General features: G+C 58.4%; 43 protein-coding genes and 1 tRNA gene (1 of these 44 running past the window's edge). 31 read left to right on the forward strand and 13 right to left on the reverse strand.

The window, feature by feature from the left end:
- Positions 1-432: the end of an NAD(P)(+) transhydrogenase (Re/Si-specific) subunit beta gene (locus PM04_RS07160; RefSeq protein ID WP_038004969.1), read on the forward strand. The gene continues 1,053 nt to the left of window position 1, outside the view; only the last 432 of its 1,485 coding nucleotides appear in the window; the start codon falls outside the window, past its left edge; the stop codon is at positions 430-432.
- A gap of 89 nt (positions 433-521) precedes the next feature.
- Positions 522-1,076: a flavodoxin family protein gene (locus PM04_RS07165; protein WP_038004970.1), complete on the forward strand. Its 555-nt coding sequence runs from the start codon at positions 522-524 to the stop codon at positions 1,074-1,076.
- On the opposite strand, the gene PM04_RS07170 is transcribed toward PM04_RS07165, so the two are convergent.
- Both PM04_RS07170 and argE read right to left on the reverse strand, forming a co-directional pair.
- A complete protein-coding gene (locus PM04_RS07170; protein WP_038004971.1) occupies positions 1,073-2,236 on the reverse strand; it encodes a M20 aminoacylase family protein in 1,164 nt (387 codons plus the stop codon). The two genes, PM04_RS07165 and PM04_RS07170, sit on opposite strands and share 4 nt — an antisense overlap.
- Positions 2,237-2,293: 57 nt before the next feature.
- Complete coding sequence (gene argE / locus PM04_RS07175; protein ID WP_038004972.1) at positions 2,294-3,463, reverse strand: acetylornithine deacetylase; 1,170 nt, start codon at positions 3,461-3,463, stop codon at positions 2,294-2,296.
- Between the two features lie 200 nt (positions 3,464-3,663).
- Here argE and PM04_RS07180 point away from each other — a divergent pair, with 200 nt between their 5' ends.
- The 5 genes from PM04_RS07180 (at position 3,664) to PM04_RS07200 (ending at position 9,388) form a co-directional block, all read left to right on the forward strand.
- Positions 3,664-4,659 carry an ABC transporter ATP-binding protein gene (locus PM04_RS07180; protein WP_038004974.1) on the forward strand — a complete coding sequence of 332 codons (996 nt, stop codon included), beginning with the start codon at positions 3,664-3,666 and terminating at the stop codon, positions 4,657-4,659.
- Positions 4,656-5,642: an ABC transporter ATP-binding protein gene (locus PM04_RS07185; protein WP_152593964.1), complete on the forward strand. Its 987-nt coding sequence runs from the start codon at positions 4,656-4,658 to the stop codon at positions 5,640-5,642. Before PM04_RS07180 ends, PM04_RS07185 begins: the two co-directional genes overlap by 4 nt.
- Before the next feature lie 42 nt (positions 5,643-5,684).
- Positions 5,685-7,403: a peptide ABC transporter substrate-binding protein gene (locus PM04_RS07190; protein WP_038005261.1), complete on the forward strand. Its 1,719-nt coding sequence runs from the start codon at positions 5,685-5,687 to the stop codon at positions 7,401-7,403.
- Between the two features lie 70 nt (positions 7,404-7,473).
- Positions 7,474-8,481: an ABC transporter permease gene (locus tag PM04_RS07195; protein WP_038004979.1), complete on the forward strand. Its 1,008-nt coding sequence runs from the start codon at positions 7,474-7,476 to the stop codon at positions 8,479-8,481.
- Positions 8,474-9,388 (forward strand): ABC transporter permease, encoded by a 915-nt coding sequence (locus tag PM04_RS07200; protein ID WP_038004982.1) that lies wholly within the window; start codon positions 8,474-8,476, stop codon positions 9,386-9,388. Before PM04_RS07195 ends, PM04_RS07200 begins: the two co-directional genes overlap by 8 nt.
- 12 nt (positions 9,389-9,400) lie before the next feature.
- Here PM04_RS07200 and PM04_RS07205 read toward each other — a convergent pair whose 3' ends face one another.
- Both PM04_RS07205 and PM04_RS07210 read right to left on the reverse strand, forming a co-directional pair.
- Positions 9,401-10,525: an acetoin utilization protein AcuC gene (locus tag PM04_RS07205; protein ID WP_038004984.1), complete on the reverse strand. Its 1,125-nt coding sequence runs from the start codon at positions 10,523-10,525 to the stop codon at positions 9,401-9,403.
- A complete protein-coding gene (locus PM04_RS07210; RefSeq protein ID WP_038004986.1) occupies positions 10,522-11,040 on the reverse strand; it encodes a glutathione peroxidase in 519 nt (172 codons plus the stop codon). Before PM04_RS07210 ends, PM04_RS07205 begins: the two co-directional genes overlap by 4 nt.
- 118 nt (positions 11,041-11,158) lie before the next feature.
- Between PM04_RS07210 and PM04_RS07215 the strand changes: the two genes are divergently transcribed.
- From PM04_RS07215 to modC, 6 genes are all read left to right on the forward strand, one after another.
- Positions 11,159-11,626, forward strand: a complete 468-nt coding sequence (locus PM04_RS07215) for an NUDIX hydrolase (protein ID WP_038004988.1) — start codon at positions 11,159-11,161, stop codon at positions 11,624-11,626.
- A 77-nt stretch (positions 11,627-11,703) separates the two neighbouring features.
- A complete protein-coding gene (locus tag PM04_RS07220) occupies positions 11,704-12,120 on the forward strand; it encodes a DUF1178 family protein (RefSeq protein ID WP_038004990.1) in 417 nt (138 codons plus the stop codon).
- Positions 12,120-12,773: an SDR family NAD(P)-dependent oxidoreductase gene (locus PM04_RS07225; RefSeq protein ID WP_038004992.1), complete on the forward strand. Its 654-nt coding sequence runs from the start codon at positions 12,120-12,122 to the stop codon at positions 12,771-12,773. The genes PM04_RS07220 and PM04_RS07225 overlap by 1 nt, the downstream gene beginning before the upstream one ends.
- A gap of 55 nt (positions 12,774-12,828) precedes the next feature.
- Positions 12,829-13,563 carry a molybdate ABC transporter substrate-binding protein gene (gene modA / locus PM04_RS07230; RefSeq protein WP_038005263.1) on the forward strand — a complete coding sequence of 245 codons (735 nt, stop codon included), beginning with the start codon at positions 12,829-12,831 and terminating at the stop codon, positions 13,561-13,563.
- Positions 13,560-14,258, forward strand: coding sequence for a molybdate ABC transporter permease subunit (gene modB, locus PM04_RS07235; RefSeq protein ID WP_038004994.1), 699 nt, complete (start codon positions 13,560-13,562; stop codon positions 14,256-14,258). The genes modA and modB overlap by 4 nt, the downstream gene beginning before the upstream one ends.
- Positions 14,258-15,328: a molybdenum ABC transporter ATP-binding protein gene (modC, locus tag PM04_RS07240; protein WP_324618315.1), complete on the forward strand. Its 1,071-nt coding sequence runs from the start codon at positions 14,258-14,260 to the stop codon at positions 15,326-15,328. Before modB ends, modC begins: the two co-directional genes overlap by 1 nt.
- Here the strand turns inward: modC and PM04_RS07245 are convergent.
- A complete protein-coding gene (locus PM04_RS07245; protein ID WP_038004998.1) occupies positions 15,325-15,975 on the reverse strand; it encodes an NUDIX hydrolase in 651 nt (216 codons plus the stop codon). The genes modC and PM04_RS07245 overlap by 4 nt on opposite strands.
- Positions 15,976-15,983: 8 nt before the next feature.
- Entirely contained in the window at positions 15,984-16,400 is a 417-nt protein-coding gene (locus tag PM04_RS07250; RefSeq protein WP_038005000.1) for a DUF983 domain-containing protein, read from the reverse strand.
- 171 nt (positions 16,401-16,571) lie between these two features.
- Here PM04_RS07250 and PM04_RS07255 point away from each other — a divergent pair, with 171 nt between their 5' ends.
- From PM04_RS07255 to PM04_RS07270, 4 genes are all read left to right on the forward strand, one after another.
- On the forward strand, positions 16,572-17,075 hold the full coding sequence (locus PM04_RS07255) for an EF-hand domain-containing protein (RefSeq protein ID WP_038005002.1): 504 nt from the start codon (positions 16,572-16,574) through the stop codon (positions 17,073-17,075).
- 87 nt (positions 17,076-17,162) lie between these two features.
- Positions 17,163-17,735 (forward strand): sigma-70 family RNA polymerase sigma factor, encoded by a 573-nt coding sequence (locus tag PM04_RS07260; protein ID WP_038005004.1) that lies wholly within the window; start codon positions 17,163-17,165, stop codon positions 17,733-17,735.
- Positions 17,728-18,108: a hypothetical protein gene (locus PM04_RS07265; RefSeq protein WP_152593966.1), complete on the forward strand. Its 381-nt coding sequence runs from the start codon at positions 17,728-17,730 to the stop codon at positions 18,106-18,108. The genes PM04_RS07260 and PM04_RS07265 overlap by 8 nt, the downstream gene beginning before the upstream one ends.
- A gap of 3 nt (positions 18,109-18,111) precedes the next feature.
- Positions 18,112-18,597 (forward strand): periplasmic heavy metal sensor, encoded by a 486-nt coding sequence (locus tag PM04_RS07270; RefSeq protein WP_052068241.1) that lies wholly within the window; start codon positions 18,112-18,114, stop codon positions 18,595-18,597.
- A 3-nt stretch (positions 18,598-18,600) separates the two neighbouring features.
- Here PM04_RS07270 and PM04_RS07275 read toward each other — a convergent pair whose 3' ends face one another.
- Positions 18,601-19,965, reverse strand: coding sequence for a diguanylate cyclase (locus PM04_RS07275; RefSeq protein WP_038005006.1), 1,365 nt, complete (start codon positions 19,963-19,965; stop codon positions 18,601-18,603).
- 82 nt (positions 19,966-20,047) lie between these two features.
- Between PM04_RS07275 and PM04_RS07280 the strand changes: the two genes are divergently transcribed.
- The 7 genes from PM04_RS07280 (at position 20,048) to PM04_RS07310 (ending at position 26,585) form a co-directional block, all read left to right on the forward strand.
- The gene (locus PM04_RS07280; protein WP_038005008.1) at positions 20,048-20,326 is read left to right on the forward strand and encodes a DUF3572 domain-containing protein; all 279 of its coding nucleotides are present in this window, start codon (positions 20,048-20,050) and stop codon (positions 20,324-20,326) included.
- Positions 20,317-21,066 (forward strand): HAD family hydrolase, encoded by a 750-nt coding sequence (locus PM04_RS07285; protein WP_052068242.1) that lies wholly within the window; start codon positions 20,317-20,319, stop codon positions 21,064-21,066. Before PM04_RS07280 ends, PM04_RS07285 begins: the two co-directional genes overlap by 10 nt.
- 58 nt (positions 21,067-21,124) lie before the next feature.
- Positions 21,125-22,693 carry a trimethylamine methyltransferase family protein gene (locus tag PM04_RS07290; RefSeq protein ID WP_038005010.1) on the forward strand — a complete coding sequence of 523 codons (1,569 nt, stop codon included), beginning with the start codon at positions 21,125-21,127 and terminating at the stop codon, positions 22,691-22,693.
- Between the two features lie 130 nt (positions 22,694-22,823).
- Positions 22,824-23,450, forward strand: a complete 627-nt coding sequence (locus PM04_RS07295) for a heme NO-binding domain-containing protein (protein WP_052077291.1) — start codon at positions 22,824-22,826, stop codon at positions 23,448-23,450.
- Positions 23,447-24,457, forward strand: a complete 1,011-nt coding sequence (locus PM04_RS07300; RefSeq protein WP_038005012.1) for a GGDEF domain-containing protein — start codon at positions 23,447-23,449, stop codon at positions 24,455-24,457. Before PM04_RS07295 ends, PM04_RS07300 begins: the two co-directional genes overlap by 4 nt.
- Before the next feature lie 198 nt (positions 24,458-24,655).
- Positions 24,656-25,903: a lipoprotein-releasing ABC transporter permease subunit gene (locus tag PM04_RS07305; protein WP_052068253.1), complete on the forward strand. Its 1,248-nt coding sequence runs from the start codon at positions 24,656-24,658 to the stop codon at positions 25,901-25,903.
- Positions 25,896-26,585 carry an ABC transporter ATP-binding protein gene (locus tag PM04_RS07310; protein WP_038005014.1) on the forward strand — a complete coding sequence of 230 codons (690 nt, stop codon included), beginning with the start codon at positions 25,896-25,898 and terminating at the stop codon, positions 26,583-26,585. Before PM04_RS07305 ends, PM04_RS07310 begins: the two co-directional genes overlap by 8 nt.
- Here PM04_RS07310 and PM04_RS07315 read toward each other — a convergent pair.
- Together PM04_RS07315 and PM04_RS07320 are read right to left on the reverse strand one after the other, a co-directional pair.
- The gene (locus PM04_RS07315) at positions 26,574-27,407 is read right to left on the reverse strand and encodes an alpha/beta hydrolase (RefSeq protein WP_324618316.1); all 834 of its coding nucleotides are present in this window, start codon (positions 27,405-27,407) and stop codon (positions 26,574-26,576) included. The genes PM04_RS07310 and PM04_RS07315 overlap by 12 nt on opposite strands.
- 112 nt (positions 27,408-27,519) lie before the next feature.
- Positions 27,520-27,804 (reverse strand): SCP2 sterol-binding domain-containing protein, encoded by a 285-nt coding sequence (locus PM04_RS07320; RefSeq protein WP_038005018.1) that lies wholly within the window; start codon positions 27,802-27,804, stop codon positions 27,520-27,522.
- An 89-nt stretch (positions 27,805-27,893) separates the two neighbouring features.
- Here PM04_RS07320 and PM04_RS07325 point away from each other — a divergent pair, with 89 nt between their 5' ends.
- The 5 genes from PM04_RS07325 to PM04_RS07345 all read left to right on the forward strand — a co-directional run bounded on the left by PM04_RS07325 (position 27,894) and on the right by PM04_RS07345 (position 32,799).
- Positions 27,894-28,463, forward strand: coding sequence for a tetratricopeptide repeat protein (locus PM04_RS07325; protein ID WP_038005020.1), 570 nt, complete (start codon positions 27,894-27,896; stop codon positions 28,461-28,463).
- A 12-nt stretch (positions 28,464-28,475) separates the two neighbouring features.
- A complete protein-coding gene (locus PM04_RS07330; protein ID WP_038005022.1) occupies positions 28,476-31,238 on the forward strand; it encodes a helicase-related protein in 2,763 nt (920 codons plus the stop codon).
- Between the two features lie 3 nt (positions 31,239-31,241).
- A complete protein-coding gene (locus tag PM04_RS07335; protein WP_038005024.1) occupies positions 31,242-31,616 on the forward strand; it encodes an RNA-binding S4 domain-containing protein in 375 nt (124 codons plus the stop codon).
- Between the two features lie 63 nt (positions 31,617-31,679).
- The gene (gene fdxA, locus PM04_RS07340; protein WP_038005026.1) at positions 31,680-32,018 is read left to right on the forward strand and encodes a ferredoxin FdxA; all 339 of its coding nucleotides are present in this window, start codon (positions 31,680-31,682) and stop codon (positions 32,016-32,018) included.
- A gap of 271 nt (positions 32,019-32,289) precedes the next feature.
- Complete coding sequence (locus PM04_RS07345; RefSeq protein WP_038005028.1) at positions 32,290-32,799, forward strand: CarD family transcriptional regulator; 510 nt, start codon at positions 32,290-32,292, stop codon at positions 32,797-32,799.
- A 48-nt stretch (positions 32,800-32,847) separates the two neighbouring features.
- On the opposite strand, the gene PM04_RS07350 is transcribed toward PM04_RS07345, so the two are convergent.
- Entirely contained in the window at positions 32,848-33,597 is a 750-nt protein-coding gene (locus PM04_RS07350; RefSeq protein ID WP_038005030.1) for an adenosylcobinamide-GDP ribazoletransferase, read from the reverse strand.
- A gap of 89 nt (positions 33,598-33,686) precedes the next feature.
- Between PM04_RS07350 and cobT the strand changes: the two genes are divergently transcribed.
- Together cobT and PM04_RS07360 are read left to right on the forward strand one after the other, a co-directional pair.
- A complete protein-coding gene (gene cobT / locus PM04_RS07355; protein ID WP_038005032.1) occupies positions 33,687-34,688 on the forward strand; it encodes a nicotinate-nucleotide--dimethylbenzimidazole phosphoribosyltransferase in 1,002 nt (333 codons plus the stop codon).
- Positions 34,689-34,742: 54 nt separating this feature from the next.
- Positions 34,743-34,818, forward strand: a tRNA-Thr gene (locus PM04_RS07360).
- Between the two features lie 253 nt (positions 34,819-35,071).
- On the opposite strand, the gene PM04_RS07365 is transcribed toward PM04_RS07360, so the two are convergent.
- From PM04_RS07365 to PM04_RS18170, 3 genes are all read right to left on the reverse strand, one after another.
- Positions 35,072-38,380 (reverse strand): error-prone DNA polymerase, encoded by a 3,309-nt coding sequence (locus PM04_RS07365; RefSeq protein WP_038005035.1) that lies wholly within the window; start codon positions 38,378-38,380, stop codon positions 35,072-35,074.
- Positions 38,380-39,924, reverse strand: coding sequence for a DNA polymerase Y family protein (locus PM04_RS07370; RefSeq protein WP_234702817.1), 1,545 nt, complete (start codon positions 39,922-39,924; stop codon positions 38,380-38,382). Before PM04_RS07370 ends, PM04_RS07365 begins: the two co-directional genes overlap by 1 nt.
- 1,881 nt (positions 39,925-41,805) lie before the next feature.
- The coding region (locus PM04_RS18170; RefSeq protein ID WP_235281427.1) for a hypothetical protein at positions 41,806-42,000 on the reverse strand (195 nt) is incomplete at its 5' end.

The following is a 42,000-nucleotide window of genomic DNA, read 5'->3' on the forward strand; positions in this document are numbered from 1 at the left end:
CAGGCCCAGCAAGGCGTGGCCGAGTTGACCCGCAAGCTGCGCGCCAAGGGCAAGAACGTCCGTTTCGCGATCCATCCCGTTGCGGGTCGCTTGCCAGGCCACATGAACGTGCTGCTCGCAGAGGCCAAAGTGCCCTACGACATCGTGCTCGAAATGGATGAGATCAATGACGACTTCCCCGAGACGGACGTTGCCATCGTGATCGGTTCCAACGACATCGTGAACCCTGCCGCGCAGGATGATCCTAACAGCCCCATCGCCGGTATGCCGGTTCTGGAATGCTGGAAGGCCAAGCAGGTGTTCGTGTCCAAACGTGGTCAGGGTACCGGGTATTCGGGCATCGAAAACCCGCTGTTCTTTAAGGACAACACGCGGATGTTCTACGGTGATGCGAAGGCGTCCATCGACAAGCTGATCCCGATGATCGACTAGATCATCTGATCAATGCACGGAATGAAAGGCGGCTTGCGGGCCGCCTTTTTTCATGCGCTGTTGAGGCTGCATCCGCTAAGGGGGAACTAATGACACGGCTGGCCATCGTCTATTATTCACAGACCGGGAACACCGCCCTGATCGCGGCAGCGGTGGCGGAGGGCGCTGAAACGGTGGCCGGGGTTGATGTCCAGCGCATCCCAATCGCCGCTGACGGGACGCTGCCGGCCAGCGACTGGACGGCGCTTGATGCCGCCGACGCGATCATCTTTGGTACGGCCACGCATATGGGCGGGCCTGCGTGGCAGTTCAAACGGATGGCCGATGACAGTGGCCTGCGCTGGCTGGATCGCGCGTGGTTGGACAAGATCGCAGGGGGCTTTACCTGCGCGGGCAGTCCCAACGGCGACAAGGGCACCGTGATGCTGTATCTTGCGACATTGGCCGCGCAACACGGGATGATGTGGGTCAGCCTTGGGCAACTACCGGCGCAGTCGGAAAACAGCACTCCGGCTGAGCAAAACTGGGTCGGCGGCTCATTCGGACCCACTGCCACGGCCCCCGCAAAAGGGGCAGTGGCGCAGGGCGATTTGCTAAGCGCGCGGGCCTACGGCGCGCGGCTCGCAACGGTGGCCAAAGCCTAGGCGGCTGGCATCCGTCGTTCCACGATCTCAGCCCAGTAGGAGCAGCCCGCCGGGATCGTCTCATCGCTGAAATTGTACTTGGGGTGGTGGACGTCTGCGGTGTCGCCGTTGCCTACCAGGATATAAGCACCGGGCCGTTTTTCGAGCATGTAGGAGAAATCCTCACCACCCATCGTGATCTCGGCGTCTTGGCAGTCGCCGGATACGGCCCGCGCGACTTCGGCTGCGAATTCCGTCTGCTCGGGGCTGTTGACGGTCGCGGGATAGCCGGGGTGAAAGATCACCTCGACCGTGCCGCCATAGGTCGCCGCGACGCCTGCGGAAATCTCGCGCATGCGGGTTTCGCCCAAAGCGCGTATCTCGGTGCCCATGCTGCGGATCGTGCCTTTGATGTGTACGGTTTGCGGCAGGACGTTGAACGCCTTGGATGAGGTTTCAAAAGAGGTCACGGAGACCACAAGGTTGCCGTCAGGGTGGATGTTGCGCGAGACAATGGATTGCAGCGCCACAACGATATGCGACGCGATAAGGGTCGTATCAATCGCCTCATTTGGTTTGGCGGCGTGACCCCCTCGTCCCTCAACGATCAGCTCAAACTGATCGGTGGCAGCGAAGAACGGGCCGGGGCGAATGGCGAACTGGCCGATGGGCAGTTTGGGCCAATTGTGCATGCCGTAGACTTCTTTGATGTTGAAGCGCTCCATCATGCCGTCCTCGACCATTTCGCGGCCCCCGCCGCCGCCTTCTTCAGCGGGCTGAAAAATGACCACGACGGTGCCGTCGAAATTGCGCGTCTCCGACAGGTATTTCGCGGCCCCCAGCAGCATGGCGGTATGCCCGTCGTGACCACAGGCGTGCATTTTGCCCGGCGTGGTGGAGGCGTAGTCGACCCCGGTTTCCTCAAGGATCGGGAGCGCGTCCATATCCGCGCGTAGGCCGACGACATTGCCGGTTGTATCGGTCTTGCCCTTGATGACCCCAACCACGCCGGTCCGCCCGATGCCGGTGACGACCTCATCACAGCCAAATGCCGCCAGCTTGTCAGCCACGATCCCGGCGGTGCGGTGCGTGTCAAACAGCAGTTCAGGGTTGCGGTGGAAATCCTGACGCCATTCGGTGATTTCAGGCAGGAGTTCGGCAAAGCGGTTTTTGATGGGCATCCGGGGGTCTCTTGTTCGAGGGTCAGGGCCGCGTGTGTCGCGCGCTAGGCTTTATAATTAGGGACTGACGGTCAACATGTCGACTACTGCGCGCAGAACCTGCTCACCTCGGTTGAATTGCGCGAGCTCGATATACTCATTGGGTTGGTGGGCCTGTGCGATGTCGCCTGGCCCACAGATCACGGCGGAATACCCTGCGTTTTGAAACTGCCCGGCCTCTGTGCCGTAGCTGACGGCATGGGTGCCATTGTCGCCGGTGGCTTGGCGCATGATCTGCTCGGCCCGTCCGTTGTTTTCGGGCGCAAGGGGCGGGACGTCGAACTGCGGGGTCAGGGTGATGCCGGCATCGGGGTGGATGGCTTTCATCCGCGCCTCGACCTGCGCGACCCGCGCGCGAAGCGAGGCCTCATAGCTTGCGGCGTCTTCGCCCGGCACCAATCGCACGTCGATACCAAAGCGGCAGTCTTTGGCTGTGATGTTATGGGCAGTGCCGCCGGTGATGGTGCCGGTGTGGGCCGTGGAAAAGGGCGGGTCGAAGGGGGCTGCAAGGATCGATGGCGTCTGCGCGCGGATGCGGTCATTGGTGTCATTCACCCACGACAAAAGGTGCGCGCCCTCAAGGATTGCACTGACACCTTCGTGCATCATCGACGAATGCACCTCGTGCCCGCGGACATGGACCTGCCAGCCGACGCTGCCCTTTTGGCCGGTCACAACCTGCATGTTTGTCGGCTCTCCGATCAGGGCGATGGCGGCTTTGGGGAGGCGGTCCACCATATCCGCAATCATGGGCGGTGCGCCGACGCAGCCGATTTCCTCATCATAGCTGAGCGCGATTTGGAGGGGTCGCTTTAGGTCAAGCGATAGCGCGTAGGGCACCATCGCGAGGGCCAGTGCGTTGAACCCTTTCATGTCGCAGGTGCCACGACCGTACAAACGACCACCGCGTTCAGTCATAGTAAACGGATCGGTGTCCCACTCTTGGCCATCGACGGGCACTACATCGGTGTGGCCTGACAAAATGATCCCGCCCTCCACCTGAGGTCCGATATGGGCATAGATCGCGGCCTTGCGCCCTGTTGGGTCGTAGACCCGATGCGCTGTAACGCCAAAATCGGCCAGATACCCCTCAACCCAATCCACAAGGGCGAGGTTGCTGTCACGGCTGACGGTTGGAAACGCCACAAGGGTTTCGAGAATCTCGCGCGGGGTCAAAGAGTTTGGCATCGTGGCTCCGAGTGTTGCGGCTGCGGAAAAATGTGGCGGGGTCCCGCAAAGGTCAAGCGCAACTGAGTGATTTGGCACCTCAGGCGAGGGGTTAGCGGTAAGGTGGATTGCGAGCCGCGCAAAGTGTGTTAATCTTTTGATATGTTAATCATCAAAAGTTTCTTGATGATCAATGTCTCCATTCAGGGGGAGGGTGGCACATGCCCGAGGGTGGGCGACGCGTTCTTGAGGTTTTGGGCCTTGAGGTCGTATTTCACACGCGCGACGGCGAAATACATGCCGTCAACGATGTCAGCTTTAGTCTCGCCCCCGGAGAGGTTCTGGGCGTGGTGGGCGAGAGCGGCTCGGGAAAATCCGTCACCATGATGTCCCTGATTGGGCTGTTGCCATCACCTCCCGCTCAGGTGTGCCGGGGGCAAGTCCTGCTGGACGGCGAAAACTTGCTGACGGTATCCCCTGCGCGCATGCGCCAAGTGCGCGGGGGCGAGGTGGGCTTTGTGTTCCAAGATCCGATGACCTCGCTCAACCCGGTGTTTACGGTGGGCTACCAATTGGCAGAGCCACTGCGCCGCCACATGGGGATGACCAAACGCGCGGCCCGTGCGCGGTCGATTGAACTGCTGGAGCTGGTGGGCATTCCCGATGCGGCGGCGCGGTTGCGCGACTATCCGCACCAGTTTTCGGGCGGCATGCGCCAGCGCGTGATGATTGCGATTGCATTGGCGTGTGAGCCTAAAGTGTTGATCGCGGATGAGCCGACCACCGCGCTGGATGTCACCATTCAGGCTCAGATCCTAGAACTGCTCCAAGATTTGCGCGCGCAACTGGGCATGGCGATCATTTGGATCACCCATGACTTGGGCGTGATCGCTGGTATCGCGGACCGGGTGATGGTGATGTACGGCGGCCAAGTGGTTGAACAGGCCCCTGTGCGGGAGGTGTTTGGCAACCCGCAGCATCCCTACACCCGCGCGTTGTTGAAAACGGTGCCCAGTGTGACCGGCGCGCGTGCGGCTCAGTTGGAGGTGATCGAGGGCCAGCCTCCGATTTTGACCAGCGCGCCATTTGCATGCGGCTTTCGGGATCGATGTGCGGACCGGGCCGCGCGGTGCGACCGTGAGAATCCTGTGCTGCGGGCCATCGGCGGCGGACACGATGTTGCATGTCATCAAAGCTATGGGGGATGCCCCGCATGAGTGCTGCCTTGGTTCAGGTCCGCGACCTAAAAATGCACTTTCCGATCTATGCGGGGCTGTTTCGGCGGCAAGTTGGCAGCGTAAAGGCCGTGGATGGGGTCAGCTTTGACATTATGGCCGGTGAGACACTGGGCCTTGTGGGTGAAAGCGGGTGTGGCAAGTCCACCTGCGGGCGCGCGGTGCTGCGTCTGTATGATATCACGGGCGGCTCAATCACGATTGACGGACGTGAGATTGGGCATGTTCCGCAATCCGCGCTGATGGGTATGCGGCCAACCATGCAGATGGTGTTTCAGGACCCACAGGCCAGCCTCAATCCGCGCATGACTGTCGCCGCCATTATCGGTGAGCCCTTGGATGAGCACACCGATTGGTCCAAGGCGCAAAAGCTGGACCGTATCTATGAGTTGATGGATCAGGTCGGGTTGAACCGGCAGTTCGCGCACCGCTATCCACATGCGTTTTCCGGGGGGCAACGCCAGCGGATCGGGATCGCGCGGGCGCTGGCGCTGAAGCCCAAATTTATCGTCTGCGATGAGCCGATTGCCGCCCTTGATGTGTCCATTCAGGCGCAGGTAGTGAACCTGTTGGAAACGTTGCAGGACGAACTGGGCCTGACCTATCTGTTCATCAGCCACGATCTGAGCATGGTGCGCCATATCGCCGACCGCGTGGCGGTGATGTACCTAGGGCAGGTGGTGGAACTGGCCCCGCGTGAGGCGCTGTATCACAATCCACTGCATCCCTACACGCAGGCCCTGTTGTCAGCGGTGCCCGAGCCTGACCCCGCGCGCGCCCAAACCCCGCGGTCACGGATTATTTTGCGCGGTGACGTGCCATCGCCCGCCAACTCGCCTAAGGGCTGCAATTTTTGCACCCGGTGCCCGCAGGGAATGGCGCGGTGCAAGACCGAAGCCCCCATTTTTAGAGAGGTGACGCCTGGCCGTTTTGTGGCCTGTCACATTTATGAGACCGTCAATTAAGGGCGGAAAGACCAAAGCATTGTGAACCAGTACGGGAGACCGATTATGATGAGAACAGCTTTGCAAAGCGCTGCCGCGACTTTGCTATGTGTGCCGATGGCACTGGCGGATGGCCACAGTGGGGAGCGTGGCCGCGATGGGAACCTGTCGCTCATTTATTGGCAGGCCCCCTCAATCCTGAACCCCTTTTTGTCTGCGGGCACCAAGGACGTAGAGGCCGCCTCGCTGATGCTAGAGCCGCTGGCCCGCTATAATGAGACCGGCACAATGGTGCCTTGGCTGGCCGCTGATATCCCGACGGTTGAAAACGGCGGTGTGTCCGAAGATTTGACGACGATCACATGGAAAATCCAACCGGGCATTGTGTGGTCTGATGGCACTGCGTTTACGGCGCGGGACGTGAAGTTCACGGCTGAATACTGCATGAACCCCGACGGCGGCTGCGCGCATGGAACCAAGTTTGAGGGCGTGCAATCGGTTGAGGCGCCGGATGACCTGACGGTTGTGGTCACCTTTGATGGGCCCAAGCCCTTTCCCTATGGTCCGTTTGTTGGGGTCGAAAGCCCAATCCTACAGGCTGCTCAATTCGCTGATTGCATGGGGGCGGCGGCCTCTACCTGTACGGAGCAGAATTTTAATCCCATCGGGACCGGCCCTTTTACCGTGACGGAATTCCGGACCAACGACGTGATCACACTGGCTGCGAACGAAAACTACCGCGAGGCGGGCAAACCCGCCTTTGCCACAGTGACCTTTAAGGGGGGCGGTGACGCAGCCGCCGCTGGCCGCGCGGTGATGGAAACCGGTGAGTTCGACTACGGCTGGAACCTGCAACTTGCGCCTGAGGTAATTGCAGGCATGCAGGCTGGTGGCTTCGGCACCCCGGTCGCGGGTTTTGGCCCCTTGGTCGAGCGTCTGATGCTGAACCAAACTGATCCTGATCCCGCGTTGGGTGAGCGTCGATCCACCGCTGACACGCCACATCCGTTCTTACGGGACCCTGCGGTTTATACTGCGCTGTCGATGGCGATTGACCGGCCGCTGTTGGTGGAAATTGGCTACGGACAAGCCGGGCGCGTGACGTGCAACTGGATCGCGGCACCGGCGGCCGTGAATTCCACCACCTTCACGTGTGATACACAGGACCTTGAGGGTGCCAAAGCCATGCTGGAGGCGGCGGGCTACGTCGACACCGATGGCGACGGTGTGCGTGAAACGCCCGCAGGCCGACCGATGGAGATTTTGTACCAGACCTCAACCAACGCGGTGCGACAGGATTTTCAGGCTCTGATCAAGGAGTGGTGGGAAGAAATCGGCCTGAGCGTTGAGTTGCGGAACATATCTAGCTCGGTGTTCTTTGGGGGGGATGCGGGATCACCTGATACCCTGCAAAAGTTCTATGCGGACGTTCATATGTACGCCAACACGTTCAACGGGACCGATCCGCAGACGTATTTGGGCAATGGTTTGTGCGACAAGGCTCCGCGGCCCGAAACCCAATGGCAGGGTGAGAACATGTCACGCTTTTGCATGGCGGACTATGACGCCGTGCACGCCCAGCTACAAACCACCGCAGGGGCCGAGGCGCGCGCCGCCATCGCCCGCGCGCTGAATGATATGTACGTGGGCAACGGTGGGATGATCCCGCTGGTGCACCGGGGGCGTTTGTCCGCTCACGCCAACACGCTGGGCGGTGTGAAGCTGAACGTATGGGACAGTGAAATTTGGAACATCGCCGATTGGTATCGCATCGGCGAATAAGTCCTGAGAGGGGTTGCGCGGATACGTTCTGCGCCGCCCCAAACGACCCTGAATAAAGACGCCTGTATAGATGCTGACATTCACCATCCGACGATTGATCTTTGCTGTGCCCACGCTTTTGTTCACGGCGCTTATCATCTTTTTGTTGCTAGAACTGGCACCGGGCGATCCGATGTCGAACGTGCCGCTCACGGTGCCTGATGACGTAAAGCAACAGATGCGGCTTGCGCTGGGCCTTGGGGAGCCGATGCACATCCGGTTCTTTAAATGGATTGTACAGTTTTTCTGGATTGAGCCGCTGAACCTGTTTGATCAGATGTTTGGCACCACCTTTGCCGAGGGCAAGTTGCGCGTGATCTCGTGGCAAAGTCGCAGCCCCGTTATCGACATTGTAGCAGAGCGTATTCCCCAAACGCTGTGGGTGGTGGGGACGGCCTATGTGGTGGCAATTGCGATCGCGATCCCGGTCGGGATCTATTCTGCATATCGCCAGTATTCGTTCTTTGACCAAGCGGGGACGTTCATCACGATGGTCGGCTATTCTGTGCCGCCGTTCTTTTCGGGGGTGTTGGTGATTGTGGTCTTCGCGGTGAACCTTGGGTGGTTTCCGTCGATTTATGACACCACGCACAAGGTTGTCGATTGGGATAGCTTCGTGGTGCAATTGAAGCAGATGATCATGCCGGTGATGGTGCTCGCGCTACAGATTACCTCCCAGATTTCGAGGTTCATGCGGGCGTCTATGCTGGACAATCTGGAGCAGGACTATGTGCGCACCGCACGCGCCAAGGGGATGGGAGAGCGGACGGTGGTAATGGTCCACGTGCTGCGCAATTCGATGATCCCTGTCGTGACGGTAATTGCGCTGGGCATTCCTGCTATTTTTGGCGGTGCGATCATCACAGAGCAGGTGTTTAAGGTGAACGGCATTGGGCAGTTGTTGATCACTGCCATTCAGGCCAACGACCTGCCGATGGTGCAAACGCTGACCTTCATTTTTGCAGTCCTGATTGTGCTGTTTAACCTGCTTGCAGACGTTTTGTACGGGATCCTTGATCCGAGGATCCGCTATGAATGAGCCCTCGATCCCGGGTGTGCCTGCGCGCCCGCCTCGCAATCATTGGTGGGATGTGTGGGACCAGTTTAAGGTCCATAAGGGCGCGTTAGTGGGGGCGTTTTTCTTTTTGTTGATCGTGTTTTTGGTGCTGTTTGGGCCGCTCCTGTGGGACATTGATCCGACCAAGACCAACATCCGTTCCCGCAATCAGGGAATGAGTTGGGCGCATCCGTTTGGGACCGACCAGTTGGGGCGCGATATTTTTGCGCGGATGATTGCGGGGGGGCGCGTGTCAATGGGCGTGGGGCTAACGGCGATGGCCCTATCGGTAATTATTGGGACGTTCGTCGGTGTGATTGCGGGCTACTTCAAGCGGCTCGATGGGGTGTTGATGCGGCTGACGGACCTGTTCCTCGCGCTGCCGCTGATGCCGCTGTTGTTGGTGACGGTCTTGTTGTTCCGAGAGCCGCTAAGCGCAGCCTTTGGCCCAGAAGGCGGGATATTTGTGTTGATGGTCAGTGCGATTGGTATCACGTCATGGATGCAAACGGCCCGCATTGTGCGCGGTGATGTGTTGGCATTGAAGGAGCGAGAGTTCGTACTGGCGGCGCGCTCCATCGGGACGCCGCCGCGTCGGATGATCACACGCCATATTTTGCCTAACGTGATGTCACCGATCATGGTTTCGGCTACGCTGGGCATTGCAAATGCCATTATCACCGAAAGTGCATTGTCGTTTTTGGGGCTAGGGTTTCCGCCGGATTTTCCGACGTGGGGGCGGTTGTTGTTCGACGGCGTGGATTACCTAACGCAATACCCCGAGCGGGTGTTTTGGCCCGGCCTTGCGATATCTTTGACGGTGTTGTCGGTAAACTACGTTGGCGACGGTTTGCGCGATGCTTTGGATCCGCGCATTCGGGGGCGTTAGGGCTTTGGATATTTAAGAACCAAAGAAGCGGGGGCGCGCCGCGAGGTGGGCTACGCGGTCTTGGGCTTCTGGGCGGATTGGGCCCGGACGCGGTGCGTCGCGCAATGTGGTGAACCAGTGCTCAGGTGGCGATTTTCCGCGGGAATGGTTGTCCCATGTGAGGGCGCGTAGGACGTCTTGGGCGTTTGGGGGGAGGCGGTCTGGGATATCATGGCCGCTGAGTGTGGCCCAAACGCCTGTCCAAAGCCGACCCACGGACCACGGGTTGTAGCCGCCGCCGCCTAGGACCAGCACGCGGGGGGCGGCATCCTTTAGGGCGTGGATGATGGCCCAGTGGGCGTTGTTTGATAGGGTTAAGCGGGAAAGGGGGTCCTCTTCTACGGCGTCTGCACCGCATTGTAGGACGAGGGCGTCTGGGGCCATTTGATCGATCAGTGGGAGGATAAGATGGTCGAGGATATGGGCCATCTCGCTGTCGTTTAGATTGCGGGCAAGGGGGAGGTTGTAGGTTTGGCCGATGCCCGCATCGTCCAGCGCGCCGGTGAAGGGCCAGCGTTTTTCTTCGTGGGTTGAGATGAGAAGCATATCAGGGTCGTCGGCGAAGGCGTGTTCAACGCCGTCCATGTGGTGAGCATCGATGTCGAGGTAGGCGATGCGTTGGGCTCCATTGCGGCGGAGCGACAAGATCGCGAGGACCGGATCATTGAGGTAGCAAAAGCCGTTGGCCCGATCGGGCATGCCGTGATGAGTACCGCCGCCGGGGTGGTAGATCGTACCTCCGTCTTTGAGCAGCTCACCTGCCAGAAGCGAGGCGCCGGCCGCGGTGGCGGGACGGCGCCAAACCTCGGGGTAGATGGGGTTGGCGTGCGTGCCGAGCCCGTGGCGTGCCTTCATCTCATCCGTTGCGATGCCTGTGGTTTCGGCCTGTTGGAGGGCGGCGAGGTATTCGGGTGTGTGCCAGATTTCCAGTGCCTTGGCCTTGGCGCGGGGGGAGGTGAGATATACCTCCCGCGGGAGCCAGCCCATCGCGCGGCTGAGGTCCATCGCGGTGGAGACGCGCGGAATGCGCAAAGGATGCCAGCCGCCGTAGCTGGAGCCGCGGTAAATTTCGGAGCCGAGGAAAAGGGGTGGGGTCACTCTGGCATCAGGGCCTTGATTTCGCGCAACAGCTTCTGGCTGTCAGGGCGCACGCGCGAGGGATGAAAGCTGATCAGGTCACCATCTGGGCCGATCAGGGCCTTGTTGAAATTCCACTTTGGAACCGCGCCTTGGTCTGCGAGCCAGCGATAGAAGGGATGTGCCTGTGGGCCGCGAATGCGCGTAATGTCCGTCATGGGCAGGGTTAGGCCATATTGGACTTCGCAGAATTCCTGCACTTGGCTGGCTGTTGCGAGTTCTTGGTTGAAATCGTTGGAGGGGACTGCGAGCACGACCAACCCCTTGGGACCGAGCTCTTCGTGCAGGGTTTGTAGCGCCTCAAGTTGAGGGGTGAAGCCGCAGCGCGAGGCGGTGTTGACGACCAAGACGGGCTGTCCGCGAAAGGCGTCCAGATCGATAGTGTCGCCCTCAATCCCGGTAAACGTGAAGGCGGCGGCGGGGCCGCATAAAACCGCGCTCAGCAGGGCGTAGATGAAATGACGCAAACGAACCATGTACCGCTTCTCCTTTGAATTTGAGGTAGAAAGCTTGGTCGTTGTGTCAAGCCATGAGGGGCACTACATCTAGGTGTAGGTTTGATACTCCCCCAAGTTATGCTATGTCCCAAATATTATGACAGATGCCAAACACATTGTCCTAAAACCCGTCGATATGTCGGGCCTCAAGAAGCGCGAATTGCGGACGCAATTTGGTGCGCTGTGCTGGCGTGAGCATATGGGCAAGCTGGAGGTGTTGATGATCACCTCGCGTACCTCCAAGCGGTGGGTCATCCCCAAGGGCTGGCCCATGAATGGCGCCACCGCCGCGGAGGCCGCGGCCACTGAGGCGTGGGAAGAGGCGGGTGTCGTTGGCAAAACCTCAGACCAATGCGCGGGCATCTACACCTATCACAAGGATCTGGGTGGCAAGTCGGTGCCCGTGGTTGTGGCCGTGTTCCCGGTGCGGGTCAAAAAGCTCAAGAAAACTTACCCTGAGGCTGGCCTGCGCAAGTTGCGATGGATGAAGCCATCTAAGGCGGCGGGGTTGGTTGCGGAGCCGGAATTACGTGGTATTCTCAAGGCCTTCCGACCGCCCGCGTAATCGACGCAGCGCGTCTGCCTTTGTTATCCAGTGTCAATTCATGAGTTATCAATGTCTGATGTGCACAGTGGGGTTCTATGATCCGATACGCTTTGAAATGTGCCGATGGCCATGGCTTCGACAGTTGGTTCCAGTCGGCTGGGGCCTATGACAGCCTGTCTGAAAAGGGCATGGTGTCTTGCGCGGTTTGCGGCAGCACGGACGTGAGCAAAGCGATTATGGCGCCGCGCGTCACCGTCAAAGAAGACGCGGCACCCTTGTCCGCGCCCTCGACACCGGCCGAGCAAGCATTGCGTGCGATGCGGGCAGAGTTGGAGAAAAACGCCGACTACGTAGGTGAGACATTTGCCACAGAGGCACGGGCTATCCATGTGGGCGACGCACCTGAGCGGCCGATTTGGGGCCAAGCCAATTTGAAAGAAGCCAAGGCCCTCGTTGAAGAGGGCGTGCCTATTGCGCCTATTCCCTTTGGCCCCCCGCGAAAGACAAACTGATGCGTACTTTGATCACTGGTGCCAATCGCGGCGTGGGTGCTGCCCTGCGTGAGGCAGGGATTGCGGCGGGGCACGATGTATTGGCCACGGCGCGCACGCCCTCGGGACAAGGCGGCAATTGGCTGACGCTGGACCAATCGAACCCGCAATCTGTGCGCGCGCTTGCCGCGGATTTGGCAGGGCAACCGTTGGATTTACTGGTGCTGAACGCGGGTGTTTACTTGGATAAGGGACAATCCATTGATGGCGGCTTCGCGCCAGAGCTTTGGGCCGAGACCTTTGCGGTAAACGTCACCGGCACGTTCCTTGTGGCACAAGCCCTTTTGCCGAATATCCGTGCGGCGGGCGGCAAGATTGCGATTATTTCCTCGCAGATGGGGTCGAGTGAGCGGGCATCGGGGGGTGGATATATCTACCGCGCGAGCAAAGCCGCAGAGATCAGTTTGGGCCGGAATCTTGCGGTTGATCTGGGCCCAGAGGGGATTGCCGTGGGCATCTATCATCCCGGCTGGGTACGCACCGACATGGGCGGCAGTGCGGCTGATATTGATGCGGATACGGCGGCCCTAGGCCTGTGGAAGCGCTTTGAGGATTTGTCGATGGATACGACCGGCACGTTCGAATTTTATGATGGCGCGCCCATTCCATTTTGATTCAAGCGGTTCGTCGCACCTTGCGGGCCGGTGGCGGGTTGGGCAAGGTCGCGTCATGCGTTGGGTTCTCCTTTTTCTTTCTTTGCTTTGGGCAGGCACGGCATCGGCCGAGCCGGTGCGTGTCTTTGCGGCGGCAAGCCTGAAAACCGCTCTCGACGCGGCGGCGGCAGAATGGACCGGGGGTAGGGTATCGCTCTCTTACGCGGGTTCTGGCGCGGTTGCGCGCCAGGTGGCGGCGGGCGCACCGGCGGATGTTGTGGTGCTCGCGCATGCGGATTGGATGAGATGGCTGGATGCGCAAGGCGTTCTGGGGAGCGATCCGGTGATCCTTGCGGGCAACACGCTCACCGTGATTGGGCGGGTTGGGGACGCTGAGTTGGCGCTGACACCTCAGGCCATTGCAGCGCGCTTGGGCCGCGATGGCCGCCTCGCCATGGGTGATTTACGGGCCGTACCCGCAGGCATTTATGGGCAAGAGGCATTGGTTGCCCTCGGGCTTTGGGATGGTGTGGCCGCGCGGATCGCGCAGGCGGATAATGTGCGCAACGCCATGGCCTTTGTGGCACGAGGCGAGGCACCTCTGGGCATTGTCTATGCCTCAGACGCGCTGGCGGAACCCCGCGTGGCCATTGTGTCTGATATCCCAAGTGATGTGCACGCACCCATCGTTTATCCAGCAGCAGTCACGGCATCCGCGGGACCAATGGCACAGGAATTTTTGGCTTTTTTACAGTCGCCTGTGGGGCAAAGCGTATTCCGAGCCGCAGGCCTTCAGGAGCCGCCGAAATGATCAACCTCCCCCCAGAAGGTTGGGACGCGTTGTGGTTGTCGCTTCGGGTCGCTGGCCTTTCGACGCTATTGTCACTGCCTGTGGCGCTTGGGATTGCGGTTCTACTGGCGCGGGGGCGCTTTTGGGGCCGGGGCATCTTGAACGGATTGGTCCATTTGCCCTTGGTGCTGCCGCCGGTCGTGACGGGATACCTATTGCTGATCGCTTTTGGGCGCACGGCACCGATAGGCGTATTTCTTGAGGAGACGTTCGGATTGGTGCTCGCGTTCCGTTGGACGGGTGCGGTTTTGGCGGCTGCTGTCATGAGCTTTCCGCTGACGGTTCGGGCGATTTGGCTCGCGCTTGAGGCGGTAGAACCGGGCCTAGAGGAAGCCGCTGCTACGCTGGGTGCAAGCCCGGCCCGTGTGTTCGCAACGGTCACCTTGCCCTTGATCGCGCCGGGGGTTTTGGCCGGTGCCGTCATCGGATTTGCCAAGGCGATGGGAGAGTTCGGCGCGACCATCACCTTTGTTTCAAACATCCCCGGTGAAACGCAAACTGTGCCCTCCGCCATCTATAGCTTTTTGCAGGTGCCCGGGGGGGAGGCCACGGTTTGGGGGCTTGTCGCCTTGGCCGTTGGCGTCGCATTGGGCGCGCTTTTGTTGGCAGAGTTGCTGTCGCGCCGCGTGGCCGCACGTATCGCGGGGCGGGCGTGATGCTGAGGATTGAGCTCTCGCATCGGTTCGGAGATTTCGCGCTGGACGTCGACATTACCGCAGGCGACGGGATTACCATGCTGTTTGGGCCGTCGGGCGCGGGGAAGTCGACGATTGCGAAGGCTGTTGGTGGGTTGTTGCAGACTGATCAAGCCTATGTGCAGCTGGGTGAGCGGATGTTGGCAGACACCTCCCAGCGGCTCTGGTTGAAACCTCATACGCGTCGGATTGGCTATGTGTTTCAGGAGTCGCGTTTGTTTCCGCATTTGTCCGTACGGGGCAATCTTTTGTATGGGGCGGGGCATGATACTGATCTAGCGCGGATCGCGGATTTGCTGGATATCGCGCCGCTTTTGACCCGGCGACCTGCGGGGCTATCGGGTGGAGAAGCTGCGCGTGTCGCACTTGGCCGTGCCCTGCTGAGCGCACCATCGCTGCTTATTTTGGATGAGCCGTTGGCGGCGTTGGATGGGCGGCGAAAGGCCGACATTCTGCCATACCTTGAACGCTTGCGCGACCATGCGAACGTGCCAATGCTGTATATCACGCATGCGCTGGATGAGGTCGCGCGCCTTGGCTCAACCCTTGTCTTGCTACAAAACGGCAAGGTCGCACGCTCTGGTTCTGTGAAAGATGTGCTGAGCGACCCGGACGCCGTGCCTGTTTTGGGGCCGCGCATGGCAGGCGCGATGCTTGAAGGGCACGTCGCGCGCCATGTCGATGGCTTGACGGAGTTAGAGGTGTCTGGTGGCCTTGTGTGGGTGCCGGGAACAGCCGGGGCCGTGGGCACAAAGATCCGGCTGCGGGTTATGGCGCAAGACGTGATCGTTGGGACGCAGAAACCACAAGGGCTGTCCGCGTTGAATATCCTACCCGCGAAGGTGGTGAGCCTGCACCGCGGCGATGGTCCAGGCGCGCTGGTCGTGTTGCAAAGCGGGACGGACAGGCTGCTTGCGCGGATCACGCAACGGTCTCTGGATGAGATGAGCCTCGCACCCGGTGATGCGGTTTACGGCATCCTCAAGACCGTTTCGGTTGGGCCAACGGACGTCTTTGCCGGTCTGGACTAGGCGGCAGTAAGCCCAAGGTAGCGGAACACGGACGTTGCGCCGGAATTGTCGAAGAACGGCACATTTCTGGGGCCGGGCGTTCTGACGCGGGCGGCGATTTCGGCCAAAACGACTTCCGTGATAAAGGGCACGTCTAGGGCGCGCGCCTCCGACAGGGGGACCCAGTGCAGGTGGCTTAATTCATCCTCAGCGTTGGAAAAGTCATCGAGATCCCCGGTCAGATCATCGGCGTTTACCATGAAGAACCGTGCATCAAACCGGCGGGGGCGACCGGGCGGCGTGATCGCGCGAAACACGAATTGCAGGGCGGACGCATGGGGAGCTTCGCCCGTTAGTCCGGCCCAAGTACCAGTATAGGGTGCCGTGAGGCGCTGGCCGGTTTCTTCCAGCAATTCGCGCACCGCAGCGGTCGCAAGCGCATTTGGCGCTGTTGTACTTGCATCGCGGAGCGCTGCTTGGTCCGTTTCGAGGATGGGCGTGGCAAGCGGCGCGGAGGCGTCCTGTGCATCAACCGCGCCCCCCGGAAACACATATTTTGAGGGCATAAAGGCCGCTTTCGCCCCGCGCTGGCCCATCAAAACGCGAGGGGTTGTGGCGTGATCCCGGACCACGATGATGGTTGCAGCGTCGCGAATAGGGGCGTTCATCGGTGGCCTCAGCTTTGTGTGCGGCCAAATCCATGCATGCGGTTGGCCCATTGGATGCCGACAATGACGCCTTTGAGCCGGGGCAGCAAGTAGAGGCACATTGAAACGCCCCCCACGCAGAACAGCGAAACAAATACGAGCGGCTCCGGGCGGTATGCCTCAAAAAACCAGAGCATAAGGGGGCCGATGATGTGAGCGACGATCAGGATCGTCAGGTAGGGGGGGCCATCGTCGGCGCGGTGGTGGTGTAGTTCTTCGGAACAAGATGTGCAGGTGCTGCGGACCTTGAGATAGCCTTCCATCAGCTCGCCCGCGCCGCATTGCGGGCAGCGTTTACGCCAGCCACGCAGCATGGATCGTTTGACGGGACGCAAGGGGGCATCAAGTTCGGGGGTCAAAGTTGGCCCCACTTCGGATTGTGTCATGGTTATATCCTATTCGCTTGCGCAACGTTTAGCGCAAACAAACCCCGGCCAATACGCGACACCTGCGCCGTGCGGCGGGGTGTCGCAAAAAAATTGAAAAGAGTGCGACGGAATTGGGGAGGTGATGCGTGGAAGGGGCATCAAAATGATCTGAACCCTGAAGGACATACCATGCAAAACACGAATAAATGCTCGACACTCTTGGGTTACTGCGCATTGGCTTTGACTGGCGGTTTGATGCTGGCATCCGTTGTTACCACGGATGCGCAGGCGCGCGGACCCCATGGCGGCATGATGGAGCGTCCCAGTTTCGCGGAACTGGATGCGGACGGGAGCGGCGAAATCACTCCTGAGGAAATGGTCGCCCAAGGTGCCGCGCGATTTGCGCGTATGGATGCCGATGGTGATGGCAAGCTGACGGCGGCAGAGATTGTGGCGGCCAGCAATGCGCGCGCCGCTAACCGCGCAGAGCGGATGATTGAGCGACTTGATACCGATAGTGATGGCGCTGTGAGTGAGGATGAGCTGCAAGCCGGCCGTGATGCCCGTGCCGAGCGGCGGCATGCCAAGCGGTTCGCGCGAATTGACAGTGATGGCTCCGGCGGGCTCTCACCTGCTGAGTTTGATACCATGCTCGAACAGCGCGGCAAACATGGATCGCGTGCGGATAACTGAGCCGATACCTAGGCAAAGCGGCGCGCTGGCTGGTTTTGGCCCGCGCGCCTCGCTAGGGTGCCTCAACACCATTCTTCAGGAGCGGCCGTGCCCGACCCAGAGGCTTTCAGCGATGATGCGCTTTTGCTGCGGTTTGCCCGTGGGGATGGGCAAGCGGCTGCGTTGCTGACGCAGCGTTTGGCCCCTAGGTGTGTGGCATTTGCGACCCGCATGCTGAATGGGGATCGGGCGGAGGCTGAGGATGTGACGCAAGAAGCGATGTTGAGGCTTTGGCGGCAAGCGCCGAAGTGGGACGCACATGGAAGCGCGCGGCCGGGTACGTGGTTGTTGAAGGTTGCGGGTAATTTGTGCATCGATCGCTTGCGCCGTGCGCGGACGCTTAACATCGATGCCGTCGCGTCCCCTGCTGACCCGGCACCCGGAGCTTTGGCGAAATTGGAGGCGTCTGAACGGCTTGTGGCCCTTGATGCGGCCCTCGCGACATTGCCAGACCGGCAACGTCAGGCGGTCGTGCTGCGGCACATCGAAGGCTGGTCCAACCCTGATATTGCGACGGTGATGGAGATATCGGTGGAGGCCGCCGAGAGTTTGCTTGGACGCGGAAAGCGCGCCTTGACGCAGGCGTTGGCCCCACGACGAGAGGAGCTGAGTGATGGCTAGAGACCCGATGAAACCGCGCGGCGCTGGGCATGAGGAGGACATCCTTGGGGATGCTTTCAATGCCGCTCAACAAGATGTTAGGCCGTTGTCTGCCGATTTAGAGGCGCGCATTTTGATGCAAGCCTCTCAGGTCCAAGCGGGGTTCGCGCGTGAGCGTCAGGCCAATGGCCTTTTTGCGCGCCTTCAACGGGCTTGGGGCGAGTTGGGCGGATGGCCTGTCGCGGCGGGGCTTGCGACAGCGACCGTGGCGGGGCTGTGGTTGGGGGTTTCATCGCCCCCGGCACTCGATGCTGTTTGGAGTGGGGTCGGCTTGACCTCCGCCTCATTGGATGGGGACTTCCCCGATTATGAAGCCTTCTTTGAGGAGATATGACCTATGGAAACTGACACATCTGGCGCTCGTTCCCCGACTTGGATGAAGGTCGCGCTTAGCGTTTCTCTTGGCTTCAATTTGGTTGTTTTAGGGGCGGCTGTCGGGGCATTTGCCTTTGGAGGACCGCATGGCGGGCCGGGGGGGGCGGATCGTGGTGTGGTGTCGACCCCATTGTTGCGCGCCTTGCCGGAGGCTGATCAGCGCGTGTTGCGGCAGGCGCTCAGGGCCGAACACGCCCATCTGCGCGAGAGCCGGAGTGAGATGCGCGCCGCGCGGGCGGCTATGGTTGTGGCGCTGAGACAAGAGCCATTTGATGCGGTGGGTTTTGCTATGGCGCTTGAGGCCCAGCGTCGGTTGGGGGGGGATTTGATGGATGCTGCACATTCGGCCCTGTTGGATCATATGTCATCCAAACCCCTTGCGGAACGTCAGGCTTATGCGGATCGGTTAGAGGCGTTTTCCAAGCGGCGGGCGGGGCGTCGCGAATAAACGTTAAGCCGAAACAATCACACTGTTTCGACCTGTGGCTTTGGCCGTATAAAGCGCGCGGTCAACAGACTTGAGGATTTCGTCAATGTTGTGGTTGGCGCCTGACAGCATGGTTACCCCAAGGCTGAGCGTCACGCTGACGTGTCCGCCGTGGCCATTGGGAAGCTGCAATGTCTCAATCCCGCTGCGCAACCGCTCGGCGATGATGCGGGCCTGCTCAACACTGGCTTCTGGCAGAATGGCTAGGAACTCTTCGCCACCAATCCGGGTGACAAGGTCTTCTCCGCGTAGACTGGCGCGGAGGGTTGCGGCGACCTCCTTGAGGATTTGATCGCCAACCAGGTGGCCGAAGGCGTCGTTCACGGTTTTGAAGTGATCCACATCAATCATGATTGCGGCGGCATCGGTTCCGGTTTCTTTGCATTGGCGGGCGACACGCTCCAGATGGCGCATGCCGTAGCGACGATTGTAGAGCCCGGTTAGGCTGTCCGTGACTGCAAGGCGTAGCCCGTCATCGAGCGTGGCGCGCAGCCGATCGGCGCGTGTTTTTCGTTCCAACTGGGTGCGGATGCGGACGGCCAGTTCGGGTGCAAGAAACGGCTCATAACTGATGTCATTCGCCCCAAGATCTAGGGCCGTTGCGGCACGTTCACTGTCGCCGTGGGGCAAAACGATAATGATTGCGCTGTGGCGTGTGGTGGCGCGCGACCGGAGGTCAGACATCAGGCGCAGCCCGCCGTTGCGTTCCTGCTGGTCGACGGAAATGACAAACACATCAGGCACGTTATCATCGGAAGTTAACCTTAATGCATCGTCGCCGGTTCCATAAGTGATGTCCTTGAGCATTCGGTCGTCGAGCCGTTCTTTCCATGCTTTGCTGGCCGCGAGGGTATTGGCCACCAACATGACGCATGCGGCTTTCTTTGAGGACGTGCTCTCTTCGGGAAAGCCCAATTCTGCAAAAGTCGCCTCACGTAAGTGCAGTTCGCGTTCTTGATCCCGGGCGCGCAAAAGGCTGCGGACACGGGCCAGCAGTGCAATCTCATCCACGGGGCGAGATAGGAAATCGTCGGCGCCTGCCTCAAGGCCCGCCATCCGGGAATCGTTGTCGTCTAGTGCAGTTATCAGGATGATTTTGATGCCTGATGTGACCGGGTCAGCCTTGAGCTTGGCGCAGACATCGAGCCCGGAGCGGCCGGGCATAAGGACATCCATCAAAATGAGGTCAGGTTGCATGCGCCGCGCAAGAGCCAGCGCTTGGTTGCCATCCTCTGCCATGATTGTTTGGTACTGCGCTGCTGACAGCTTTACCTTGAGCACGATCCGATTGGTCGCAACGTCGTCAACAATTAGGATCTTGCCGGTCATTTCTTCGCCTTACGCCTTTACGCATCTGTAACTGAACAGTTAGGGATAAAATGCTTAATATTTCCTTTCCAAAGGGTAAAAAATGCAAATTGAGGCGGCAGAAACGATTGCGGCACGGGCTCTGGGCTGGATCGCGGGTCAGGACGGGCTTCTTGAGATATTTCAAGGGGCCACTGGGGCCGGACTGGATGACATCAAAGCCCAAGCAACGTCGCCCGAATTTTTGGCAGCGGTGCTTGATTTTCTCCTGATGGATGATGCTTGGGTAACGGGCTTTTGTGAGGCTGCTTCGCTGCCATATGAAACGCTTTTGCGCGCCCGTGCCGCTTTGCCGGGAGGGGATCTTCCACATTGGACATAACATCAAAACTTGATCTGCGCGGACATGCTGTCCTGTTCGACAAAGACGGCACTTTGTTCGATTTTACAGCGTCTTGGGCGACGACATCAGCAGAGATTTTGCGTCGTTTGGCCGACGGTGACACCGCGCGCTTGCACGCGATGGCGCAGGCGGGTGGCTTCGACCTTGCGACGCAGACATTCCGGGACGATTCGATCATCATCGCAGGTACCGCAGCAGAGCTGTTCGATATGCTGGCCACGTCCGGAGACCTGCCGCTTGCGCATGTGCGGCGCGTGACAGATGCGGCCGTGGCCAGCGCGCAGATGGCACCTGTGAAAGGGCTGTTGCCCGCGCTTGAGGCGCTTGTGCACGCGGGTGCTAAGCTGGGTGTTGTGACAAACGATTCCGAGGCCGCGGCGTTGTCACATCTGCAGGCGACCGGCATCCTTAAGTATTTCGAAACTGTGGTCGGCTACGACAGTGGGTACACTCCAAAACCTGATCCAGGGTCATGCTTGGGGGCGGCAAACCGGCTGGGCGTCGCGGCTGATCGGTGCATCATGGTGGGCGACAGCACCCACGACCTAGAGGCGGGTGCTGCTGCGGGCATGACGTGCCTTGCTGTGTTGACGGGTATCGCGCGGACACCGACCTTGGCGCCGCTCGCGCATGCGGTGCTGCCGTCTGTGGCGGAGATTCCGGACTGGCTGAATGATTGGCGGTCGTCCAAAGAAAACGACAGCAAACGTCGCCTTTGACACATAAAGCGGCGAGCTTGACGCGTTAACACTGGTTTGCGCATCAAGGAGAGCCACAATGACGACCGACACCGTTTCAGAAGCCCCCAAACGCCGCCGAGCCGGAGGCCGCCGCGGGCACGCCGATCGTGCAGGGGGGGCGGTGATCGAACAGATGCCGTTCAAGCAGCCCTTTAACCCCGATCCCTTTGTCGAACCGCTCAATGAAGACGGTGTTCAGGCAATCCACAAGGGGGTTGTTCGGATCCTCAAAGAGATTGGTATCGGGTTTCTAAATCCCGAGGCTTGCGCAATTCTCAAGGAAGCTGGGTGTAAGGTTGAGGGTCATACCGTCTTTATGGACGAAGATTTCCTGATGGAAATGATTGGTCGCGCCCCATCGCAATGGACCGTGACGCCCCGAAATCCCGACAAAAAGATTGTCATCGGTGGCCGCCACATGGCCTTTGGCAACGTGTCGTCGCCGCCGAATTCTTGGGATCTAAAGCGCGGTAAACGGTCGGGCGATATGGCAACATATGTCGATTTTATCAAGCTCACGCAGTATTTTAACTGCATCCACTTCGCGGGCGGCTATCCGGTTGAGCCGATTGATGTGCACGCACGCGAACGTCACCTTGATTGCTTGTTCCACAAGCTCACGCTGACGGACAAAGTTCCGCATGCTTACTCGTTGGGTCGTGAACGCGTTGAAGACGTGATGGAAATGTGCCGGATTGCCGGGGGCCTGACGCGCGAAGAGTTCGACGCCAAGCCGCACATGTACACCAACATCAACTCTGTCAGCCCGCTCAAGCATGATTTTCCGATGCTCGAGGGCGCAATGATCCATGCCCGGCGCAATCAGGGTGTTGTGGTAACGCCCTTCACGCTAGCGGGTGCCATGGCGCCAGTGACCATGTCGGGGGCCGTCGCGCTGAGCCTTGCCGAAGGCCTCGCGGCAATTGCGCTGCTGCAATACATTAACCCTGGTTGCCCGGTGGCCATCGGGACGTTTACCTCGAACGTTGACATGAAATCCGGCGCACCTGCCTTTGGCACGCCAGAATACATGCGGGCGACGCAGATGACGGGGCAGATGGGGCGGTTTTATGGGCTGCCGATCCGGTCTTCGGGTGTGTGCGCGGCCAACGTTCCAGACGGGCAAGCCATGTGGGAGACGTCCAACAGCCTTTGGGCTGCGGTTCAGTCGGGCTCAAATATGGTCTATCATGCGGCGGGTTGGCTTGAGGGCGGTCTGATCGCCAGCCCCGAAAAATTCGTGATGGATTGTGAGGTAATTCAGCACATCCAGCGGTATTTTGACCCGGCGCTCACCTCGACAACACCTGACGATATCGCGGTTGAGGCCATAGCGGAAGTTGGCCCCGATGGGCACTTCTTCGGTTGTCAGCACACGCAAGAACGGTATCAAACGGCGTTTTATCAACCCTTTGCGAGCGACTGGCGTAACTACGAGGCTTGGGATCTGGCCGGTGGTGTGTGGACCGCAGAGCGGGCGCATAAAATATCACGCGATATCATCGATGGATTTGAGGCCCCGCCGATGGACATCGCTATCCGGTCCGAGCTGGTGGATTTCGTGGCGCGGCGTAAAGCCGAAGGTGGCGTGCCGACGGACTTTTAAGGATTTAAAGCTGACAAGAGAGGCCGCTGCGTGTGATGCGCAGCGGCCTTTTTTATGAATTTAGGTCTGAGCCGCTAATGCTTTTTATTAGCGCAGAGCCTTTGCGATTTGTTAAACTGGACGTGTTTTTATGCTGCCACAGCTTGAGGACAGATACGTGCATGGCCTGATTAACAAATCGGTGCAGGGTTTCCTGATATCGAACCACGGCAATGATGCGTGGGCTGAGATTGCGCGCATGGCAAATCTCCCTCCGCAGGGCTTTGAAAGCATGCTCACCTATCCCGATAGCATGACCGATAAGGTACTAGATGCGGCGTGTACCTACGTTGGCTGCACGCGGGCATCTCTGATGGAAGACATAGGCGTGTTCCTTGTCACCCACCCTGATCTGGAAGCGGTGCGTCGGTTAATGCGCTTCGGCGGACCTACCTTTGAGGACTTTATACTTTCACTGGATGAAGTGCACGATCGCGCCTGTTTGGCTGTGCCTGAACTGACCTTGCCTAGGATCAGTTTGAAAGACACAGGCGCAGGTCAATACGTGATCACCACCCAATGGCAGGTGGTTGGGGCCATTTCGCTTGTATCGGGTGTGCTGCGGGCGATGGCGGATGATTATGGTGCGCTTGTTGTTTTGGATGCTGGGCCGCATTTGCACAGTGACGGCAGGATCATGGAAACACTTTCGGTGTTTATTGCAGAGCCTGAATTCGCTGCCGGACGCAGTTTTTCATTGGCGGAGCGTTTGGCATGACAAGTACAGTTTCATTGGGGTTTGATGCGCTTAATGGCCTGATGCCGATGCATATTTTGATCGACAAATTAGGCATCATTATACACGCGGGCCCTACGGCGGCGCGGCTTCGGCCGGAGCATGATTTAATCGGGATGCGGCTGTTTGATGTGTTAACCTGTGTGCGCCCGGCTTGTGATGGCGGCTTCGAAGATTTGCGGCAGGTGATTGGCCAGCCTTTGAAATTACAGTTTCGCGCGGCCCCGCACACGCGGCTCCGGGGGCTTTTGCATCCATTGGACGACGGGCAATTGCTGTTAAACCTGTCTCTTGGATACTCTGTGGTGGAGGCTGTCTCGGACTATGCGTTGACCAGTCGTGATTTTTCGCACTGTGATCCAACAGTCGAAATGCTGTTTTTGATTGAGGCAAAATCAGCAGCGCTTAGTGAATCCAAAAAGTTAAACGCCCGTCTAGACGAAGCGCGTGAGGCGGCGCAGATGCAGGCTGAAACGGATGCTCTGACAGGGTTACACAACCGTCGCGCAATGGATCAGCGGTTATGCGATATGACCCAAAGCCGCCGTCGGACAGAGTTTGGCTTGATGCATCTGGACTTGGATTTTTTTAAGCAAGTCAATGATACGCACGGGCATGCGGCTGGCGATCATGTCTTGCTAAAGGTGGCTTCGATCTTGCGCGAAGAAACTCGCGCAAATGATTTGGTCGCGCGGGTTGGCGGCGATGAATTCGTCCTGATCTTTCCCGATTGTACCGATGTGACCCTTCTTGACACGATTGCGGCCCGTATCATTGCCCGATTGGAGGAGCCTATCCCGTTCGGCTCTCAGCAATGTCGTATTTCCGCAAGTATCGGGACGACGATTTCGTCGCTCTATTCGGAGCCAGATCCTGATCGGATGCTCTCGGATGCAGACACGGCCCTCTATCAAAGCAAGAACGCCGGTCGCGCCCGACATACTCTGTTCAAAGACGCCTTCGAGGCGGATGATATGGTGGCGCACTGAGGCATGTATGAACGCGCTTTTGCCGATGGGGCATGAGCCATCGTTTACTCAGGCTTGACCTCTTGGGCGCAGCAGCACAGGTTGCGCGCAACGCCCGAGCAGGATTTAGCGGCAATGTCCCCCAACTCTCAAAACGACTACAGCAACAACGCATACGCCCCATCAGGGCGAACCGCGCCTTTTGCGGGTTTTGAATGGATGATCGCTTGGCGCTATCTGCGTGCACGTAGGTCCGAGGGTGGGATCAGTGTTATGACGCTGATTTCATTGATCGGCATCGCGCTGGCGGTGTTTGCACTTATCGCAACTCTCGCCGTGCGTGCTGGGTTTCGCTTCGAGTTCGTGGACACAATCGTCGGGGCTAACGCCCATGTTGAGGTGACATCGGTTGGCCAAGTCCTGCCAAACGGACAACTAACGCGGACCCTAGCGGACTATGAGGCCATCGCCGCACAGCTTGCCGCGGTTCCCGGCGTTATCCGCGCAACTCCTGTGATCAAGGGCCAAGTGATGGCGGCGGGTTCCGGGCGCAACGCCGGGGTTGAAGTTATTGGCATCACCGCGAGCGACTTGGCGACCATCCCGCGCCTCGCTGAGCCCGAGGTAAGTCTTGGAGACCGGGATCGTTTTGACGAAGGTCTGGCTATCGGATCTGGTGTTGCACGGCAGTTGGGCGTGGGCGTTGGAGACCGCATTCGGCTGATTTCGCCCAACGGTGTGCAGACGGCCTTTGGGACCAGCCCACGTGTGAAGGCCTATGAAGTCGTTCATATTTTTCAGGTGGGCCGATGGGATATTGACCGGGTGCGTGTCTACATGCCCTTTGCTGAGGCGCAGGCCTATTTCAACCGCGCACAGGTCGCTGACGCCATCGAAGTCGCGGTGATTGAGCCCGAGCGGATAGACGACTTCACCCTGCCATTGCTTAGCGCAGGGGGCGAGGATTTGTTGCTTTGGACGTGGAAAGACAGCTCAGGCGCTTTCCTGCGCGCGCTTCAGATGGAGGATAACATTATGTTTGTGATCCTCTCGATCCTCGTCTTGATTGCCGCGCTCAACATCACCAGTGGCTTGATTATGCTGGTGAAAAATAAAGGGCGTGACATCGGTATCCTGCGCACAGTAGGGCTGTCCGAAGGTTCAATCCTGCGGATTTTCTTTATCTGTGGGGCCAGTGTGGGTGTTGTGGGAACCGCCATTGGGGTGGTTCTGGGATGTTTGTTCGCCATCTACATCGACCCTGTGTTTAACCTCGTGAACGCTGCGGCCGGGGGGGGCGTTTGGGATCCGTCCATTCGGTATATCTCGGCTCTACCGGCACGGCTTGAGCTTGGCGATGTCCTTAGCGCGGTTGCCTTGTCGCTGGCGCTCAGTTTTGGCGTCACCATTTTCCCGGCCCGCCGCGCGGCGCGGATGAACCCGGTTGAGGCCTTGCGCTATGAGTGATCCGATGCTGCGCTTGAGTGATATCAAGAAATCCTACAACGCCGGTCAAGCGACTGAAATCAAGGTGCTCGATGGTGCAAACTTGACGGTAGACCGGGGTGAGATCGTGGCCTTGGTCGCGCCATCTGGGGCTGGAAAATCGACCCTACTGCACATTGCGGGTCTGTTGGACACGGCCGATAGCGGCACGGTCGAGATAGCTGGGCAACCGCTTCAACGCGCCTCGGATGCGGAGCGGACACGCATGCGCAGGCGGTCCGTCGGGTTTGTGTATCAGTTCCATCATCTGCTGCCTGAATTCACCGCGCGCGAAAACATCGTGCTCCCTCAGCTGGCCAATGGGGTGCCAAACGTGCAAGCAGCGGCACGCGCCGACAATCTGCTCGATAAAGTCGCCCTCGCAAAGCGAGCGGGCCATCGTCCGGCCGAAATGTCAGGGGGCGAGCAGCAGCGCGTCGCTTTTTGCCGGGCTTTGGCCAATAATCCGGGCTTGTTGCTGGCGGATGAGCCGACGGGAAACCTTGATCCCGGTACGTCCGATACGGTTTTCGCGGCGTTGATGGGGCTGGTTCGGGAAACCGGGCTCTCCGCCGTGATTGCGACCCACAACCTTGAGCTGGCGGCGCGGATGGATCGTCAGGTGCGGTTGGATGCGGGCAAGATTGTCGCTCTAGACGAATAGCTCGGCGCAGCCGTCGAACAGCGCGCCTCGCACGCTCGGGCCTTCCATCGCGACCTCATGTTCTGCGTCCTGAACGATGTGCAAGGTGCTGCCTCGCCACGCGTTCATGCGGATCTCGATCGCATCGGCCTCAACGATACGCTCAGCCGTTCCTAGCCAACAGGCGCAGGGCAGATCAGGGGCGGCTTCGCGTGCAAGTGCGTGCATCTCGCGCAAGGCTGCATTGAGCCAACCTAGTGAAGGCCCGCCAACGAGTAACTCAGGGTAGGCGGCAGTTTGCGACTGCATCCACGCGAACATGTCTTGGTCCCGGGTTAGGGGGTTGGCTTCAAATGGCATCGACGTGGGCTCGGCCGCTGCATCAGTGCCTGGGGCATAACGCCGGGACAGCCCCGTGTTCACTGCGATGGCGGAGCCAATCCAAGCAGCAACCCTTGTGCGATACTTAAGCTCTAGCCCCCACATTGGTGCAGAAAACGCAACGGCTTTGACGGGAAGGCCGCGCATCAACGACCGCAAACCGATACAACCACCCATTGAATGCGCGAACAGGTAATATGGCTCAGGTAGGCCTGCGTCGCGCGCAACGGCTACGGCTGCATCGACGTCGCGTTGGTATTCGTCAAAGTTGGTGACATGGCCCAGTTTGGTGTCCGGCGTTGCCCGATCCGCAAGGCCCTGCCCCCGCCAATCAATCGCTAGACTAGCCAGCCCTCGCACCGCGAACTCTCGCGCGGCGTCCGAGTATTTCTCAATGTATTCTGTGCGCCCCGGGAAAATCAGGACCGTGCCGCGCGCACCTGTGATGGGCCAAAGCCCCACTCTGATCCTCACGTCGTCCGAAGTGTGCGCCCAGACCGCGCGGCCCCCTTTGGGACCGCGGCTGATGTCACTGTGATAGGGCGCTGGTTCGAACATCTGCGCGCTTGGGGGATCAGCTAAGAGCCGCGCCCAGCTTCATGGCCGTTGCCATATCGCCGTCCACGGTCAGCTTGCCGCCCATAAACGCGGCGGTTGGGTTGATCTCACCTGAGATAATGCCGCGAAACGTGTCTTCATCGGCCGTTAGGGTGCATTCTGCGTCGTCGTCACCTGCGCGCACGCCATCTGCGTCCACCATGATGGCGCCTTCGTTCTCAATCACAAATTTGGCAGACCCATCGAAGCTTTCGATCTTGCCTGCCAGAACGTCTACGGCCGAGTTCACGATGTCGCTCATGTCTATTCTCACTTTTTTGTCCAAATGACGCTTTTGCCTGCGCGCTTTTGCTCGCATTTCCGGCGGCGTGGTCTATCCTTACAAATAAGATGGAACACCCCGTACGAACTCTCAACCGCCTATTGGCAATTCTGTGTGCTGGTTACGTCACGTTTGTGGGCGCGGCCCATGCACAAGGGCCTGATGGCGATGCACGCGAGCTGCTCGAAACCTTGCGTGAGGCACCTGTCGAGGAGGCCGCCCGGTTGACCGGCGAAATCCTTGAGCGGTGGTCACACTCTGGGTCTGCGGCCTTGGATTATTTGTTGTCTCGTGGGCGGGACGCGTTGGACGCTGAAGATTACGGCGCGGCCATTGAACATCTGACGGCGCTCACCGATCACGCACCCGATTTTGCCGAAGGCTGGAACGCTCGGGGCACTGCGTTTTTTCTGACGGAACGGTTCGGCTTGGCGGCGGCAGATTTGGAACGCGCGCTTGCTCTGAACCCCCATCATTTTGGCGCGCTGTCGGGGCTTGGGGTCATTTACGAACGCATTGATCAGCCCAAGGCTGCTTTGCAAGCTTTTGAGGAAGCCCTCAAAATTCACCCACACATGGAAGACGTCAGAGCCGCGGTGGAGCGTTTGCGCGCTCAGACCCAAGGCGTCGCTCTTTAAGAAAGCCAAACAATGGATCGTGCTGGGGTGACGGCTGTTTTAGGGCCGACGAACACCGGAAAAACGTATTACGCGATTGAGCGGATGCTGAGCTATAACTCCGGGATCATCGGGTTACCGCTGCGCCTGCTTGCGCGCGAGGTGTATGATCGGATCGTGGATCTGCGCGGACCAGGCGTGGTTGCGCTTGTCACCGGTGAGGAGCGGATTGTACCGCCGCGGGTGAAATACTGGGTGTGCACAGTAGAGGCGATGCCGCAGGGTGTGGGCGCGGATTTTGTCGCGATTGACGAAATCCAGCTATGCGCCGATCCGGACCGAGGGCATGTGTTCACCCAGCGATTGCTGGAAATGCGGGGCACCCATGAGACGCTGTTTATGGGTGCGGATACCATGCGCGGCCCGATATCGGAGCTTGTACCAGAGGTGCAATATGCGCGGCGGGATCGGTTCTCGGACCTGACGTATACTGGTCCGAAAAAGATCAGCCGGATGCCGCCACGCTCTGCAATCGTTGGGTTTTCGGTGGATCAGGTCTATGCAATCGCCGAATTGTTGCGTCGCCAAAAGGGTGGGGCGGCTGTGGTCATGGGCGCGCTAAGCCCCCGCACCCGAAATGCGCAGGTTGCGATGTACCAAAACGGTGAGGTCGACTACTTGGTGGCGACGGACGCCATCGGCATGGGCCTCAACCTCGATATTCGCCACATCGCGTTTTCATCCACGACCAAATTTGACGGCCGACGGATGCGCCCGCTTGCGCCCAATGAATTGGCCCAAATTGCGGGGCGAGCAGGGCGCTATATGACGCCGGGCACGTTTGGTGTGACCGGTGAGGCGGGCGCGATTGATGACGAAACAGTTGCGGCCATAACAGCGCATAATTTTCGCCCAATCCAAAAGCTACAATGGCGCAACAGTCGCCTCGACATGGGCTCACCTGAGGCGTTGATCGCCTCGCTAGAGGCCCCATCAGATGATCCGATGCTGGTTCGCGGGCGTGAGGCGGATGATGTCGGCGCGCTTAAGGCGATCTGTGATCTGGAGGGCATTCGCGTGCGCCTGCGCGACGCGCGCGATGTGCGGCTTTTGTGGGATGTGTGCCAAATACCCGACTTCCGCGGTATCTCGTCATCTGAGCACGCGGGCCTTTTGGCACGCATTTTTGAGTTCCTGCATGATGGTGGGGGTGTGCCCACGGATTGGTTCGCACGGCAGATCAAACGCATCGACCGGACGGATGGCGACATTGACACATTGTCGAAACGTCTGGCGTTTATACGCACATGGACGTATGTGGCGCAGCGAAAGGGCTGGGTGGCCGATGAGAGCCATTGGCGCGACGCCACCCGTGCTGTAGAAGACCGACTGTCAGATGCGCTTCATGGTGCCCTGACGCAACGATTTGTTGACCGGCGGACAAGTGTCTTGCTTCGGCGGTTGAAGATGAAGGAGGGCCTGGTGGCCGACATTAACGATAAAGGCGAGGTCATGGTTGACGGCGAAATGCTCGGCCGCCTCGAAGGATTCCGCTTCCGTCAGGAGGCCAGCGCCACGCCGGACGAAGCGAAAACCGTCCGTCAAGCTGCCACCACTGCGCTTCGTCCCGAGTTCCATTTGCGCGCGGACCGTTTCTATAACGCGCCGGACACGGAGATGGATTTCACCGAGCAAGGTGGCCTGATGTGGGGCGACCAAGCGATTGGTAAGCTGGTCAAAGGCTCCGAGGCGCTGAAGCCCACTGCCGAGGCTTTTGTCGATGATGATGCCGGTCCAGAGGTTGCGCAAAAAGTGCAGCGTCGTTTGCAGCACTTTATCGATCGCAAAGTTGCAGCCGCGTTTGAGCCGCTACTTGCGATGTCCAAGGACGATAATGTCACCGGGATTGCTCGGGGCTTTGCGTTCCAAATGGTCGAAGCCATGGGGGTTCTGCCCCGCGCAAGCGTCGCTAACGATGTGAAGGCGTTGGACCAAGATGCGCGTGGCCTGTTGCGTAAGCATGGTGTCCGCTTCGGTCAGTTCACTATTTTTCAGCAACTGCTGCTAAAGCCCGCGCCGACGCGTTTGCGGTTGGTGCTGTGGTCGCTTTGGAATGACTTGCAGGAATTCCCCGAAGCCCCGGCCCCCGGTCTGGTGACTGTGCCAAACCTGACGGACATGCCGCAGGGGTACTATGCTAACGCGGGCTACGTCTCTGCTGGGCAGCGTGCGATCCGTATCGACATGCTGGAGCGTTTGGCGGACATGCTGCGGACGATGGACACACGCGGCGGCTTTGAAGCGACCGCTGATATGCTGTCGATTACCGGCATGACGCTGGAGCAGTTTGCTGATCTGATGCAAGGTTTGGGTTACAAAGCCGAGCCGGGAACCCGTGAAAAGGTTAAGGCAAAAGCCAAAGAGCTGACGGCTGAGGAAATCGCTGCTGAAGTCGCCGCGAAATCAGAGGCCGCCGTTGACGCTGCGCCGGTTGAGGATGTCGCGCCTGCTGAAGGTGTTACTGAGGAAGCACCTGCCGAAGCCGTTGCAACAGCGCCCGAAGGCCCGGAGATGGAGAGCTTTTATACGTTCTCGTGGGAGCCAAAGCGCCGTCCGCAGCAAGGCAAAGGTCGTCGCGATGATGCGGCGCCGCGCAAAGGTAAGGGCAAGCCTCAAGGCAAGTTCAAGCGTGATGACGGACCTCGCACTCATTCTGCCAAGCCAAAGCGCAAGGAAAAGCCGGTTGATCCGGATAACCCATTTGCTGCGGCACTTGCTGGCCTCAAGACTAAGTAAGGCATGACCGAGCCTACTGCGAAACAGCGACTTGATAAGTGGCTCTGGCAGGCGCGGTTTTTCAAAACACGAGGACTTGCGGCGGCCATGGTCGGCGCAGGGCACGTACGGGTCAATGGCGAAAAAGCCAGTAAACCGGCGGCACAGATCAAGGTTGGCGATACGCTGACCTTTAGCCAAGGCACCCGCGTCCGAATTGTGAAAATCCTGGCTCTTGCGACGCGCCGAGGCCCCGCGCCTGAGGCGCAAGGGCTCTACGAGGATCATTCGCCCGCGCCTATGCCCAAGCCAGATGCACCGCCCGAGCGGATCGGGGGACGTCCCACCGGGAAAGATCGTCGCAAAATCGATGCTTTACGCCCACGCGCGCTTGAATGATTGTTATGCTGCGTTTACATCGGCCCCGGTGGAATTGCCCCGCAACCGAATGAGACATGATTCATGACCTACGTCGTCACCGACAACTGTATCGCCTGCAAATTCACAGACTGCGTTGAAGTCTGCCCCGTTGATTGCTTCTACGAAGGCGAGAACATGCTGGTGATCCATCCCGATGAATGCATCGACTGTGGTGTTTGCGAGCCAGAATGCCCTGCTGACGCGATCCGGCCCGACACTGAGCCAGACATGGAAAAGTGGGTTGAGTTCAACCGCAAGTATTCCGAGGCTTGGCCCGTAATCATCACCAAAAAAGACCAACTGCCCGACGCAGAGGCGCTGGACGGTGTTGAGGGCAAGCTTGAGACTCACTTTTCCGAGGCTCCTGGCGAAGGCGGCTGATAGCCCGTACTGCCGCTACGTAAGGGCGATTTAAGCAGGGGTTGCATCGCCTTTTAGGTATGCCAATCGCCCTATCGCGACCGTGGTGCTTTATCAAAAGCGTATTTTGTGGTATACCCTCACAATAGGTTGGCCCCGCCAGCCCGCGATCCAGCGCTGCCGCATCGGATCCAATTGAAACGCAGAGAATGCAATGTGCCTCTGGAACACGATTTCCTAGGGCGCAATTTTGTCGGTCTGCAGACTATGAACGCAAAAGAGGAGCCTGCCCATGAGCAAGTCCAACAACGATTTTCATCCGGATGAATACGTGGTCTATCCAGCACACGGTGTCGGCCAGATTGTGTCAATCGAAGAGCAGGAAATCGCCGGACTGACCTTGGAATTGTTTGTCATCTCGTTCGCGAAAGACAAGATGACGCTTCGGGTTCCGACCCATAAAGCCACCGAAGTGGGTATGCGCAGCCTGTCGTCACCTGATGTTGTGTCGCGTGCGATGGACACCCTAAAGGGCAAGGCCCGCGTGAAGCGTGCAATGTGGTCCCGCCGGGCGCAGGAATACGAGCAAAAGATCAACTCAGGCGATCTGATTTCCATCGCGGAGGTCGTGCGCGATCTGCACCGTGGTGATGACCAGCGCGAGCAAAGCTATTCCGAGCGTCAGTTGTACGAAGCCGCTCTTGAGCGGTTGACCCGTGAGCTGGCCGCCGTGGATGGCATTGAGGAATCTGGCGCGCAGGAGCGTGTGGATAGTGTGCTTGTGGCCCGTGCCGCAGCCTAAGCGAGCCGGATATGAATTGGTGAAAGGCGTCCCTCGGGGCGCCTTTTTCTATTGTGTGAGGATGGCGGCAAACGCCGTGAGGCACAGCAGTTCCGCTACAACCTGTGCGGCACCTAAGACATCGCCGGTTTGACCGCCGATCTTTGACTTTGCGAGCATGCCTACCGTGATCGCAACAAGCGCGACGAGTGCTAAGCCTATCAAAGTAGCGAGCGGTCCAACGCAACCAAGTGCGATGAAGGTGGCAATTGCGCCTGATATTGCCGCCGTGGCCCGGGTTGGTCGTCCTGTTGTGTGAGAGAGCCCTGTGTCGCGCGCGTTGGGTAGGGCGGCCATGAGTGCGGGTAGGGGGGCACGCGATAACGCCGCTGTAGCCACAAGTGCAAAGGGCGCGACCCCCAGCAACGCGCCCCAAAGCGCCCAACGCCACAGAAACGCGAGGACCAATGCGATTACGCCGTATGTGCCAATGTGGCTGTCCTTCATGATCTCTAGTCTGCGGGCGGGCGTCCATCCGCCCCAGAACCCATCAGCGGTATCCGCGAGGCCATCTTCGTGCATCGCACCCGTTATCATGACCTGTATCACCAACCCGACCGCAACTGCGGCCATCCCCAGGCCAAGCGCCATGAGGCCCGTTGCCGCCGCAACCGCAATGCCGCCCACCACAAGTCCGACAACCGGAAAAGCCCAGGCCCATGTGGTCGATCCAGTCTTGGAAAAGTCGGCATGGATAGGCAGCCGTGTGAGCAACGCGCAGGCGCGCCGGAAGTCCCCTAAGATGTCGACTGACGTCATTTTAGTCTCTTTCCCTCTAAGCATGGCGGCGATAGACCGTTTTCGTGCGGTTCGACCCGTGCTTAGCGAACGACAGCAGAGAGTCCCAGATGTTTACAACGACCGCCGAGTTTCTTGATCTTTTACGCAGCGCTCCGGGGCCTCATCCTCAAGCGCAGTTGGACGCAGCGGATCGCAATGCGCAGTTGACCAAGCCCCCGGGCGCACTTGGTCGGCTTGAGGACCTTGCTCAATGGTATGCAGGGTGGCGAGGTGATGCACGCCCCTCAATTGATGCGGCTCAGATCGTAGTTTTTGCGGGTAATCACGGTGTGTGCGCGCAGGGTGTGAGCGCGTTTCCGTCCGAAGTGACGGCGCAGATGGTGTTGAACTTTCAAGCGGGTGGTGCGGCGATCAACCAGTTGGCTAAGGCTGTTGGTGCCCGGCTTGATGTTCATGCGCTGGATCTTGACCGCCCAACCCAAGATTTCACCCAAGCGCCTGCGATGACCGAAGCGGAACTGGTTTCGGCGTTGCGCGCAGGCTGGGATGCTGTGCGCCCCGAGACGGACCTTTTGGTCGCGGGTGAAATGGGCATTGGCAATACAACGTCGGCAGCCGCGATTGCCTGCGCGCTGTTTGGTAAAGAACCTGCTGACTGGACGGGGCGGGGCACTGGTGTGGATGACGCGGGCCTCGCGGCTAAGACCGCAGCTGTTTCGGCGGGTATCTCGCTACATGCGGGGCGGACCGGGTTGGACGTATTGCGGTGCCTTGGAGGGCGCGAGATCGCTGCCATGGCCGGTGCGATCGCGGCAGCGCGGAGCCGCCGTATCCCAGTTATTTTGGACGGTTTTATTTGTTGCGCGGCTGCTGCGTGCCTTGCGGCCGAAGCGCCAGACGCACTGGCGCATTGTGTAGCGGGCCATAAGTCTGCGGAGGCTGCACACGGCGAAGTCCTTGACGCACTTGGCTTGTCGCCTTTGCTGTCGCTGGACATGCGTTTAGGTGAGGCTTCGGGCGGGGCAACTGCAATTTCCATCTTGCGCGCTGCCGTCGCCTGCCATTCTGGGATGGCGACTTTTGCAGAAGCTGGGGTCGCAACAGAATAAGTTGTATTTCGGGTCTTGCAGGCGCCAATAAATGGCGTTATCCGCTCCCCCAGTGCCCCTATAGCTCAGCTGGTAGAGCAACTGATTTGTAATCAGTAGGTCCGCGGTTCGAGTCCGTGTGGGGGCACCATTTTCCTCGTAAAGCAAGTTCTTACCCGGTTGGCCTTTGGGGCGATCTGGTTCGATTCATTTGTGGAAGCAGCGTGCATGCGTGGCGTCGGCGCAACAGTTGATTTCTGTTAGCTACTAGCGACGGTTTAGATCCTTAGATGGGCGGGAAGCCGACTTTCGCGGTATCAAGCCTTAATAGCTGCAATGCGGTACAATTTGCGAGTTCGCTTTAATTGCGTCCATGTCTGCTTTGACACGTCCATACCTAGTTTTTAATGGAAATCGCGCGACTTTGGAATGACACGCGCATTGCGCGGATGCCCTCGGATCCCAACCTGTCCAGGGAGCGGGTGCGTTGGATGGTCCCCGCGTGTTGTGATCGCTGGCAGTGTGGCGTCTGATAGCGCCGCAAGGCGCTCGCTGCGGTCTTGTAAATCATCTGCAACGACATGAGTGACGCGCCCGTCGGTTTGCACCCGTCCTTTGGCGACCAGCAGCCGTGCGGCCATAATGATAGGGCGATAAGCTTGGAACATCTTGGGCCAGATGACGAGGTTTGCGACGCCTGTTTCATCCTCAAGCGTGATAAAGCAAACCCCCTTCGCGCTTCCCGGTTTTTGCCGCACCAACACGAGCCCCGCTAGAGATACACGTTGTCCATGATACATATGGGTTAAGTCTGATGATGCGCTAAATCCCTGTTGTTGCATGCTGGCGCGGTAGAATGACATCGGGTGCGCTGTAAGTGATAGCCGAAGGGTTTGGTAATCCGCGATTACGTGTTCGGCCTTTGGCATTTTGGGCAACGTCACTTTTGGATCATGCCCGCGTGTGCTGGCCTTTGCATGATCGAAAATCGGCAAAGCCGGGGCATCTTTCAACGCCTGCAATTGCCAAAGCGCTTGACGGCGGTCGATCCCCATAGAGCGTAGCGTATCAGCCGCAGAGAGCTTGCCTATGGCTTTTACGTCCAAACCTGCGCGCTCTTTCAGGGTGGCTATGTCATCGTATGGCGTGTCACGCATGGTGACGATCTGATTGGCGGCGTCTTTATATAGACCGTTGACCAATCGCATGCCCAACCGCAAAGCGAACCCATCACTACAGGGTTCTAACGTGCAATCCCAATCAGAATAGTTCACGTCCACACCGCGGACCTCGACGCCATGCTCGCGGGCATCGCGGACGATTTGTGCTGGCGCGTAAAATCCCATGGGTTGTGAATTCAGCAATGCGCAGGCAAAGGCTGCTGGATAGTGACATTTCATCCAGCTTGAGACATAGACTAGCTTGGCAAAGCTTGCTGCGTGACTTTCGGGGAATCCATAGTCGCCAAAGCCTTTGATCTGGTCAAAACAGCGCTGTGCGAACACAGGATCGTACCCGCGTTCAACCATATTACCAACCATCTGTGATTGTAGCGTCTCAATGGTGCCACGTGACCGGAATGTCGCCATCGCTTTGCGCAAGTCATTGGATTGGGCAGGCGTGAACTTAGCTGCGTCCATGGCAATTTTCATGGCTTGTTCTTGAAAGATCGGGACCCCCAAAGTGCGGCTAAGAATTTTCTTTAATTCATCTTGTGGGTGCTCTGGGCCGGGGCATGGATAATCGACCTCTTCGATCCCTTGCCGCCGCCGCAGATAGGGATGGACCATATCGCCTTGGATTGGTCCGGGGCGCACTATCGCGACTTCGATCACCAAATCATAGAAAACACGCGGGCGCAGTTTGGGCAACATCGCCATTTGCGCGCGGCTTTCGACTTGAAACACGCCTAGGCTATCGCCTTTGCACAACATGTCATAGGTGGCCGTGTCTTCTTGGGGGACGGTGGCGAGTTCAAACTTCTGGTCAAAATGTGCTTGAAGCAGATCAAAGCATTTGGCGATACAGGTCAGCATTCCAAGTGCCAGAATATCGACCTTGAAGATGCCAAGCGCGTCGATGTCATCTTTGTCCCATTCGATGAAGCTGCGTTCTGGCATGGCTCCATTCCCGATGGGGACGATCTCTGTCAGGGGGCGTTCTGTCAGGATGAAACCACCCACATGCTGGGACAGATGGCGGGGCATCCCAATCATTTGCTTGGTCAGTTTCAATACGATCCGAAGATAAGGATCAGATAGATCAAGCCCAGCTTCTTTGGCGCGCTCATCATCCATTTGCCCTTCAAAACTGCCCCAGATAGTGCTCGCAAGTTTTGATGTCACATCCTCTGACAACCCCATCGCTTTGCCAACTTCACGAATGGCAGAGCGTGGGCGGTAGTGGATCACCGCCGCGCAAAGTCCCGCGCGATGTCGGCCATATTTGCTGTATATGTATTGGATTACCTCCTCTCGACGTTCGTGTTCAAAGTCCACGTCGATATCGGGAGGTTCGTCGCGTTCTTCGCTGAGGAAGCGTTCAAACAGCACGTTGGTCTCATTGGGGTCAACGGAGGTGATGCCAAGGCAAAAGCAAACGGCCGAATTCGCCGCCGATCCGCGTCCTTGACATAGGATTGGTGGTTCTGCCTCGTGCCGTGCAAAGCGGACAATGTCGTTGATTGTTAGGAAATACCGGGCGATGTCCTTGCTTTTGATCAGTGCAAATTCTTTTTGGATCAGGGCGATGACATGATCCGGCGTGCCATCTGGATAGCGTGTTTTCGCCCCCTTCCATGTAAGCTGTTCTAGCTGATCTTGGGCCGTCTTTCCCATTGGTACGATTTCATGCGGGTATTCATATTTGAGATCTGTCAGCCTAAACGTAATTTTATCGGCAAGCGCGCGCGTTGCAGAAATCGCGTGTGGCCAATCGGCAAACAGGCGGCACATCTCAGCGGGTGACTTGAGGTGGCGTTCGGCGTTTGCCGCCAGCAAAAAACCTGCCTTTGGGACTGTTACACCTTCGCGAATTGCGACCATCACGTCCTGGAGTGGGCGGCGTTCGGGTGCGTGATAGAGAACATCATTTGTTGCCAGTATCACCAAGCCATGTGCGCGAGCGAGCGCATCCAGCCGGTTAATTCGCGCGCGATCGTTGCCACGATAGAGGTATGTCGCGCCAATATAGGCCATATCGGGTAGCGCTTTTATCAGACGCGGTAGGCCGGCGGCGAAAACGTCCAAATTTTCAGGTGGCATCACGATCAGATGCAGACCTTCGGCATAACTGCTTAGCATTTCCAAAGTCAGATGCGTCTCACCTTTGTCCTGCCACATGCCGTCTGCCGTCTGCATTTTCCCTTGTGACAAGAGTGTGGACAGCCGCGCATAAGCATCACGGTCTTGCGGATAGGCTAGTAATTCTGTTCCACACAGTAACACTAGACGCGCACCGATTAGCGGATGTACGCAGGCCTTTGCGGCCTCTGTATGAATGCGCACCACCCCAGCGAGTGTATTGCAATCCGCGATTCCCATTCGGTCGTAACCAAGCGCATTCGCCGTTGATGTAAGATCAACGGCATCTGACGCGGCCCGTAAAAAAGAAAAGCAACTGGCCAGTCCAAACTCGACATAGGCGCTAGGTGGGTTCGGCGTAAAACCTTCATCGCTCAAGGTCCGGCGCGGATGTCCCTCTTGCAGCGGCATTAGGCAAAAAATCCGTGCATAAACCAACGAGGATCATCCCCACGTCCGTCATGCAGCACGCCTTCGCGGTAAAGCCAAAAGCGGCGGCCATCCTGCACCTCAACTTTGTAGTAATCACGCAGGCGTGTGCCGGGGCGGTCACGCCACCACTCAGGCGCGATGCGTTCCGGTCCGGCGTGCCGGGTTGATTTATAAAGCACACCACGCCAGCGAAATTGCGATGGCGGACCTTCGGGTACGGCGTAGATCACTCGGACTTCTTCTGGGGGCGCAAGGACGCGGAGAGGCCGTTCGTGCAGTAATTCTGGGGCCTCGCTGGGAGCACCTTGCAAGGCAGGCACGCGTCCTTCAATACGTTCGGGTATATGGCTTTCGTGCCATGTCGACCACGTGATCTTCTCGCGTCCCAACCGCGCGCTAAGCCTGTCGATTAAGCCTGTGATATCCGCCTGTGCATCGCGTTTGCCATCAAGGTTTTCTTGGATGCGCAAAACAGGTTCAACCTGCGTAGCCTCAAGCGTCAGCAGATCGAAGCCGAAACCGGGATCAATGCCATCAAGTTTGCCATCAAACAGGCGCAGTAGATGGGCCGCATCACGGCTGGCTTTGGCTGTTGCCAATTGCACTGTTCGGCATTCGCTATCGATCCGGTAAATCGTTAACCGCATGACGCGCGCACCCTGTTCTGCGTCAGCCAATTGTTCACACAGATTATCGACAAGGCCTTTAAGATGCGGAACGGGATCAATCACAGGCTCAGATAGACGTGTACGCGCTATAAACTGCACATGATCAGGCGGCGCGTTTAACGGGTCAGGGCTGGCTCCGTATGCGCGGTCCATCAACATCAACGGGTTTTGATCTGCTGGTATATTTGCAAAACGCTGCATTAAGGCGGCACGTGGTACGGCGGCCAACGCACCAATGGTTTTCAGGCCAAGCCTATTCAGTAGACGTGTTGTATCAGGCGTCAGGCGCAACGCCTTAACGGGGAGTGGCGACAGCGCCAATGCCAAACCCCTTTGCCTGCTGATATTATTCGAGGTGCTATAGCGCGCTAGCGCTCGTGCGGCCATTGGTGTTGGGGCCATCGCAACCTTGGCAGTCAACCCCTGCATAGCAAAGCGTTGGACCATATCAGCCAACATCCGCGCCTCACCGTCAAATAGATGCGCGGCCCCTGTGACATCCAGATACAGCCCATCGGTCCCATCCTGTACGGTCCACGGACACCACCGCCTGGCCCAATGCACGAGGCGTTGCATTAGAGCTTGATCACCATCTAGGTCAGCGCTTTCAACATGCAAATTGGGGTGGATCGCCTGTGCATCGACTATACGATCGCCAATTCTGACACCGCGTTCTTTTGCGCTTTGGTTGGCGCTATAGATTACGGGACCATGACTGCCCTCATGTGACAGCACAACAGGAACGTCATCGCTCGGCGCTGTTCGGTATGCGCTGACCACCCGTTTCCAACGGTCCATAGTCAGATCGGGAAACCAGACTGAGGCGATCTGTTTTTCTTGCAGCTTGCGGGTCATAGCGCGCGACCCAACGGCCCGGATTCCGGCCCCTTGCGCGGAATAGGTCTAGATCCCATTGGGCAACGCCGGGGGCTTGCGAGTCGTACGGATTGGGCGGGGACGGCAGCGATGCCACCCGCCACCGCGCACGTGCTGCGCTCAGTACACCGGGATCGCCACTTCGGATCAGATAGAGCGGTACGCCTGACGCATCGGCCCGCATCACAAGGCGTTTTGTGGACGTGAAATTCAATACAGCTGGTGCGCCATGCACTTCGCCGATAACTGCAGACAGACTCGCGCAGGTTGCGGCTTCTTCCATAGTCCACAGCACATCGCGAGGATGGCTGACGGTGACGCGTAAGACAGGCTGCGTGATGCGCAAAGACCGCAGGCCTGGCGCATAAAGCTGACCATTCTCGCGGCGTGAAGCATAATCTTGCACCCATATGATTGGGCGATCTGCTTGGCCCAATTCTCCAAGAACAAAACCAATTGCCGCCGCTTCGGCAGGTTTTTGACAAAAAACATCTGTCAGCGCGGATTGCCCAAAAGTGACCGGCTGAGGAAACGGCAAGACTTGCCCATATGAAGAATCGGCTGGCATACACATACAATATTGTTCATGCTTTGTTCTTGCCTGCAAGATTGTAATAGTCGAAGGTCAGATGAAACGCGGCATGGGTTATTTCGGGCTCGAAGCTAATACTCGCAGCATAGGGCACGCATGTCTGGCTTGGCCCATCACTCACAAACCCCATATCTCGCCTTTACTACCTCCAACTTTTGGGTGGCGCGCTCGGGATTTCGCTCAATCTCACGCCCAATGTGGTCGGCTGTGCCTGCTCAATGTTAGGGCGGACGTACCTCAAGCCATAAAGGGCAGGGCAAGGGCATTGCAGGACACTCGAACACCCCACTCATCGCTATTGCCTCGCGACTGTTTCAGGAACTAATTTTCGCCCAATGGAGTGCTGGGTTCTGTGCTGAATAGATAGGTATATCGGTCGCGCGCACCCGTTTGGGCAGCGAGCATAGTTAGGCCGTTATGTCTGAAAATTCCTACATCTTGGTGATCAAGTTTGCTTTGCTCTTAGGCGTCCCGAAGCTTTGCAGCCACTGTATCGTTGACCATCAACGGGAACGACACATCGAGACCATCAAATCCTTTTTTTGTCCTATTTCTGTATTTCTAGAGGGGGGGGTACAAAGCCCCCCCCCTTTTGGTTAGCCGCACAGCGCGCGTGTGCGAGTTGGTGCCCGTAGCGCGCGGCCCTCCCGCCATATGGAAGCTCTGGTCCACACGGGTGCTCGATAGTTTCAAAGGTATGCGTCGAGTCTGATGTTTGAAGGCGTATGCTGAACGCGGCGCAAAGCGATCCATGCCTGAACATCGGCAAGTCTGTAACGCACGGATTGAGCGAATTGTGAAGCGGTGGACCATTGCCGGCCACGCGCCATTTTGGGATAGTGCGCACGGACTGACAGGTCAGCTTTGCAACTTGTTTTTCGTTCAGCATCTGCATGTAATGCGCCGCTGAGCGATCGTCTGATATAACGCTTGGCTCCTCCTAGTTTAGATGACTATACGCTAAGAGATCTCTGGTTATGTCCTCAAAAAGCGCAGGGCAAAAACTCCTCCAAAGTCAGGCGGCTTTTGACCAGTGCAGCGACGCCTAGCCGAGATACATCGCTTCATGGCCGGTTTAATCTGCAAAATCGTGATGGACGCATCCAAGGCGTGTGTCATTGCTGCGACGAAACACGAGGCATCGCTTACTGGCTGCGAAAGATGGAAGATTTGGGAAAAAGCGTGCTCCAAGTCACGGGCCATATAATTCCAAGCTCTCGGATCCAGTTGTTGAACGAGGTGCCATTATTGATGTGGCGATTTTTCATCTACGCATCCCGCGCTGAAATCTCTGCAACGATCGAGATGACCTCTAAAAGATGATCCTTTGAAATTGTAATTTCTTTACCAGGCATTGGAAGGACAAACGTCACTTCTCGGTCGTGAGGGTCACAATTAAAACTGGGCTCATATTCATAGACCCTCGCTTGATCTGAAGGGACGGTAAGCGCGTCGTATTCGAG

It is taken from the genome of Thalassobacter sp. 16PALIMAR09, assembly GCF_000765485.1.
GTDB classification, from domain to species: Bacteria; Pseudomonadota; Alphaproteobacteria; order Rhodobacterales; family Rhodobacteraceae; genus Thalassobacter; species Thalassobacter stenotrophicus.

Coding starts and splice junctions, on each gene's coding strand:
- PM04_RS07255 (WP_038005002.1), top strand. CDS start 16,572: ATGCAAAACACGAATAAATGCTCGACACTCTTGGGTTACTGCGCATTG.
- PM04_RS07345 (WP_038005028.1), top strand. CDS start 32,290: ATGAGCAAGTCCAACAACGATTTTCATCCGGATGAATACGTGGTCTAT.
- PM04_RS07280 (WP_038005008.1), top strand. CDS start 20,048: ATGCAAATTGAGGCGGCAGAAACGATTGCGGCACGGGCTCTGGGCTGG.
- cobT (WP_038005032.1), top strand. CDS start 33,687: ATGTTTACAACGACCGCCGAGTTTCTTGATCTTTTACGCAGCGCTCCG.
- PM04_RS07200 (WP_038004982.1), top strand. CDS start 8,474: ATGAATGAGCCCTCGATCCCGGGTGTGCCTGCGCGCCCGCCTCGCAAT.
- PM04_RS07290 (WP_038005010.1), top strand. CDS start 21,125: ATGACGACCGACACCGTTTCAGAAGCCCCCAAACGCCGCCGAGCCGGA.
- PM04_RS07250 (WP_038005000.1), bottom strand. CDS start 16,400: ATGACACAATCCGAAGTGGGGCCAACTTTGACCCCCGAACTTGATGCC.
- PM04_RS07275 (WP_038005006.1), bottom strand. CDS start 19,965: ATGACCGGCAAGATCCTAATTGTTGACGACGTTGCGACCAATCGGATC.
- PM04_RS07365 (WP_038005035.1), bottom strand. CDS start 38,380: ATGCCGCTGCAAGAGGGACATCCGCGCCGGACCTTGAGCGATGAAGGT.
- PM04_RS07370 (WP_234702817.1), bottom strand. CDS start 39,924: ATGACCCGCAAGCTGCAAGAAAAACAGATCGCCTCAGTCTGGTTTCCC.
- PM04_RS07320 (WP_038005018.1), bottom strand. CDS start 27,804: ATGAGCGACATCGTGAACTCGGCCGTAGACGTTCTGGCAGGCAAGATC.
- PM04_RS07245 (WP_038004998.1), bottom strand. CDS start 15,975: ATGAACGCCCCTATTCGCGACGCTGCAACCATCATCGTGGTCCGGGAT.
- PM04_RS07215 (WP_038004988.1), top strand. CDS start 11,159: ATGACAGATGCCAAACACATTGTCCTAAAACCCGTCGATATGTCGGGC.
- PM04_RS07265 (WP_152593966.1), top strand. CDS start 17,728: ATGGCTAGAGACCCGATGAAACCGCGCGGCGCTGGGCATGAGGAGGAC.
- modA (WP_038005263.1), top strand. CDS start 12,829: ATGCGTTGGGTTCTCCTTTTTCTTTCTTTGCTTTGGGCAGGCACGGCA.
- PM04_RS07195 (WP_038004979.1), top strand. CDS start 7,474: ATGCTGACATTCACCATCCGACGATTGATCTTTGCTGTGCCCACGCTT.
- argE (WP_038004972.1), bottom strand. CDS start 3,463: ATGCCAAACTCTTTGACCCCGCGCGAGATTCTCGAAACCCTTGTGGCG.
- PM04_RS07325 (WP_038005020.1), top strand. CDS start 27,894: ATGGAACACCCCGTACGAACTCTCAACCGCCTATTGGCAATTCTGTGT.
- PM04_RS07220 (WP_038004990.1), top strand. CDS start 11,704: ATGATCCGATACGCTTTGAAATGTGCCGATGGCCATGGCTTCGACAGT.
- PM04_RS07225 (WP_038004992.1), top strand. CDS start 12,120: ATGCGTACTTTGATCACTGGTGCCAATCGCGGCGTGGGTGCTGCCCTG.
- PM04_RS07335 (WP_038005024.1), top strand. CDS start 31,242: ATGACCGAGCCTACTGCGAAACAGCGACTTGATAAGTGGCTCTGGCAG.
- PM04_RS07165 (WP_038004970.1), top strand. CDS start 522: ATGACACGGCTGGCCATCGTCTATTATTCACAGACCGGGAACACCGCC.
- PM04_RS07305 (WP_052068253.1), top strand. CDS start 24,656: ATGATCGCTTGGCGCTATCTGCGTGCACGTAGGTCCGAGGGTGGGATC.
- modC (WP_324618315.1), top strand. CDS start 14,258: ATGCTGAGGATTGAGCTCTCGCATCGGTTCGGAGATTTCGCGCTGGAC.
- PM04_RS07170 (WP_038004971.1), bottom strand. CDS start 2,236: ATGCCCATCAAAAACCGCTTTGCCGAACTCCTGCCTGAAATCACCGAA.
- PM04_RS07350 (WP_038005030.1), bottom strand. CDS start 33,597: ATGACGTCAGTCGACATCTTAGGGGACTTCCGGCGCGCCTGCGCGTTG.
- modB (WP_038004994.1), top strand. CDS start 13,560: ATGATCAACCTCCCCCCAGAAGGTTGGGACGCGTTGTGGTTGTCGCTT.
- PM04_RS07185 (WP_152593964.1), top strand. CDS start 4,656: ATGAGTGCTGCCTTGGTTCAGGTCCGCGACCTAAAAATGCACTTTCCG.
- PM04_RS07180 (WP_038004974.1), top strand. CDS start 3,664: ATGCCCGAGGGTGGGCGACGCGTTCTTGAGGTTTTGGGCCTTGAGGTC.
- fdxA (WP_038005026.1), top strand. CDS start 31,680: ATGACCTACGTCGTCACCGACAACTGTATCGCCTGCAAATTCACAGAC.
- PM04_RS07270 (WP_052068241.1), top strand. CDS start 18,112: ATGGAAACTGACACATCTGGCGCTCGTTCCCCGACTTGGATGAAGGTC.
- PM04_RS07330 (WP_038005022.1), top strand. CDS start 28,476: ATGGATCGTGCTGGGGTGACGGCTGTTTTAGGGCCGACGAACACCGGA.
- PM04_RS07295 (WP_052077291.1), top strand. CDS start 22,824: ATGCTGCCACAGCTTGAGGACAGATACGTGCATGGCCTGATTAACAAA.
- PM04_RS07310 (WP_038005014.1), top strand. CDS start 25,896: ATGAGTGATCCGATGCTGCGCTTGAGTGATATCAAGAAATCCTACAAC.
- PM04_RS07300 (WP_038005012.1), top strand. CDS start 23,447: ATGACAAGTACAGTTTCATTGGGGTTTGATGCGCTTAATGGCCTGATG.
- PM04_RS07210 (WP_038004986.1), bottom strand. CDS start 11,040: ATGGTTCGTTTGCGTCATTTCATCTACGCCCTGCTGAGCGCGGTTTTA.